General features: G+C 65.7%; 42 protein-coding genes and 3 pseudogenes (1 of these 45 only partly in view). 25 read left to right on the top strand and 20 right to left on the bottom strand.

Translation table 11 applies throughout. The annotated features are described in order from the left end of the window. Positions 1–764 precede the first annotated feature (764 nt). The 7 genes from ACGFMK_RS26165 (at position 765) to ACGFMK_RS26135 (ending at position 6420) form a co-directional block, all read left to right on the top strand. Positions 765–1946, top strand: a complete 1182-nt coding sequence (locus tag ACGFMK_RS26165) for a LeuA family protein (RefSeq protein WP_392768226.1) — start codon at positions 765–767, stop codon at positions 1944–1946. Continuing rightward, the gene (locus ACGFMK_RS26160; RefSeq protein WP_392768223.1) at positions 1943–2269 is read left to right on the top strand and encodes a Dabb family protein; all 327 of its coding nucleotides are present in this window, start codon (positions 1943–1945) and stop codon (positions 2267–2269) included. Before ACGFMK_RS26165 ends, ACGFMK_RS26160 begins: the two co-directional genes overlap by 4 nt. Positions 2270–2302: 33 nt before the next feature. Continuing rightward, positions 2303–3715 carry a phenylacetate--CoA ligase family protein gene (locus tag ACGFMK_RS26155; protein ID WP_392768220.1) on the top strand — a complete coding sequence of 471 codons (1413 nt, stop codon included), beginning with the start codon at positions 2303–2305 and terminating at the stop codon, positions 3713–3715. Then, a complete protein-coding gene (locus ACGFMK_RS26150; RefSeq protein WP_392768217.1) occupies positions 3712–4665 on the top strand; it encodes a branched-chain amino acid transaminase in 954 nt (317 codons plus the stop codon). The genes ACGFMK_RS26155 and ACGFMK_RS26150 overlap by 4 nt, the downstream gene beginning before the upstream one ends. Before the next feature lie 32 nt (positions 4666–4697). Continuing rightward, positions 4698–5312 (top strand): prephenate dehydratase domain-containing protein, encoded by a 615-nt coding sequence (locus tag ACGFMK_RS26145; protein WP_392768215.1) that lies wholly within the window; start codon positions 4698–4700, stop codon positions 5310–5312. Between the two features lie 170 nt (positions 5313–5482). Next, the gene (locus ACGFMK_RS26140) at positions 5483–5893 is read left to right on the top strand and encodes a RidA family protein (protein WP_392768212.1); all 411 of its coding nucleotides are present in this window, start codon (positions 5483–5485) and stop codon (positions 5891–5893) included. 275 nt (positions 5894–6168) lie between these two features. Continuing rightward, a complete protein-coding gene (locus ACGFMK_RS26135; protein ID WP_392768209.1) occupies positions 6169–6420 on the top strand; it encodes a hypothetical protein in 252 nt (83 codons plus the stop codon). A gap of 284 nt (positions 6421–6704) precedes the next feature. Here ACGFMK_RS26135 and ACGFMK_RS26130 read toward each other — a convergent pair whose 3' ends face one another. After that, complete coding sequence (locus ACGFMK_RS26130; RefSeq protein ID WP_392768207.1) at positions 6705–7169, bottom strand: MarR family winged helix-turn-helix transcriptional regulator; 465 nt, start codon at positions 7167–7169, stop codon at positions 6705–6707. 65 nt (positions 7170–7234) lie between these two features. Between ACGFMK_RS26130 and ACGFMK_RS26125 the strand changes: the two genes are divergently transcribed. Beyond that, positions 7235–8176 carry an NAD-dependent epimerase/dehydratase family protein gene (locus ACGFMK_RS26125; protein ID WP_392768204.1) on the top strand — a complete coding sequence of 314 codons (942 nt, stop codon included), beginning with the start codon at positions 7235–7237 and terminating at the stop codon, positions 8174–8176. Between the two features lie 57 nt (positions 8177–8233). On the opposite strand, the gene ACGFMK_RS26120 is transcribed toward ACGFMK_RS26125, so the two are convergent. Then, positions 8234–8842 carry a hypothetical protein gene (locus tag ACGFMK_RS26120; RefSeq protein ID WP_392768203.1) on the bottom strand — a complete coding sequence of 203 codons (609 nt, stop codon included), beginning with the start codon at positions 8840–8842 and terminating at the stop codon, positions 8234–8236. Between the two features lie 149 nt (positions 8843–8991). Here ACGFMK_RS26120 and ACGFMK_RS26115 point away from each other — a divergent pair, with 149 nt between their 5' ends. Then, complete coding sequence (locus tag ACGFMK_RS26115; protein ID WP_392768200.1) at positions 8992–10182, top strand: amidohydrolase family protein; 1191 nt, start codon at positions 8992–8994, stop codon at positions 10180–10182. A 21-nt stretch (positions 10183–10203) separates the two neighbouring features. Here the strand turns inward: ACGFMK_RS26115 and ACGFMK_RS26110 are convergent, their stop codons facing one another. Continuing rightward, complete coding sequence (locus tag ACGFMK_RS26110; RefSeq protein ID WP_392768197.1) at positions 10204–10641, bottom strand: MarR family winged helix-turn-helix transcriptional regulator; 438 nt, start codon at positions 10639–10641, stop codon at positions 10204–10206. A 258-nt stretch (positions 10642–10899) separates the two neighbouring features. Between ACGFMK_RS26110 and ACGFMK_RS26105 the strand changes: the two genes are divergently transcribed. Next, positions 10900–11214: a recombinase family protein gene (locus ACGFMK_RS26105; RefSeq protein ID WP_392768229.1), complete on the top strand. Its 315-nt coding sequence runs from the start codon at positions 10900–10902 to the stop codon at positions 11212–11214. Between the two features lie 2644 nt (positions 11215–13858). Here the strand turns inward: ACGFMK_RS26105 and ACGFMK_RS26100 are convergent. From ACGFMK_RS26100 to ACGFMK_RS26045, 12 genes and pseudogenes are all read right to left on the bottom strand, one after another. Then, entirely contained in the window at positions 13859–14452 is a 594-nt protein-coding gene (locus ACGFMK_RS26100) for a DUF3558 family protein (protein ID WP_392768194.1), read from the bottom strand. Next, positions 14449–15204 (bottom strand): WXG100 family type VII secretion target, encoded by a 756-nt coding sequence (locus ACGFMK_RS26095; protein ID WP_392768191.1) that lies wholly within the window; start codon positions 15202–15204, stop codon positions 14449–14451. The genes ACGFMK_RS26100 and ACGFMK_RS26095 overlap by 4 nt, the downstream gene beginning before the upstream one ends. Continuing rightward, positions 15201–15578: a hypothetical protein gene (locus ACGFMK_RS26090; protein ID WP_392768188.1), complete on the bottom strand. Its 378-nt coding sequence runs from the start codon at positions 15576–15578 to the stop codon at positions 15201–15203. The genes ACGFMK_RS26095 and ACGFMK_RS26090 overlap by 4 nt, the downstream gene beginning before the upstream one ends. Beyond that, positions 15575–15886 (bottom strand): hypothetical protein, encoded by a 312-nt coding sequence (locus ACGFMK_RS26085; RefSeq protein WP_392768185.1) that lies wholly within the window; start codon positions 15884–15886, stop codon positions 15575–15577. Before ACGFMK_RS26085 ends, ACGFMK_RS26090 begins: the two co-directional genes overlap by 4 nt. Further along, positions 15883–16374: a YbaB/EbfC family nucleoid-associated protein gene (locus ACGFMK_RS26080; protein WP_392768182.1), complete on the bottom strand. Its 492-nt coding sequence runs from the start codon at positions 16372–16374 to the stop codon at positions 15883–15885. Before ACGFMK_RS26080 ends, ACGFMK_RS26085 begins: the two co-directional genes overlap by 4 nt. Before the next feature lie 412 nt (positions 16375–16786). Beyond that, on the bottom strand, positions 16787–17305 hold the full coding sequence (locus ACGFMK_RS26075; RefSeq protein ID WP_392768179.1) for a hypothetical protein: 519 nt from the start codon (positions 17303–17305) through the stop codon (positions 16787–16789). A 182-nt stretch (positions 17306–17487) separates the two neighbouring features. Continuing rightward, a pseudogene (locus tag ACGFMK_RS26070) lies at positions 17488–17783 on the bottom strand (hypothetical protein). Between the two features lies 1 nt (position 17784). After that, positions 17785–18008 (bottom strand): annotated as a pseudogene (locus ACGFMK_RS26065) (23S rRNA (adenine(2503)-C(2))-methyltransferase RlmN); the annotation flags it as partial. A gap of 40 nt (positions 18009–18048) precedes the next feature. Beyond that, positions 18049–18857 (bottom strand): IS5 family transposase gene (locus tag ACGFMK_RS26060; protein WP_392768176.1). Its coding sequence is split into 2 segments (ribosomal slippage): positions 18049–18518 and positions 18518–18857, totalling 810 coding nucleotides; the frame shifts between segments, so codons are not numbered across the junction. 208 nt (positions 18858–19065) lie between these two features. Beyond that, the gene (locus ACGFMK_RS26055) at positions 19066–19428 is read right to left on the bottom strand and encodes a hypothetical protein (protein ID WP_392768173.1); all 363 of its coding nucleotides are present in this window, start codon (positions 19426–19428) and stop codon (positions 19066–19068) included. A gap of 5 nt (positions 19429–19433) precedes the next feature. Continuing rightward, the gene (locus tag ACGFMK_RS26050) at positions 19434–20108 is read right to left on the bottom strand and encodes a hypothetical protein (RefSeq protein WP_392768170.1); all 675 of its coding nucleotides are present in this window, start codon (positions 20106–20108) and stop codon (positions 19434–19436) included. After that, positions 20105–21622: a hypothetical protein gene (locus ACGFMK_RS26045; protein ID WP_392768167.1), complete on the bottom strand. Its 1518-nt coding sequence runs from the start codon at positions 21620–21622 to the stop codon at positions 20105–20107. The genes ACGFMK_RS26050 and ACGFMK_RS26045 overlap by 4 nt, the downstream gene beginning before the upstream one ends. 335 nt (positions 21623–21957) lie before the next feature. On the opposite strand from ACGFMK_RS26045, the gene ACGFMK_RS26040 reads away from it, so the two are divergent. Further along, a complete protein-coding gene (locus tag ACGFMK_RS26040; RefSeq protein WP_392768164.1) occupies positions 21958–23484 on the top strand; it encodes a recombinase family protein in 1527 nt (508 codons plus the stop codon). Positions 23485–23560: 76 nt separating this feature from the next. On the opposite strand, the pseudogene ACGFMK_RS26035 reads toward ACGFMK_RS26040, so the two are convergent. After that, positions 23561–23724 (bottom strand): annotated as a pseudogene (locus ACGFMK_RS26035) (transposase); the annotation flags it as partial. A gap of 195 nt (positions 23725–23919) precedes the next feature. Then, on the bottom strand, positions 23920–24663 hold the full coding sequence (locus tag ACGFMK_RS26030) for a hypothetical protein (RefSeq protein WP_392768161.1): 744 nt from the start codon (positions 24661–24663) through the stop codon (positions 23920–23922). Positions 24664–24886: 223 nt separating this feature from the next. Here ACGFMK_RS26030 and ACGFMK_RS26025 point away from each other — a divergent pair, with 223 nt between their 5' ends. Then, positions 24887–25576: a hypothetical protein gene (locus ACGFMK_RS26025; protein ID WP_392768158.1), complete on the top strand. Its 690-nt coding sequence runs from the start codon at positions 24887–24889 to the stop codon at positions 25574–25576. On the opposite strand, the gene ACGFMK_RS26020 is transcribed toward ACGFMK_RS26025, so the two are convergent. Further along, entirely contained in the window at positions 25565–26674 is a 1110-nt protein-coding gene (locus ACGFMK_RS26020; RefSeq protein WP_392768156.1) for a thiamine-monophosphate kinase, read from the bottom strand. The two genes, ACGFMK_RS26025 and ACGFMK_RS26020, sit on opposite strands and share 12 nt — an antisense overlap. A gap of 250 nt (positions 26675–26924) precedes the next feature. Here ACGFMK_RS26020 and ACGFMK_RS26015 point away from each other — a divergent pair, with 250 nt between their 5' ends. Further along, complete coding sequence (locus ACGFMK_RS26015) at positions 26925–27584, top strand: class I SAM-dependent methyltransferase (RefSeq protein WP_392768154.1); 660 nt, start codon at positions 26925–26927, stop codon at positions 27582–27584. Between the two features lie 38 nt (positions 27585–27622). Further along, the gene (locus ACGFMK_RS26010) at positions 27623–28891 is read left to right on the top strand and encodes a prenyltransferase/squalene oxidase repeat-containing protein (protein ID WP_392768152.1); all 1269 of its coding nucleotides are present in this window, start codon (positions 27623–27625) and stop codon (positions 28889–28891) included. A gap of 1738 nt (positions 28892–30629) precedes the next feature. Here ACGFMK_RS26010 and ACGFMK_RS26005 read toward each other — a convergent pair. Further along, the gene (locus tag ACGFMK_RS26005) at positions 30630–31430 is read right to left on the bottom strand and encodes a hypothetical protein (RefSeq protein ID WP_392768149.1); all 801 of its coding nucleotides are present in this window, start codon (positions 31428–31430) and stop codon (positions 30630–30632) included. Positions 31431–31558: 128 nt separating this feature from the next. Here ACGFMK_RS26005 and ACGFMK_RS26000 point away from each other — a divergent pair, with 128 nt between their 5' ends. From ACGFMK_RS26000 to ACGFMK_RS25985, 4 genes are all read left to right on the top strand, one after another. Continuing rightward, positions 31559–31726, top strand: a complete 168-nt coding sequence (locus ACGFMK_RS26000; protein ID WP_392768146.1) for a hypothetical protein — start codon at positions 31559–31561, stop codon at positions 31724–31726. Between the two features lie 304 nt (positions 31727–32030). Beyond that, positions 32031–32204 carry a hypothetical protein gene (locus ACGFMK_RS25995; protein ID WP_392768143.1) on the top strand — a complete coding sequence of 58 codons (174 nt, stop codon included), beginning with the start codon at positions 32031–32033 and terminating at the stop codon, positions 32202–32204. 331 nt (positions 32205–32535) lie between these two features. Beyond that, positions 32536–32709, top strand: a complete 174-nt coding sequence (locus ACGFMK_RS25990; RefSeq protein WP_392768140.1) for a hypothetical protein — start codon at positions 32536–32538, stop codon at positions 32707–32709. A 26-nt stretch (positions 32710–32735) separates the two neighbouring features. After that, on the top strand, positions 32736–32864 hold the full coding sequence (locus ACGFMK_RS25985; protein ID WP_392768137.1) for a hypothetical protein: 129 nt from the start codon (positions 32736–32738) through the stop codon (positions 32862–32864). A gap of 184 nt (positions 32865–33048) precedes the next feature. On the opposite strand, the gene ACGFMK_RS25980 is transcribed toward ACGFMK_RS25985, so the two are convergent. Continuing rightward, a complete protein-coding gene (locus ACGFMK_RS25980) occupies positions 33049–34497 on the bottom strand; it encodes a hypothetical protein (RefSeq protein ID WP_392768134.1) in 1449 nt (482 codons plus the stop codon). A 278-nt stretch (positions 34498–34775) separates the two neighbouring features. On the opposite strand from ACGFMK_RS25980, the gene ACGFMK_RS25975 reads away from it, so the two are divergent. The 7 genes from ACGFMK_RS25975 to ACGFMK_RS25945 all read left to right on the top strand — a co-directional run. Then, complete coding sequence (locus ACGFMK_RS25975) at positions 34776–35600, top strand: helix-turn-helix domain-containing protein (protein ID WP_392768131.1); 825 nt, start codon at positions 34776–34778, stop codon at positions 35598–35600. Then, positions 35600–37471 (top strand): hypothetical protein, encoded by a 1872-nt coding sequence (locus ACGFMK_RS25970; protein ID WP_392768130.1) that lies wholly within the window; start codon positions 35600–35602, stop codon positions 37469–37471. The genes ACGFMK_RS25975 and ACGFMK_RS25970 overlap by 1 nt, the downstream gene beginning before the upstream one ends. Next, complete coding sequence (locus ACGFMK_RS25965) at positions 37468–39090, top strand: hypothetical protein (protein WP_392768128.1); 1623 nt, start codon at positions 37468–37470, stop codon at positions 39088–39090. Before ACGFMK_RS25970 ends, ACGFMK_RS25965 begins: the two co-directional genes overlap by 4 nt. Continuing rightward, on the top strand, positions 39071–44323 hold the full coding sequence (locus ACGFMK_RS25960; RefSeq protein WP_392768125.1) for an FtsK/SpoIIIE domain-containing protein: 5253 nt from the start codon (positions 39071–39073) through the stop codon (positions 44321–44323). The genes ACGFMK_RS25965 and ACGFMK_RS25960 overlap by 20 nt, the downstream gene beginning before the upstream one ends. 65 nt (positions 44324–44388) lie before the next feature. Beyond that, a complete protein-coding gene (locus ACGFMK_RS25955) occupies positions 44389–45471 on the top strand; it encodes a restriction endonuclease (protein ID WP_392768122.1) in 1083 nt (360 codons plus the stop codon). Between the two features lie 608 nt (positions 45472–46079). Next, complete coding sequence (locus ACGFMK_RS25950; RefSeq protein WP_392768120.1) at positions 46080–47300, top strand: NaeI family type II restriction endonuclease; 1221 nt, start codon at positions 46080–46082, stop codon at positions 47298–47300. Positions 47301–48080: 780 nt separating this feature from the next. Continuing rightward, on the top strand, positions 48081–48229 hold the 5' portion of the coding sequence (locus ACGFMK_RS25945) for a nucleotidyltransferase domain-containing protein (protein ID WP_392768118.1). Its footprint extends 172 nt past the window's final position; the window shows 149 of its 321 coding nt (coding positions 1–149); it begins with the start codon at positions 48081–48083; its stop codon lies beyond the right edge, outside the window.

The raw sequence follows: 48229 nt of genomic DNA, 5'->3' as shown, positions 1-48229 counted from the left end.
GGATCGGCGTCAGGCCCGCAGCGGCCTACGCCGGCATCGCCCCGGCGACCCGCGGTTCCGGCACGGACCGGCAACCGCCGGCTCGAACGCGCGTTCTTCCTCGCCGCCCTGATCCGCCTGGCCCGCCCCCGCCGCGGCTTGACAACCAAGACGTCGTTGACCGGTCACAACGAGCGCGTTCTGCCGCCTGGACGAGATGCTGCCGTTTCCTACGACAGCTCGACCTTCAACGCCTTGGGCGACCGTTGCCGAAAAGGCAGCCCACGCTCTGTCCAGGCATGCACGGTCGCTGAAGGGGTAGAAAGGTCCACCCCGGACCGTTGCCCGGTCCGGCACTCCTCCTAGGTTGACACGCCCCTCAGCCCTTAGCCGATGCCGTCACCAGTCGTGCGCTGTTTGACTGCAGGGACATGGAAGGACGGCAACCGCATCGGCGAGACGGCACCCTCGCGGAATCGCCGGGCGGATGCGGCGCGCGTTCAGCGGGCCATTCGAGCAATTGCCGAGCCCGACACGAGGGTGGACGTACGGGCGACCAAGGCATCACCACGCTTGTCCAGCTCTACAACGGAATCCCGGCACGTTGTCCGGTCCGGTGGATGACGACTTCAGCCGCCGGTGCGTGACGACCGCGTGGTATCGAGGTCCACTCCCGCAACTCGACGAAAGGACGAGGGCCCGCGGCGGCCGTCGTCGGCTTTCGTGGTGCGGGAGCAATCAGTCCGGCCGGCCGAGTAACCGACCCGAGAGGAAGTACGAGACTCATGGCGCAGACCCCCCGACGCATCGCCATCTTCGACACGACGTTGCGCGACGGCGAGCAGGCCCCGGCGAACGCCATGTCGGCCGAGCACAAGCTCGAGCTGGCGCTGCAGCTGGAGGCACTCAACGTCGACGTCATCGAGGCCGGCTTCCCCGCGTCCTCGCAGAGCGACTTCGAGGCGACCCGAGCGGTCGCCGGCGCGCTCTCCCGGGCCCAGGTCGCGACCCTGTCGCGGGCCCGGCGCGACGACATCGAGACGGCCGTGCGGGCCGCGGGCAGCCGAAACCACGTCCTGCAGATCATGGGCACGGGCAGCGACATCCACCTCGAGCACAAGCTCGGCATCACTCGGCAGCAGGCGATCGAGGACGCCGTCGACGCGGCGAAGTTCGCGACCTCGCTCGGCGTGGAGGTCGTGTCCGTCGGCATCGAGGACGCCACCCGGGGCGTCTACGACTACCTGCAGGAGCTGACCGAGCGGGCCGTCGAGGCCGGCGCCCGGTACGTTCCCGTCGCCGACACCTCGGGATGCGCGACACCTCAGGAATTCGGCGACCTCATCGGCAAGATCCGGGAGTGGGCGCCGGCCCCGGTCCGGATCGGCGTGCACTGCCACAACGACTTCGGGCTGGCGACCGCCAACGCCATCGCCGGTCTGCAGGCCGGCGCCGACGACGTCCAGGTCACCGTCGGCGGGATCGGCGAGCGCGCCGGCAACACCGCCTTCGAGGAGATCGTCGCCCTGCTGTCCTTCAAGGGTGAGCAGCTGGGCCTGTTCGCCGAGGTCGACCTCGCGGGCATCTACCCCGTCTACAACCGCCTGCGGGAGATCATCCGGCTGGAAGAACCGCGCAACAAGGCGATCTTCGGCAAGTACGCGTTCGGCACGGCCGCGGGCATCCACCAGGCCGGCATGCTCCGCAACCCCGCGACCTACGAGTACGTCGACCCCGCGCGCTTCGGTCGTACCCGCAGCCTGCTGATCAGCCGGCACTCGGGCCGCGCGGTCCTGCGCCACGTCCTCAAGGACCTCGGGATCGACGTCACCGACGACAAGCTCAACGAGCTGTACCGGGTGCACATCTCCGAGCGCGTCGAAGGTGACTGCGACGACCTCTCCGTCATCAAGGCGCGCCTCGCCGCCGAGCTCGCGCCCGCCCTCAGTGGCAGCGCCGCCAAGTGATCAGCCACATCGTCTGCTTCCGGTTCAAGCCGGGCGTCACCTGGGACGACCCCCGTGCGGCGGAAGCGGAAAAGATCACCCGCGAGCATCCCGATCACATCACCGAGATCCGGTCGTGGTCGGTGGGCCGCAACACGACTGTACGCACCATCGCCTACGACTTCGCGCTGGTCGGCCGCTTCCACGACCGGGAGGCGCTCGAGCGGTACATGGTCCACCCCGACCACCGGCGGGGCGTCCGAGCGTGGTCCGAGCTGAGCACGTGGGTCGCGGTCGACCTCGACCACTCGCAGGACGCGCTGATCGTCGAGCCGGTCGGCTGACCACCTCCTGCCTCCCCGATCGAAAGGACACGGGTGTACACGATCTTCCGTCCGGACCTCGACGCCTTCGCCCGCGCCACGCTCGCCGAGCAGCAGCGGCTCCACTCCGGGGACTGGGAACCCGGCGAGCTGCAGGCGCTGCAGCTGCAGCGGGTGGCCGACACCATGCGCTACGTCCGGGAAAACTCCCCCTTCTACCAGAAGCTGCTCGCCGCGGCCGACGTGCCGGCGAGCGGTCCGGTCACGCCGGAGCAGCTCGCCCAGGTCCCCTTCACGACCAAGGACGACCTGCGCTCCGAGATGTTCGAGGTCGTCTCGCTGCCGATCGACAAGGCGTGGATCTTCTACGAGACGACCGGGACGACCGGCCGGGCCACGCCGTGTCCCCGCAGCGACCACGACTCGATCGCCAACAACACCGCGCTGACCCTGGCGTACCGGGAAATCTTCGCCCAGCACGGCGACCGGCACGTGGTCGCGGTGATGGGCCCCACCGAGCTGCACTCGACCGGCGACACCTTCGGTGACGTCCTGCACAACCTCGGCCACACCGTCGTGAAGATGTGGCCGCACTCGCCGCTGGTCGGCTTCCCCCGTGCCTTGGCCCTGCTGGAGAAGCTCGGCGTGACGGCCCTGATCTGCACGCCCGGCATGGCGATCTCGCTCGCGAAGGCCGCCGCGGCGGCCGGGATCGACCTCGCGTCGCGCCTGGGCGTACGGCTGATCCTTTCCGTCGGGGAGCTCACCTCACCCGCCATGCTGGAGAACCTCGGCGGACAGTGGAACGCGCGCGTCTACAACTGCATGTACGCCTCGCAGGAAGCGTCGATCATGGCCGCGTGTCATGCGGACGGCGAACTGCGGACGGTGCCCGTCAACAACTACTACGAAGTGATCGATCCGGCGACCGCGCTCCCGGTCGAGCCGGTGGACGGCGTACGCGAAGGCGAACTCGTCATCACGCACCTCTATCAGGGGGCGAAGCCGCTGGTGCGTTACCGCACCGGGGACATGGTGCGGCTGAGCACGGAGCCGGAGTCGGTCGTCGAGGTGATGCGCCCGATCGGCCGGGTGCGCGACGCGCTGCACCTGGGCGACGTCCTCGTCACGGCGTACGACCTGGAGCAGACGATCTTCACCCACCTGAGCGGGGTGCTGGACTACTACATCTCCATCGACGAGGTGGACGGCCGCGACACGGTCACGATCACCGTCGAGCCGATCGACGAGATGGCCGGCCTGCGCGTCGACCGCGAGCTGGTCGGCCGCACGGTCGGCGAAGCCTTCGGCGTCGGCTGCACGGTCGTCGTCGCCTCGGTCGGAACCATCACCAGCACCGGGGCCATGGTGAGCTGGAAAGCCGCCCGCATCCACGACCGGCGCGTCACCGACTCCGCCGAGCGGGAAGCCGCCCTGGCGATCGCCGCCGGCCGGGACTCCCGATGAGCACCGGCACGCCGGTGGCCACCCGTCTCGCCTTCTACCAGGGCCAGTTCGTCGAGAACTCGGCGGTCCGGCTGCCCCTCACCACGCAGGCGTTGCACTACGGCACCGGGGTGTTCGAGGGAATCCGGGCCTACGCGGATTCGGCGGGCGGACCGCTCGCGGTCTTCCGGCTGCGAGAGCACGTGGAGCGCCTGCTGCGCTCGGCGGGCACGCTGCGCATCGAGCTCCCGCACGACGCCGGCGAGCTGGCCGGCATCGTGCTCGAGCTGCTGGACCGCAACGGGTGCATCGGCGACACCTACATCCGGCCCGTCGCCTACAAGTACGCCCTCGCGCCCGGCACCCCGTTCGGCGTCCGGCTCAGCGGGGTGACCGCGCAGTTTTCGGTGACGACAACCGCGATGGGCTCGTACGTTCCGCAGGCGGGCCTGCACTGCAAGATCAGCTCCTACCGGCGGGTGCCGTCGGCGAGCATCCCCTCCGACGCGAAGATCACCGGCACGTACGCCAACAACGCCCTCGCGGTCGAGGAAGCGCACGCCGACGGGTGCGACGACGCGCTCATGCTCGACGGCGACGGCAACCTCACCGAGGCCAGTACCTCCAACGTCTTCGTCGTCCTCCGAGACGGCCGGGTCGCGACTCCACCGGCCACCGCCGACCTGCTGCCCGGCATCACCCGGGCGTCGGTCATCGAGCTGCTCGAGCGCGAAGCCGGCGTCGTCGTCGAGGAGCGGCCGGTCCCGGTGGCCGAACTGCTTGACGCCGCCGAGGTCTTCGTGAGCGGCACCGGCGTCGAGATCTGCCCGGTGACCGCCATCGACCATCGCGTGGTCGGCACCGGGCGGGCCGGCGATCTCACCACCGAGGTGCGGCGGATCTACACCGAGGTGGTCCGCGGCCGGAGGCCCGCCTACGCCTCCTGGCTGACGCCCGTTCGCTTCGAGTGACCGGCAGTTGTCTCGACTGACAAGGGGAAGACGTGACGCAGACCACGAGTGCTTCGTTCCTCGACATTTCGCTGCCCACGGACGACAAGACGTGGCGAGTGGCCACGCTGGGTCCCGCGGGGACGAGTAGTGAGCAGGCCGCCAAGTTCTTGAACACCCGCATCAACCCGAGCCAGGACCAACCCGATCCCCTGCTCTTGCCCAGCTACGAGGAGGCCGCGGAGGCGGTTCTGCGCGGCTTCGCCGAACTATTGCTGGTGGCGAACGCCTACCACGACATCTCGGAGTTCTACATGGACGCCCGGCTGGTGCTCGCGGGTGCCTACCATTTCGAGACGCCGCTGTACGGCATCGCCACGGTTCCCGACCGCACCCTCGACGGCCCGATCCGGATCGCGAGTCACCCGGCGCCCGTGCCGTTGATCAAACAGCTGGTACCCGACTCGCTCACCGTCGCCGAGGTCGTGCTGGCCCGCTCGACGAGCGCGGCCGCTCTCGCTGCCCAGTCCGGCGAGGTCGACGCCGCGCTCACCACCCAGCCGGCCGCGGAACAATACGGATTGTCGTTCATCTCGCCCACCCGGCCGATCAGCATGCTCTGGTCCGTTTTCCGCAACGCCGATCTCGCCATCAGCCCGGCGGTCTGAGGTGACTGTGCCCGGGCTGGTGCCGACTTCTCGCCCGGGGCGGGCTGAGAGTTCGGCACGGGCTCGTCGCGCGAGTCGGCGGTCTTGGTACCGCACACCGCCGGCCAAGCTCGGCCACGACGAGTTTGCGAAGCGGCATCGAAGAGTACGAGTCCACGAGAGGTCGCGCGGTGAACAGCTTCTTTCCTGAAGACAAGATGGTCAGTCAGACGTTTTCGCTGCCCGAAGCGCCGCCGCCGGCCGCAGCTTATTCGCCGGTCGTGCGCCGCGGACCGCTGCTCGCGGTCTCGGGCCAGGTCCCTTTCCTTCCTGGCCGCATACAAGGACCTGTACCGGGCATTCGCGAGCAGGCCAGGACGGTCTTCGCCTATCTCGTCCAGCTGTTGGAAACGGCGGGCGCCGCCGTCCACGATGTCCTCGTCGTGCGTGTCTACCTCGCCCGTGAGCAGGACTTCGCCATCATGAACGAGGCGTTCGACGAGGTATTCGGCAAGGTCCGGCCCGCCCGGACCACCGTATGGGTGGACCTGCCCGGCGGCCTGCTGATCGAAGCCGACGTACTGGCGGTGGCAGGATCGTGAACCTCGAGCCCTGGTAGCCGGAACAGAATTCACGGGATCCGGTGGACCCGGCTCGAGGTCGAGGTCGAGCGTATCGTCGCCAACCGCGCACGGCGTGGAGCTGCCCACCCCAGGCCGGCAACCAGGCGCCGGCCCGCACGACGACCGTGGAGGTGTTCGCCGACCTTGGCCAGTGCCGGGTAAGCGCCCGTGTCGAACAACGACCGCGGTCATGTACGTGCGCGTCACGTCCGCGGTATCGGCGCGTCATGAGAACACACAGCCGCGTCCTCACCGTGGACCTCCCCACCGGTGGCCAGAGCGACCAAAAGTTCCTCGACAGCTGGAAAAGGGCGACCACGCTGATCCCCACCATCCGGAGGGTGGAGCTGCCACCGGGGGTCACTCCCGCCTATCGCGGCGAACTGCGTTACACGGTGTTCGGCGACATCGGCGTGTGGGACCAGTACACCGACCGGGTCCAGGCATTTCCGGCGGTGACGAGTCGGTCATTCTCCACGCCATGCACGGAGGATCCCTCGAGGTGACCGCCGGCAACCACGGGGCCGGGCGCAGGCCGGTTCGATTCTCGTGCGAGACACCAGCAGGCCGTGGGAGTCGCGGCCGATGGCGAAGACGTAGCCGGTGTCGTGCTGCTCGAACACCTCGCGTAGTTCGCTGCTGCGCCCGTAGACCTCGTCGCCGGCGGCCCAGGCCGGGTCGAGCCCGGCGTCCAACGCTCGCCTGATCCCGGGCGATCTGGCCCTTGGTCGCGAAGGCGTACCCGCCGGGGAACCCGGCCGCACGCCTACGCTCGGGTCGATATTGACGGTCAGGTGATCCCGTCTTTCGCGTTATGGAGGACAGACCGCAGCGACCGGCGGAGCCCGGCCGCCCCGGCATCACCCAAGCTTGACGTGAACGTTTTCTCGGCTTTGGCGTAGCGGTCCTCTGCTTGCCGGAACAGGTCACGCCCGTGGCTGGTGAGCTCGACGATGTTGCGGCGCCGGTCCCGTTCGGACGGTCTGCGCGCGACGATGCCGCGGCGCTCGAGCGCGTCCAGGAGCGCGACCATCGACGTCGGGTCGATGCCGAGGACCGCTGCGGCCTCCTGCTGTGATTCCGCCTCGCCGCCGGCGATGATCCGCAGCACGCCGAGGTCGCGGACGGTCAGGTCCAGGCCGACGAGAGCGGCTTCGGTCTGCTGCTCCAGTGCACGGTGCGCGTGCTTGAGGAGGTACCCGAGCACGTCGTCGTGCGCGCGCACCTGGTCCGCGTCAGAGTTTGGCTTCGGCACGCCAGTATCGTACCGTAGGCATATCGTCGGTAGATCCGATGATTTGTCTGACGAAGGGAATCTCGATGATCCTCGTTACCGGCGGGGCTGGCTTCATCGGCTCCCACACCGTCCGCGCGCTGCACGGCCTCGGCGAGGCGAGCGTCGTGGTGCAGCGCGGCACGGGTCAGGTCCCCGCCCACCTCGCGGACCTGCCCGTGATCGCGGAGCAGGCCGACGTCGCCGACCTCGGCGCGCTGCGCGGCATCGGCGCCCGCCACCGGATCACCGGCATCGTGCACTTGGCCGGCTACCCCGCGCCACGCGGGACCGTCGGCGGCATCGGGGCCACGCAAGGCCTGCTGTACGGGCTGCTCAACGTCGCCCGAGTCGCCCAGGAATGGGGCGTGCGGCGGGTCGGCCTGGCTAGCACGCTCGGGGTCTACAGCGGCGTGGAGACAGACGCTCCGCTGACCGAGGACCTGCCGGTGCGGCTGACCGCCCCGCACCCGATTCCGCGGTCGAAGAAGATCGCCGAACTCCTCGGAGAGCAGTTCGCCGAGGCGACCGGCGTCGAATTCGTCAACTTCCGGATCTCCGGCACCTGGGGCCCCCTCGGCCACGAGGACCCGTTCTTCGCCGCACCCGCGCTTGTCCACGCAGCCGCCAGCGGGCAGCCGCTCGACCTGTCGGGCCTGCTCGCCCAACCGCGCCTCGGGGACGGGCTCGACCTGTGCTACGTCAAGGACACCGGCCGGGCCATCGCGCTGCTCCAACTCGCCGACAACCTCAGGCACCGCACCTACAACATCGCGTCAGGACAGGTGACCGAAAACGCCGACGTGATCGCAGCGATCCGCCGGACAGTGCCGGACGCCGGCCTCGAACTCCCGGCAGGCACCAGCCGACCCGGAGCCGCCCTCGACATCACCAGACTCCACCAGGACACCGGCTTCGAGCCCGAGTACGACACCACCCGCGCCGCCGCCGACTACATCGCCTGGCTCACAGCAGGCAACCCACGCTGAGGGTCATGGCCCCGTGACGCAGGAGCGGTCCCCATGCCCTCTTCGAAAGCTCGAGCTTTACGGCGCGATCCGCCGGGATGCACATGCGGACTTCGTGGGCTGACGTTCAATCCGTGCCATTGAGCTGCAAAGATTATCGGCTCGGTGCGTGGCGCGTGAGGCCGGAAAGCGTGCGGGCCGCTCCGTGATCGTCATGGTGTGACGAAATTCGATCAAAGAACGGCCTGCTCGGCCCCTATAGCGGGGACCTGCGCTCGAACGCGCAAGCGTACGTGCGTGCACTGTTGATGCCGGGTGTGTCCGCGAACTGCTGGGCACTGGCGCAGGCGGTCGGACACGACCGCCCCTGCCGGCTCCAGCTCTGCCGTCCGGGGCGACGTGGGACGAGGACGCGGTGCGGGTAACACCGGGGATGGCGGAGGTCATCGTGTCGTGGTCGAAGATCGCGACCGGCCGCCAGCCATCGGCTGCCCTTTCCACGCGGTGCAGCATCCGCAGGTGGGCGGTGAGATCGGTCTCGACGCCGCGAAAGGTGCCGCGTATCTCGATCGTCACCGGCACCTCGGCAATCGCGCGGGTGCCGTTGACGTCGATCACGGGCAGGCCGAGGCGATGGGTGGACGGGGTGTGGTCGAACACCCGCTTGGACACCTCGATGTACTCCACCGCACTGCCGTCGAACCAGCTTGTCCAGCACGCTCATCACGTCTGCTTCATTCTCCGACATGGGTAGCTGCACACCTTCCTCTGCCCGGACGACGCCGCACCACCTCATCCATGGGTTAGTATATACGTACACGTATATAGGAGGATTCATGACCCGCTATGTCATCGAAGGTGCCCAGGTGTTCGACGGCGAGCAGCCGATCGGCGTGCGAACCGTGGAAATCGAGGGAGCACGGATCGTCGCGATCGGCGCGCCAACACCCGCGACAGCCGAGCGGATCGACGGCACCGGCGCCACCCTGCTGCCCGGACTGATCGACGCCCACACCCACGCCGACGTGGAGACACTCGGCCAAGCCCTCCGATTCGGCGTGACCACCGAGTTCGACCTCTTTTCCTTCCCGCACACGATGCACCCGGTCCGTCGCGCCGCCGCCGAACGAACCGACATCGCGGACGTCCGTTCGTCCTCAGTGGGACTGACCGCACCCGGCGGGCACCCCACCCAGCTCCACAGCGGCCTGAACGATCCGGAGCTGCCGACGGTCACCCGGCCCGAAGACGCCGCGCACTTCGTCGACGAGCGGATCGCCGAAGGCGCCGACTACATCAAGGTGCTCATCGAGAGCGGCAAAACCCTCGGCAAGACCGTCCCTGTCGTCGAGGAGCGCATCGTCAAGGCGGCAGTGGCCGCCGCGCATGACCGCGACCGCATCGTGATCGCCCACGCTCTGACCCTCGATGCGACCTGGCAGGCGCTGACCGCCGGGGTCGACGGATTCGCCCACCTGTTCATCGACGGCCCGGCCACGCCCGAGCTGATCGAGGCGTTCCGCGCGGGAGGCGCGTTCCTGACCCCGACACTGAACCTGCTGGCCTCACTCACCGGCCGGCACCTCGGCGCCGACCTGGCGGGCGACAGCCGGGTCGCCGCTCGCCTGCCACAGCCCTGGATGGACAACCTCAGCCGCGAATTCACCACGCTCCCGGCCGGCAATTTCGACGACGCCCTGGCCGCGGTGAAGGCGATGCACGAGGCGGGCGTACCGATCCTGGCCGGGTCGGACGCCAACCACCACTTCGGCGCCCTGGGCATGGCACACGGGGCGAGCCTGCACGGCGAACTGCAGCTGCTCGTGCGGGCCGGCCTCACTCCGACCGAGGCGCTGCGAGCCGCTACCAGCGTGCCCGCGACCACATTCGGCCTGCACGACCGCGGCCGGATCGCCCCGGGCACGCGCGCCGATCTTCTGCTGGTCGACGGCGATCCCACCAGCAGGATCAGCGACACCTTGTCAATCAGGGACGTGTGGCGCGGTGGCATCCGGGCGGTTCAATGAGATCCCCGGTGCCTGGCCTGCTCAGGTCCGGAGTGCGGCGTCAGCGATCGACTGCAACGAGATCTGCAATGCCCGGCGGCTCCGATCGGGCAAGCCGTCGAGCAGCTGGGTCATCACCTGCTCGACGATCGTGTCGCAGCGTCGCACGAGCTCCTCGCCCTCAGCGGTGAGCCGGTGCAGGATCGCCTTGCCGACACCCGGCCGGCGTTCGAGCAGCCCGCGCTGTTCCAGACGGGCCACCACCGCACCAGCGGACTGATCGGACTGCCCGATGAACAGGGCCAGCGCGTGGGTCGAGGAATCCGGCTCGGCCGCGACGGCGTACAGCATGCCCCACTGCGGCAACGTCACCCCGACCTCGGCGAGCGCAGTTTCGCAGGCCATCTGCTTGCGCAGCTGCGCTCGCCGCAGCTGCATCGCGATATCGACACCGCTGGGCACGTCCCGATCAGCCGACATCCCGACACGATATAACAACACGTATACGCGGGCTAGGAGACGCTCACCCGATCACTCAGGCGGTGCTCGCCGGCTGCCCGCTTACCGGATCGACCGTCCCAGCCAGGAGATCACCGACCTCAACGCTCAGCCGCGCCGCGGTCCCGGCCGACCACAACCCCCCGATGCTCTACACCTACCGAGCCGGGCCGACACAGCGACAACCAAGGTGTCTTCGACGTGGGGCTTCAGTCATGCCGAGTGCAGTGACACGACTCCCTGCCGCGGAAGCCACGAGACCGCCACCGAACCTGTGGAGCCTGGACCCTGCGCACGGTCGCCGACATCCTGGCGAATCCGCGCTACACCGGACGGCAGATCCGGAATCGCCACGCCAACGGCACCGATGGCCCAGCTTCAACGCCGGCGTTGTCAGCGAAGGCCGCCCATCCAGCGCTCGTCACCGAGCACGACTTCGTCGCTGCGCAGCAGATCCGGGCGACGCGCACAGCCAGCAACGGTCAGACCCGCCGGTTCGCCCTGGCCCGCCTGATCCACTGCGGGGTCTGCAACCGACGGCCGGACTCGCACTGAAACCACGGGCGACCGACCTACCGCTGCCGCCACGGCCACACCAGCACCCAACACGCGGGCCAGCCGCGGGCGAAGACGCTCTACATCCGCGAGGACTACCTCGTCGACGAGATCAGCATCCGACTCGGAGATGAGCGTAACAACGGCCACGCCAAGCTGAAGCTTGGCCGACAGCGACACAGAGACGCGTAGCAGCGGCGCTGCGCGACTCAGGAAACATCATCGTCTACGACAGCGCCGCATGGCGACTGAAGGAAATCGATTCGAGCTAGCTACGACCGTTCCAGCTCCAAGATCGCGTTTCGCGATCCGTGGGGTAATACTGTATCCGAGGGCGACTTGCTCACTATCCACCCAGCTGCAGTTGCGTGCGTGAGCTATAGGCGCTCGCGCCGAGGGCATTCCTAGGGCACGAGACTCCGCTCAGTGCTCGGCAACCGGTACGAAAGAACGGACTGACCTCTCCAACGGTCACATCAACGAATCGATTAATGTGCTCATCAGTCCGCCAGTCCCACACTGTCCAACGCCGCGACAATGCGGCTCGTCACCGGTATGCCCCGGTCACCGGAGGCCAACACAGGCACTGCAAAATCGAACGGCGCGTCGGCACGAACTTGGCGCAGCGCCTCGACGTAATGAGCATCAGCGGAAATAAATATCTCGGCGTCCGGTAGGTAGTGCTGCGTTGCTCATTTGCCGGATTACCGGAACCAATCTTCTGAGTTGCTTGCACCAGATGCACTGCCCAACGGAGCCAGTTCCTGCGCATCCGCTTCGGTTCGACGTCGTGGGTCCAGAATCTACTAAAGTCGACCACGTCAGAGCGCGCCGCACGAAGGTCTAGGTGGGCACCCACCCAGTCGGCGTATGTGGTGTCTTCCTCAGTAACCACGGCACGACCGCCAACAGTGAACAGATTGTATCGGAATATATCCCGGCACACAATGCGCCACGCTTCCACCGGCTCACCGGACCAGCCACAGAGGTACTCCTCCGGCGTACTAGGTCCTCGCTCAGCCACTATTGCAGTGAGCGGTCGCACATGAAAGTTCGTGCGGAGCATAGCCTTTCGCTGCCGTCGCTGGTTTGACACCAAGTAGTCACTCGGTCCGTCGTGAGCGGCAACTACATAATTGTGAATCCGAGTGGAGTCTTCAGCTGCTTCTCGCCACATCTTCTTCGTCCAGAAAGTGTCTAACGTTGCAATCTTTCCCGTATCAGGCATAGGACGAAGCCACTGAGGTCGCAGACGCCGCACTTCGGATACGAATTCGTCCGCTTCTAATGCTGCCTCCGTACGCAGCCGCTCACGGCGAAGTCGTAAGCGCAGTTATGATCCGCTGGCGCACCGCAGCGACGGGAAGGCGCGCAACCTCGATCAGGATGCTCGGCGGCGTGACGACAGCAGCATTTCGAGCCGCCATTGCCCTGTTGAAGCTACCGACTCCCCCTTCATCGCCTAGGTACGACCACAGGTTAGTATCAAGCATCACGCGCGTTTGGGCAGAAGCACGCATCCGAGGTGTGACCACCCACCTAGGATAGCTAACCGAAGGTCGACAGCACTGCATTTTCGGTCCGCCGGGCTAGATAACAGCCTGCGGGTGGTATGGCACGGCGATGTGAACCCAGCGAACCTCTACCGATGGCATGAACACTCGGCCAGCCGCGCCGACGAGTACGTCACCAAGCCCACTCCCCCACCTCGGCGGTCAGAACGAGGATCACCGCGATCGAACTCGACACTGACAGCGGGTGCCACGCGGCAACCCGCCGGCACCTAACGAGCCGGAGTGTCGAATTGCCGTACGATCATCCCCACAAGCACAGCCCCTGGAGTCCGATGTCGAACCCTAAGAAGCACCACTATATACCTGCCGTATACCTGCCGTATGCCTGGCCAACTTCTCACTCGAGACCGAGAAACCAGTTCGCGAACGCTTTGTTCATGTTGCCAGACGGCACACCAAACTCACCACAAGGCAGGCCGTCAAAAACATCGGTTATATCAAGAACTTCTACGCCCTTAGGGCCCCGCTCACACCCGACGCCGACCTGTTGACGATCGAACGTAACTGGAATGGCATTGAGTCGAACTTGACGACGGCGATTAATGATCCAATCAAGAGTAGATCAACTCCGACGCCTCGCTGGTGTGCGTTGGTCCTGGGCGCGCAAGATTCGCAGGACCTCGAACGCGGCGCTTCGACGTGTGGTGTCGCGCGTGTAGATCGCAGCTACCACGGCCAGCACGATCATCGATGACCGCAGCAGGGTAACGACCAGTAAAAGCACCGCAAGGAGATCCGACATCTGGAGGCCTCCGGTTCAAGGGCATAAGCCATTGACCGGGGCTCTCTTCCGCCGACGGACGCCGACCGGCGGCCCCGGATGACCACACGAAGGTCACCGTGCTGACGAAGCCGACGCGAAGGAATACTCCACTCCGTTGTCGGAAGTATACCTGGATCAGTGTGCGGTGACTATCGCTGCTTTCCGCAACGCGTCGGATGCGCACGCTCGTCGGCATGAGCGTGCGTCAGTCGGAGGTGCGATTGCCGACCGAGTGTTCGTCAGTGCACGGCTTGCCGGAACCCGGCGTGGTCGAGTAGGGGCACCGACAAAAACACCTATAGCGCGGTTACGCAGTCAGGTTGGCGACCGTGAGGGCGGCGATCTTCTGTGCAGCGCCGCAGGGGTCGTGCTGCCACGGTCCGGCTTCGGGCTGGTCGGCGGTGGCGGCGCTGATGTAGACGAGGGTGGTGTTGTCGGCGGCGAGCGCGAGGGTGCACCCACGCGGTCCGTCGGCCTGTTTACTGGGGACGTTCTCGTCGACGGAGACGATGACCGCCGGGTAGATGGTCTCGACGAGGATTGGCTCCCAGTGGTTGCCGGTGTCGTGGCCCAGGGCGTGCTCTTGATACAAGATCTGCAGGCTGTCGCCCAGGTTCGAGGTGTTGACCTTGGCGACAGCGCCGAACGTGGTGACACACCGGTTCCCGTCGCGGCTGCGTTCACCGCCGGTGAAGCCGAGGGCGGTGAGCTGCTCGACGGTGACTGCGGCGCACGGATCGGCGCGGAACCGGCCGGCTCCGCTCATCCCGACCCCGGGGATCGGCGGTACCGACACCGACGGCTCCGCCGGAACCGGCGGCCGACCGGACGAACAGCCGGCACTCAGCCCCGACACCAGCAGAGCGACGAAGACACCGCAGAGGGTACGGCGATCGGTCATGAGTGGGTCGCTCCCGGCTTGACCTGCCAGCGGGCCGGGTCGTCGATGACGCCCCGGCTATCGCCGACGTCGGGCAACGTGGCGAAGTTGGCTTCGATCACGGTCAGCTGAAGGCGGTCGCCGATCTGCTTGCCGATGTCGGTCATCAGCCCGCCGAGCAGGGTCAGGCAGTCGGTCCAGAATGTCGCGAACGCGGAGTTGATCGCGTCGGCGATGTCCTTGAACTCGATGACGGCAGCGGGAGGTATCGCCGTCGACACCCCGATGGCGATGCCGATCTTCCCGCCGAGCTGGGCGAGGTTGATCGCGCATTTGCCGATGGCCGTGAGCAGGTTCTTGTAGGTGTCGATGATCGTCTGGGCGATGGAGGACATCGTGTTGGTCAGGCTGATCAACGAGTTCTGGTTCTGCCCCAGGACGGTCACGGCGTTGCCGGCGTAGTCGTTGAACTGGTCGGCGGCGTCGCCGTGCCAGGCTTTCGCCAGGGCCAGCTTGGCGTCGGTGAGCTGCTTGGCCGCGTCGGACAGGGACGATTCCTTGGCGAACCTGTCGGCGAGCCGCAGGACCTTGCCGATGTCGCCGGCGATGAAGACGCGGAGCTTGTCCAACAAGGTCACGATGCCGTGCGCTCCGATGAACTCGGCCCAGTAGCGGATCGTCGCGTCGGAGTCGGTGGGGTAGGGCATGCCCGCCTGCGGTGGCGTGACCGGCGCCGGCGGGTCTGTCGTCCACGGTGTGGGGATGTTGCTCACGGAAGCCCTCCTTCGAGCTTCTTGAGCCGCTCGTACTCGGCGGCGTCCTGTTGTTCGTAGTAGCAGGCGGCGGTCTGCAGAGCCTGGGCCAGTATCTGCAGCGTCTCGGCGTTCTTGGCCGACACCCCGCGGATGGTCTCTACGGCCCGGTTGTACTGCTCGGCCGTTCCCGCACCGTGGACGTTGGGCATGATCGTCGTCAACGTCCCGGGCAGGCCCAGATCGAACTCGCCGAGCAGGGTCCCGGAGAGATCCGTCTGGGCGAACGTGGTGACCAGGTCGGCGGCGCCGGCGACGTCGTCGGCGGCTTTGCGCAAGGCTTCGGGATAGACCCGGTAGCCGCGGCCGGAGATGTCGTTGGAATCGAAGCTCATGCCAGCCCCGTTTCGGTGACAGCCGCGGCGACGGTCTCGCCGCGGCGCTGATCGGCTCGCTGTTCGGCGTCCCGGATGCCCTGCAGCAGGGTGCGGGCCAGCGCGTCGGCGGAGTACTGGCGCAGCTCGGCGACCTCGAGGGTCACCGCGGTCAGTTCGCCGGCGCCGGACACGGTCACCGACCCCAGCTCACCCGGCAGCCGCCACTGCAGCGGTGCTTGTTCGGCACCGCGCGCGGTCTGCGCGACCGTGGCCACAGCGGTGTCGATTTCCTTCGCCAGGTTGTACAGCTCGTCCTGGTAGTTCACCAGCGTCCCCGTTCCTCGTCGTCGCCGTCATCGTCGACGAGGAAGTCGAGGTTCTCGAAGTTCTCCTCCTCGACCTCCACCCGCTGGGGCCGCACCGACGCCGGCGGGTTCGACTGGGCCGGGTCCGGTTGTGTGCGGTCGTCGTGGGCGGGGCCGACCCAGTGGTTGACGGCAACGCCACCTGGTGGCGGGACGGGAGCGGGCTGCCACACCTGGTCTTTGTCCAGGACCGCGCGCATCTTCGCGGTGGCCACGGTGCTGGCTTGCCGGCGTGCGGCCGCCACGGCTTCGACCACGTCGGGCCCGACGACGTGTGGGTGGGCGCCGCGCATCACGGCGGTACTGATCTTCAGGTCCATGAGCCGGCCGTGGCCGCTCACGGCCGCGGTCACCGTGCCGTCGCGGGACTGGCCGGTGAACCGGACCCGCTCGAGTTCCTCGTCCAGTTCCGCGGCCTGGCGTCGCATGACGTCCGCGTTGAACACCACGTCGGTGGCGCCTCCCCACATTCCCGACACACACTTTACGAGGTCAGGACCTGCGGCCATCACTGACGGTCGCAGGCTGGTGACCCCACGCGGGCCAGCGTAACTGATCAGGTCTCGCGCCAACGGAACCGGAAGTCCATCACTTTCGCGTAAGGCTTCTTCGGGTGCTGGCCACACGCCATACGAGGGCTTGATCAGGGCAGGACTCGCAAGGCGACCAGTCGATCGGCAGATCTCGACTGCCTAGGGGTGACTGGAGCCCGACGACCTCGCGTCTGACCGGCGCGCGGATCTGTCACCTGGTTATCCGGGGGCGTAGCGGATCGGGCCTTCGGGCATGGTCAGTTGCCGTCTTCGTCGCCGCGGTGGGAGCCCACACAGCGGGACGGGGTGTCGCGCAGGCAGACCTTGCCTATCCTTCGTGCCACCAAGGCACGTCCGACTCGCTGAATAGCATCACGAACGCGGAAATCGGAAAACGACCGTCCGGCGGGTGGAAATCCACGGCCATCTCAATCTCTTCGGCACCGAGCAAGGTCAGCCCGGCATCCCGGAGCAGCTCGATAATCCGCTTCTCTTCCGCAGGCCTGTCTTCACCGAAATCGGTGACCACGTCGTCGCGCGCCAACGGCGTATCAGGGTCCTCGCCGTACGCAAGAAACGCGTACGGCCCGACCGCCGACAACCACAGCAACCAGCCCGATCGGCTCCGCCGATGCGGCGACAAAACGTAAGAGAAACTGACGTCGTCCGTCCGATCAGTCCACTCCTCGACGTCGAGGAACTCCCCGAATCCACGCAGGAGCGACTTCCACGGGTTGTTCTCCTGAGCGTCGGCGAAGAACCCGTAGTACGGATTCCGGAGATCCCCATAGGCACGGCGGGCATCCTCAAGAAGCTCCTTCGACCGGTCTCCCCTCCCTAATGCCATGACGATCCGTGCATTCCCTTCTTGGGGTGCGTGCTGACGCGCACACTCAACTGCCGCTTACCCGACGAACTGCGGCCGACAGGATACGGCAGCCTGGCAAGCAACAGCGGGCGCCACGAACGGAGCTCTTACCGTGCTCGCCGTCCAGGGCGGACGCCTCTACCGAATCAGCTGACTTGAAGTCAGCGGTTCAACCACGGGGCCAGCAGGTTCTCCAGGTCAGCGTCCGACAGCGCCCGCGGGCCGCCGTGGAACGCGGGCCGCGTCCCGCGCCGCCGTGTACTCCACCTCGAACGCCCGCATCAACACGTACATGAACGTCACCGAACTGAACCGCTCACCCAACAGAGTCCGCGCCTCACGCGCCACCTCGGTGGCACCACGACCACGCACATCCCCGAGCCGAAGCTCGTCGGCAGCCGGATCCAACAGGCTGGGGCATACATCACGACAAACACTCCATCATCGACACGAACAACTCAGCCTTCAGCAGCCAGCTGCCCACAGGCCGCGGCGATCTCCTGGCCCCGGGTGTCCCGGACCGTGCAGGCGACGCCACCAGCGTTCACCAAGCGGACGAATTCACGCTCGACCGGCTTCGGCGACGCGTCCCGCTTACTACCCGGGGTGGGGTTCAGCGGGACGACATTGACGTGCACCAGCTGCCCCGGTGCTTGCGCAACCGCTTCGTCAGAACCGGGGCCGTCCTTCCCCAACGCGACGCTCCGTACTAAGAGGGTGTCTCATTTGGCGAGTTTCTTGTAGCAGGTGATAGCGGCGCCGAGCGTGAGGAAGGCCAGGAAGTGGCTGGGTTTGCGTTCGTAGCGAACGGTCAGGCACCGGTATCCGGTCAGCCAGGCGATCGTCCGTTCGATGACCCACCGGTGTTTGCCGAGCTTGTCGCCGGATTCGATGCCTTTGCGGGCGATGCGCGGGATGATCCCGCGCCGGCGGAGCCAGTCACGCAGCGCGGGAATGTCGTAGGCCTTGTCCGCGTGCAGCTTGACCGGTTTCCGGCGCCGGGGTCCACGTCGGGACCGGATCGCCGGCAGCGCGTTGACCAAGGGCTTGAGCGCGTGACTGTCGTGGGTGTTGGCCGAGGAGACACCGACGGTCAAGGGCAGGCCGGCCCGGTCGGACAGGGCGTGGATCTTCGAGCCGGATTTGCCGCTGTCGACCGGGCTCGGGCCGGTCAGTCCGCCCCCTTTTTTGCCCTGACGGATGCTCCGTCCATGACTGCACGCGACCAGTCGATCATGCCGCGGCTGCCCAGTTCGTCCAGCACCGCCTGGTGCAGCTGCCGCCACAGCGCGGCCTCGGTCCACTCGGTGAACCGGCGATGCGCTGTCGGTACGGTGACCCCGAAGCTGGGCGGCAGATGCCGCCAGGCACACCCGCTGGTCAGCACGAACACGATCGCGGTGAACACTGCTCGATCGTCAACTCGTGACATCCCGCCACCTTGTGGACGCGTCTTGCCCGGTGGAATGAGCGGCTCGACCAGCGCCCACAACTCGTCGGGCACCAGCCGCCGCGACAACTCGTCCATCACGAGTCATGATCTTGCCCGCACATCCGTCAACATCCAAGTGAGACACGCTCTAAGTAAGAGGTCCACCATGCGCGGCAACAGACACCGGATGCACCGGCAGCTTAGGTGTCTGATTTACCAGCCGCCTGATCGGAGACTGGCCGGGTGGGTATCCTCCGAGATTCTCTCGATCCTTATCACCTTTCGGACTCGGTCCCACCAGTACTCATCACGGCTTGAGCAGTTCCGCGATTACCGCGGCCAACTGGTATGGCATCGGCTCCGCGGGCAAGTGGAAATGGTGATAGCCGCGCGGCAGTGATGCGGGCCGGTGCCCCGGAACGTGAGTCGTCACCACCGTCATACGACTGTTGGCGACCAGCTGATGTGTCCGAGCCAGATGCTGCGTGGTCAGCACGATCACGGGCAAGCCCGTTGTGGTGGCCGTGGCCAGAGCGGGCGCCGGGTCCGGTACCGCCAGGGTTCGGCTGGTCCACAGGTCGACCAGTTGCTCGGGCGTGGTGATCTCACGTGCTTGGGCCGGATGCGTCAGTGTGATCAGCGTGGGTGCCGTGTTCCGCTGCCACAACACCAGAGTCAGCGTGTAGGCGACGGTACGCAGGACCGCCTCGATCGGTCCGAAGGTGGGCGCCGTCGTATCGAGGACGACGGCCACCGGTCTCGCCAGCGGAACGGACGGCACTGCAAGAGCGCGTGGACGTAGTAGCGGCGGTTGTCCCGGCTGCGGCCGCTGTCGTTGATCGGGACCTCGGGTAGGTCGAGCCATACCTTCGCCGCCTCACCGAGCTGGCGGCTCCGCGTCTCCTCGGCGTCGCCGGCCGCATCGGCGGCGGTTCTCGCATGGCGAGTGAGGAAGCGTTGCAGTTCAGCGGTCCGTACGCCGGGACTGCCGGAGTCGAGCAACGCTTCTCCGTTCGGATAGGCGTAGGCAGCCAGGCCAACCAGGACCAGGCCGAAGCAGTACCGGTCCTGCAGCTGCTTCGGCCCGGTCCGCCGCGGCAGGCCGCTGTTGTCCAGCGTGACCGCGAACGGACCGTCCGAAGCTCCCGTGACCAGCAAGCCCAGCTGGGTCGGCAGGTGGACGCGGATCCCGAGGCCGTCGGCGATCCGACCGACAATCTCCGCGAACTCCGTATCCGTCCGGTACCGGTCGAGCAACGCCCGGTATGGACTGTCCGGTGTCGGACGGTGTTTCGGCACGAGCGCGAATCGCACCAGGGAAGCAGCGTCACCCACGTCGGTCAGGTTCATTCCGCTCCCATCAGGTCGCCTGCGCTCACCGCGTCGATCCGGTCGAGAGCCGCGGGCGTGGCCAACAGCAGATCGGGTCCGGAGAACCGCGGATCCACGAGTGTGGTGTCGTCGTCGACCGCGGCCAGCGCCGCGACTGCGGCGGCCAGGTCCGGCCGCACTGGCAGCTCGTCGGCCGTGAGTTCCGAGGTGTTCACGAACACGTAGAATGCCGCGCCCCACAGTACGTCGAGGAGGCGGACAGGCTCTGCGACCCGATCGGCGGCTTCCCTCCCGGCGGCCAACAGATCGGACAGGCGCGCCGGCGTGTGTGCGGCCGCGGCGAGGATCTCGGTGGCACAGGCGGCGATGTCGTCCGGCACCGAATCGTGGGGTTCTTCCCCGAGCTCGCCCGGGTCGTCGACGTCGGGGGCGCGCATCTCCCGTGCGGTGGGCTCCCGGAGAAGCTGCTTGAGCAGGTCGTCGAGGCCCCATTGCGGCGTGACACGCGCCGGCGATACCCCGGCGATCAGGATTCCGGCGACCACCTCGAACTCGGGATCGTCGGCGACCAGGCTCGGCGCCAGCACCTGTTCGCCGAGGTCGATCGCGGCCGCGAGCCCCCGGGGCTGGAAGCGCTGCACCTCCTGGGCCGCCAAGAACACCGGGATGGCCTGCTGGAGGTAGAGCTCCAACCGCACCCATACGTCCTGCCCGCGGGCGACGGTCTCCTCGATCAGGCGGCAGACCTCGGCGGCTCCTGGATCCTCACCAGCTCGTCGGGCGAGATCGCGGAGCTGCCGGTCCTTGTCGAGCTGCTGCCCGATCTTTTCCAGGACGTTTTCGAGCCAGCCGGGCATCTCACCGGCCCAGTCGACGCTACGGATGTCACGGCGCGTGTCATCCAGCTTCTCCCGCAGGCTGGCCGAGAGCCCCTGGGCGGTCCGCGTCGCCTGCTTGGCGGTCGCGAGCGCCTTGTCGAACTCGCCGGAGTTCATCTGGATCTCGACCATGATCTTGAGCGCGAGCGCCTGATCGGCCAGGTTTGTGTTGAGAGCCTGCAAGAACACGAGGATCGCGGGGTCGGTCGCCTTGATCGCGATCCCCTCGACCTCCTCTGTGAGGGTCAGGAGCTGAAACCGGTACGCAACGGCCTCGCTCCACTCTTCGCCGTCGACCGCCGGTTCACGCCAGAACACCTCGTGCGGGCGCCCGTCGTTGAGCAGCGTGTTCAGGACGACTTTGGCCACCTTCGCCCACGGCCGGCTGTCGTCGTCCGGGCTCATCCGGCGCGCGGCGAGCATCAGGTGGTCGACGATCGCGGCCGGGCTGACCGACCCCTCCATGCTGGCTTGGTTCAGCACGACGAAGTCGATCAATCGCAGGGCTAGCTGGGGCAGGTCATACTGGCGGTGGTCGAACCCGGCCCGCGGAGCCGCACGGTTCACCAGTTCGAAGACCGGTTGCAGCAGCTGCAGCGCCTGCCATCGCGCGTGCAGCTCGCCACCGGCACGATCACCGGCTGCCCCTGTCATCGGCACCTCCAGGCCCTGCCCGACCTCTCGCGGTGTAGTCGGAAGGCGAAAACCACGCATTACGCTGGAACGCGATCTTCACCTGAATGCGCTAGCAGGCCCTGCTCGATGTCGACTTCGCATCATGGCCTTCGCGTCAAAGTGGCCGCTCATCGTGCAGATTTTGAGAATCGGCGACTTCTTCGCGTCCGGCCAGGTCATGGACGCTCGGCCAGCCCGGCATCGGCTCCCGCGGCGCAGTCAGCCTCCACCGCTGTCGCCGCGCCTGTCGGCGACCGTGCGTGTCATAACGCCAGCCTGTAGTTGCCGACCACTTACAGTGCAACACGAGAGATATGAGCTGCAATGCGGCCATTCGGGTGCAGATCAGCCCCGGACTCGTCATCGGTACCAGGCGGCTGCGTTCCGCCCTCGACCCGAACCCACCTCAAGCATCGAGGTGCACAATGCCCAGTCTTACCCGAGCAGCTCCTCCGACAGGCGCAATGTCTCCGCGTCGAGCTGGTGCCCGACGTCGGCAGCGAACTGCCGCGACACACGGGCTGAGGTTCGCGTTCTATGGGCGGATGTCCACGGTCGAGTTCCACGATCGGACGACGTCTTCCGGCTGGCAGCGCGAGGTCGCTGAGGAGACGATCCGAGGGCACGGCGTGATCGTGGCGGAGTACTTCGACGAAGGTTTCTCGCGTCGGCTGCCATGGTCCGAACGGCCCGCTGCGGCACAGTTGATGGCAGCTGCGGAGCACACGAACCGCCTGTTCGACGCCGTCGTGATCGGCGAGTACGAGCGAGCGTTCTACGGAGACCAGTTCAACGCCGTGGTGACCACGCTCCGGCTGCACGGCATCCAGCTGTGGCTCCCCGAAACGAATGGTCCGGTGAACCTCGAGGACCCAGTGCACCAAGCGTTGATGCTGCTGCTCGGGTCCCAGTCACGTCGCGAGGTGCTGCGAGCCCGGCACCGCGTGCTCGCGGCGATGCACCTCCAGTCCCGTGTTCAAGGCAGGTTCCTCGGCGGCCGGCCACCCTACGGATATCGCCTCGCTGACGCCGGTCCCCACCCGAACCGGGCCCATGCGAACTGGGGTCGCCGCCTGCACCGCCTGGAACCCGATCCGGCCACCGCACCGTGGGTGCGGTGGATTTTCCAGCAACGCGCTACCGGGCGCAGCGTGGCCGGTATCGCGCGGGAGCTGAACGACCGCGGCATCCCGTGCCCCTCGAGCGTTGACCGTGGCCGGAACCGGCACCGGACGAAGCACGAGTGGATCGTCCGAACGGTGGTCGGGATCCTCGAAAATCCTCGATACACCGGGCGGCAGGTGTGGAACCGACAAGGTGCCAGAACAACCGGCCCGGCCCACCACCGTGTTCCCACTCGACCACCGACGGCGCAGGGCTGGGCCGAGTCGGAGAAGGTGATACATCCGGCGCTCGTGGACGGGGCCACCTTCCTCGAGGTCCAGGGCATGCGCGCAGCCCGGCTCACCCAGGACGGCGGCACCAGGACGTACGTTCTGGCGGGAGTCGTGCAATGTCAACTGTGCGGCCGCCGATTGGACTCGCACTGGGTGAACGGCCGCCCCGGCTACCGCTGCCGCCACGGCCACACGAGCGCCCGCAACCGCCCACCAGAACTCGCCAAGAACGTCTACGTCCGTGAAGACCACTTGCTCAACGATCTCCGCGTGCGATTCGCCGAGACCGTAGGTGATGATGGGTCCGCGATCTCCGACTACCTGAGAACGAATGACCTAACGATCATGTGTGGCGGCCCGACACGCGAAGTCAGGGCGTACAGCCCACATTCCGCACTTACCACGAGAGTTGAGACCGTCGGCGACCAGCTGCTGTTACTCTGACCTGGCCGCAACGCGTGGCTCCATGGGGTAATTGTGTGTCCGACACTGTTCACCCGTCTCGACCTTAATCCCGTCACGCGCAGCCACCAGTCAGCACGTACACGATCGCCGTAAACACCGCTCGAGCCTCCACCGGAGCCCTCCCACCCCCTGCGGACGCGGCCGAAACCCTGGAATCAACGGCTCAACCAGGTCCCACAACTCGTCCGGCACCAACTGCAGCGACAACCGATCAACCACGAGCAAGACCATGGCTTAGGAAGCATCGATCGCCACGTAAGACACTCTCTCAATCATTCCACCGCTGCAGTAACGAGCAGACACCCCTGCCTGCTCGATAAATACATAACAGCACCCAGTCCGCCAACTCACACGAATATCAGTCGCTCAACCGTTCCAGATCCATCGAAACTAAATATCCGGACATGGCAGATTCTACGGCGCTCGCATACCAAGCCTATCTACTTCGGCCATAATCGCGCGAACCAGCTGATCCACCTGCCTAATCTTCTTCAAAAAAAGCGTCATTCCGGCCTCAGCTTCAGATTGCTCCAATGGATGAGCATAGTCGATTGGTAGAACTTTCCAGCGCAGCCCATCTTTGATCATTCGAAGTTTCGGACAGTGCACGCTATCCCACAAATCCCCGTGATCGCTAACATACCCAAGGTGGTACTCGACAGCTCTACGACTCATCACCATTGGCCCCCAACTGAAATCGCAATCAAACCCAGTAAGGTACTTTACCGCTAGATTAATTAATTCATAATGCATCGCCTGTTCTGGCGGATAGGTAGCCAAACTTTTGCGTCGAAACGTTACCAGATCAACCCTGTTTCCGGTTACCTCGTCGATTGCGCGCGCCAGCAGTGGAATGATTGGATACTTCTCCGGTTCAACCCAAACGACTGCATCATCCTCTGAAGCCGCATCGCGAGCTGCTCGCAGCGCCTGACGGACCGCGCTCCCGAGGCCAAGAGCGTCCTGCGCACATACCTGCGCACCCAGACTCTCCATTTTTCGGATGTAGTCAAGCGGAGCGCCATCATCCACAATCTTGATCGAGTATCCATGCTCGCGAGCACGCGCTACCGTCTTGAGAGCACAATCTGCGCGCACACGTTCCCATTCGGATTCAAAAGAAACTCGAGTCATGGTAGCTATCACCGCGTTGAACATTCATTTCACCTCAAGGAAATACTTATAGATCATCAGCTCCCCACAACACAGCATAGCAAACTTGAATATGAATTCTGTGTTAGTATGCGCCAACGATCACATGCCCTGAATCGATTTAGATACACGAACGTTAGTTGAATATACTTGACCAACCGTCTCGCGGGATGAAAAAATTGATCCGAATAGGCATATTCGTGGCAGCATACGGAATTTCCGCGAAAATATGGAGCAGCCCTTGAAAAAAATACCTCAACAATTCATCTCGACCTCCAATCATCCGGTGCAAGGTTCGCACGACGAGCCAGTTTGCGCCTTTTGCATCATACTTTCGGAGACCGCTGAAGCCAAGCCAGCCGTCTACAATACTCCAATAGCAAGATTCGACAATTTTATACTATTGCCAACACTCGGCCCACTTGCGATCGGCCACGTGCTTGCAGTAACAACCACTCACACTGAAGGCCTTCTCCAATGCAGAACTGAGATCAGAAACGAATACGACGTCATTGCGAAAACCCTTCGAGAATACTGTCGCAGCAAGGGTCACGGCCTACTAGAGCTTGAGCACGGCGGGAGGTCAAGGTCCGGAAGGTCGTCCTGCATTCTTCATACGCACGTACACCTTTTCCCGGGTCTCAATCATCTAGTCAACCTTTTCGGAAGCCGACTTCCTCCACTTGACGAGAGCCCCACGAAACTCACACCTGGTGACGTTGCATATTTGTGGTCCAGGAACGAAAGGTCAGAATACACTTGGGACGCAACGGAAGCCATCGGCCAAGAGAGTCGGCGAGCGCTTGGAGCCGCACTTGACCGAGATGATTGGGATTGGGTAGTGGCGCCTAACCCGTCGACAATTTCGTCATCCATCGAATATTGGAGATCATATTCAACTACGGGCCTACGCCAGTAAGTCGCCATGAGTTAAAAGCTTTTCATACGGGGCTAAGCCATTAGTAAAATTTGAAGTTGAACTGAACCGTAGCGAACGAAGTGAGTTCACGCGACGCAAATGACCCGAGTCCTCAATAAGGATATAGCCAGCTCCTTCAACAGCTCGCCCTATCTCCTGGAAAGACGCTCCCGTTTCGGCAACTATCGCCTGCGCGACAGCCACATCATCAGGCTCTACGGCAAACACTAACTGCCAGTCACCCCACGCAAAGTAGAGTCGGCGCTGATCTATTTCAAGTCCGCGAGCAACAGCACTTGCCGCCTGATGGATTTCCATATTGTCTGGCCGTAGAATAATATTTAGACCATTCGACAAGCCTAAATCTTCTAAAGCTCCACCAACCCCATCAGAGGCATCCATGCAAGCTTTAACGACACCACATTTACCAAGGGCCTCACCAATATGCGGATACGCTTCCGGCTTCCATAAGACCCGATCGAGCCGTTCTTCTTCCAGCACTGTTAGCCCAGAAACATCTTGACGCGCAGCGAGTACACCCGCCCAAAACAAGCCAGAGTCTCCAACGACACATATCGCATCGCCAACGGTCATTCCCGTCCGAGCTAGCACATTATTCCTTGCGACTTCCCCAAGGGCGGTTCCTGTAGCCGCAAATTCACGCCCGTCTTTCACATTCCCGCCAATAATCGGACATTTCCACCTTATCGATGCCTCCTCGACCCCCTCGAGAAATCGCTCATAATCGCGCACCATCATACTTGGCGGCATCACGGTTGAGATTAGCATACCAGTAGGCCTAGCTCCCATTGCGCCCAAGTCGCTCAAATTGATTAGCATCGTGAGCCATCCGTAGATCCAGTAATCGGTCATTCCAAGATCGAAAGCAACCGGTCTGGGGCAAGGGTCTGTTGTAGCAACGACAAATGAGTCCTTGTTCTCTACTCTCAAAATTGCTGCGTCATCACCGATCATTGGACCTAGAACACTCTGGGTTTGAAAACGAGGCGTAATGAGTTGTTGTATGATTGCCGCCTCACCCACATCAGCAAGTGTCAAGTTGTCTGCAGCTTCTGGATATTCCCGATCCCTCTGCATGTCGCACCGTACCTAATTCGGGGTCTAAGATTAAGCCTGTACCTCCCCTATCACAGGCATGGTCGGCACGCAATACAGCGACAGCACCTACCCAACTTCGTAGCCTGACTGTGAATCACGGCGCTACGGCGTTCGGGCTACTGCCTGATGCCAGTGCCGGAGTCTATCGACCAGACGCCCGAGGCCTGACCAAGTCCTCGGCTACACTTGCCCAGCGTCGCGGCCCGACCACCGACGCGGAAGGACGGCGATGAACAGCTCCGGTGACACTAATTCGACTTATTGGGAGAAATGGCACTCTAACAACAATGCTCAAGATGATGACGATGTCCACATCAACACGCTGAAGATGTTCGTCGATCGCTTACCGGGCTCGGGAAGGGTCTTAGAACTCGGCTGTGGCCAGGGCTACGACGCGGTCAAGCTAGGCCAGCTAGGATACACCGTTACTGCAACTGACCTATCACGTAGTGCAATCCTACAGGCGAATGAACTCGCCTCTGCCAAGACAGTGAAGAAGCCACCAATGTTTCAATGCATGAACACGGCGGCAACACCCTACCCTTGGCGCAACAACTCCTTCGACGGCGTTTTCGCCTACCTGTCCCTACACTATTTTGACGAAGCAACAACTCGGGCAATAATTAGCGAGATTGGTCGAGTAATTGCCCCAGAGGGCACGTTCGTATTTATGGTCCGGTCGACACAGGACACTTTGTACGGAAGCGGCGAGCCGAAAGGCGACCACATGTATGAATTACGCGGTCACCTACGTCGGTTCTTCTCTTCGTCAGAGTTATACCAGCTATTGAGCTCTTGGGACGTAGACTCCATAGAGCAAGTGACAGCGCACTACCTGAACCCCAAGCACGAAGGAACCTACCTTCGCGCGATGGCACATCGTGCTTAGCAGCCGAAGGACCGGGATAGGCTTTGAGAACTTTAGATATGACACGAGTGAACGCCGCCCAGGACAAATCACTCGACCTGCTCGTACGATCCTACAGAGCGAACGCTCACGGAGTCGGCGGCGGATGGTATAACCGCCTGGACGAGGGAACACCCGGACCCACAGCTACAGCCGTAGCTTTGACAATGTTCGAGATGGCCGGCCGGAGGCCGAAGCAATACGAAGACGCAGTTAAATTTCTGACCTCACGCCAGGTATCTGCTTCAGAACAGGTCATCGATGGCGGTTGGGCAACTAACACTAGTGTTGGTCATACGGTAACAGACGCTACCGCGTGGATACTGCGCTTTTTGGGAACCAGCGGTTCATTCTGGGACCCGGGCTTACCGAACGTCGAACGTGCATACCGATGGATTATTAAAAACGCGAATAAGGACGGCGGCTGGGGTGCAGCTCAAGGCTGCCCTTCGCGCATATGGCTGACCTGCTTGTGTTTACGCGCGGTCGCCAAATTGAACCATCATGAACCAGCTGTCGATAGCGCAGTCGATTGGCTCCTTTCTCAGCACGATAGCAAAATGGGTGGCTGGGGCGAAGCCGCGAAGGCGCCAATGTCTTTAGTCCATTCAGCTGCGGCCCTAACTGCCATCCGGGACTGTCGGCCAGATTGCCACGACAGGGCCGTCGAATTAGGCTATCAGTACCTCGAAGAGGCACTTAATTCGCAACTGACCACCGATCGCTATGTCGAGTCATACGAAGTCTCCGTCACAATTGGCTCGCGACGCTCAACTTGGCAAAATGGCATGCTTCATTATGTTGCTCCAGTCGCAGCATGCGCTCTCATCCGCCACCCAGAGAAGGCGAATCTGGATCTTCTAGGGAAGCTATACGAGTCAATACTGGACAAGCAGCTCGAAGCGGGGCATTGGCCAAGCATACACGGCGGACCAAACATATCAATCTGGTCGGTCTGGCCATTCTACGAATCTTTGTGCGACCTTCGCCGTATACCCCTGCAGCGATACGATGATTCACTCACCCTCCTTCCCGGTACCGTAATAATTAGAGATTCTCTCAGGAAGAAAACCTCGATACGCAAGATATGGAGACAAGATCGCGTTCATCGAGGTCGACAGATAGCGTTACGATACGGCGCAACGGCCCTACTTGGCGCCTCGTTAATAATCGGCCTGGCGACATTCTTCTTACATTGGATTGGATTGAACGAGTTGCTCATCGGCCTCGGCTTCCCTGTGCTACTTTTTATCTTGCAGGAAATCAGTGCACGACGACGCAAAAGTTAGTTCGATAGCTAGCAGACCTTAATGCAATGGAGTTCTCATGCAGGAACTAGACAATATTGCACTTACAGGTTTTACACACGTGACGGAACCGGCCATACCTTCCGGCGATACCGTTGAAAGATTCTTCTCCTGCTCGATCCAGGTCCTACTCCTCGCAATGTCCGACAGTACGGTTAGAGAACTACTGCATGTTCCCGAATTTAGCACCTTCGGCGTACGATCAGCCTTTCATGGACTTGGCCGGAGTCGCCATGACGATTCATCGATATGGCTGCACCTAGGGTCAAGATCGCGAGAATATGCAAACACGCAAGTCGCCGAGCGTAATCAACCGCATGAGCTTCGACAATTATGGGCGCCGCTATCGGAAGTAATTCCAATTGCTGAATGCGTTGCGTCACACTTACTCGAAGCATTCGACCCGTGGACGTCAGAAACGTTTGGATGGGATACAAAAAGTTCAGTCACGGTCCTGCGAACTGTACTCTATCCAAACGCTCTTCAATCTGATGGAGGCGAGGAAATATTTAGTGGTCACGCTGACCGAAGTCCGCTTTCACTTCATTTATTCCAGACCCATGATGGCTGGCTAGAGGGGGCCCCTTACCCTCGAGCCGTAATGCTCATGCCAGATAGCAATAAACGTCGGCAAGCAGTTCAGCTGATGAAGCAAAGTCTCACGCCCATCCCTTGCGGTTCCAGAGAGGCAATCTTTTCGATTGGCGCAGGCTTCGCGTTTGTACCTAAGCCTCCCCGCGCTACGCTAAATTGGCCGGCCTTCTATCATCGAGGCAGGCGACTGTCGGCACAGCATGAAGATAAACCCAAGCCTCAGTTCGAGAGGTTGAGCGCCTCGGATCGCGCCGCAGTTATTGCGTTCTTATATCCTACCGAATCTCACTTCAAATCCCGATCGATCTTGGAACCGACTGTTTCTCATTGCAGACCATAACTGCTGCTTGATTCCGCTGTCGAGTCCGAGCTGGTCAGGGATCTATTGGAGGCGCGGACGACTTCCAGCAGCGTCCGATCGCGGCGGCCGGTCAGTCTCGGCGTGATGAGGTCGAGTACTTCGCCCCACTTGGTGCACGGCAGGTCGTGCTTGAGCCGGCTGACGATCTCGCTCTCAGTGAAGACACGGAGCGAGCCCGGCCTGTTGGTGTTGAACTTGCCGATCAGTCCGAGGACTGAGTTGCATACACTACTCACCCGCCTTGACCTGACTCGCTGACGTGTGGTCCTGCCGCCTAAGCACGCTTCACCGTCGGACGGAGGCTACTCTCGCACGGTTCCCCGACCTACTCGACTAGCTCGACGGGCGGATTTCCACGGTCGAGTTCCAGGACGGGGAGACATCGTCAGGATGGCAGCGAGAGGTGGCCGAGGAGACGATCCGAGGGTGCGGCGTGATCCTGGGGAGTACTTCGACGAAGGATGCTCACGTCGGCTGCCTGGCGTCAACGACCGGCAGCGGCCTAGCTGGTGGCAGCAGCGGAGCACCCAAACCGTCCGTTCGGCGCGGTCGTCATCGGAGAGTACAAGCGAGCGTTCTACGGAGACCAGTTCAACGCCCTGCTGACCACGCTCCGGCCGCAAGGCATCCAACTGTGGCTCCCGAGGCGGCTGGTCCGGTGAACCTCGATGACCCGGTGCACTAGGCGCTGATGCTCCTGCTCGGGTCCTATTCACGCCGCGAGGTGCTGCGAGCTCGGCACCGCGTGCTGGCTGCGATGCACGTCTACTCAGAGGGCGGAGAGGTCGTGGAGAAGAGGCTGGCTCCCTCTCGCAGTCCCCGGATGAAGCCGGCGACCGCCGCTCGTTCGCGGGCGGGCATCGCCTCGACCGACGAGAGGATCCATGCGACGTCGGGAGACATGGCCCCAGCGTCGGGCCTCTCCGCCGACTCGGCCGGAACAGGTCGAGCCACGGGTTCCGGGCATGCGAACGTGGCCATCAGCTCGTGGGACGCGTTCGGGCCGTCGCTCTCCGGAACTTCTGCCCGCAGTTCGATGATGACCGCTGCCAGGCGCGGGTCAACAGGGTCGTAGAGGCCAAGTTCGCGCCTGTAGTCAACCTGCCAGGAGTCGCCCAGCAGGCGCTTCAGGATCTCGCAGATCGCCTCGGCCAGCGTGAACAACGCCAGGGAGGGCTCGTACCAGTCCTCGCCCGGATTCCGCTTCTTCTTTGCGGCGACCTGGGCCTGGATGTGGTGGATCTCGGCCTCGCGGCTTGTCTTCAGTTCACCCCACCATCGCGCGACCGTGCGCTCTTCGGCGCGACTCTCGACCGCGACCATCCCCTGCATCGCCCACCAGAGCTCGAGCAGCGTGTCCTCGTCGAGTTCCAGGGCGGCGGCATAGCCCCGAACCATCGCCTCGGTCTTGGGTGGACGGTTTCCGCTCTCGGCCATCGACACGGCCGCCACCGAGAGCTTTGGGTCGAAGGAGCCGGCGACATCGGCCTGGTTCTGCGACGAGCGCTTGCGCACTGCCTGCAGCACGCGCCCGAAGGCCACCGCCAGGCTGGATCCGGACTTCACTTCACAGGCTCCTCGTGATCCGTGTAGGGTGCCGTTTCACCGCACAGGAATTCTGTGAAAACCTATCATGACGCGTCTCCTCGACCACGAGTCCGACGCGTCACACCCGAGGGAGAAGGAAGCTGCACATGAACCGCCAGTTCATCATCGACCGCCTCAAGGACCTCCGAGTCATCGCCGACGCTGCCGAGCAGATGGCCCCAGACGTCCGTCGGCTGGCGGCAGCGATCAGTGAGATGGTCCATCACCTCAAGGGCGTCTACGCGTGCCTTAAACCGCCGAGCGGCTCAAGGTGACGCTGGCCGGCCCCGCCGAGGTCGTCGCCGGTCTCACGGGGCAAGAGCTCTCGCACTGGTGAGCGCCAGGAGCTCGTCCGAGTGACCGAGCTGGCCCCATGCTGGACGCTCGGCTCAGCGGCGAGATCGGCCAGACGATCATGTCCGGTGTTGGGCATGTCGCGGTGCGGCCCGAAGTACCCCACGTGGACCTTCCCCGTCTTCCGGGGCGGGTAGAAGTAGATGCGCGGGGCGAGATCTCCCCCGCCCTCGGCGACCTTGACGTGGGCGGGCATGTAGATCCGCCCGCTTGGGGTCCACGTCCATGCTGACCGGTAGCGCTCGCCGGCGCCGGAACTTCTCGTTGTTCTCCACGCTCTCGCTCTCCGTCATGGACAGCTTCTTCGGCGTCGCACACCACGCGAGCGGGTGGCCGGAGTTCTCGCACCACGTCCAGAACGCGCCGGGATCGTTGTCGGCCGCGAGCTCGGCACCGTAGGCGTGCAGCGCGCGAAGCGCCTCCCAGGATTTGGCCCCACGGACCCCGACTCGAGCGCCGCGTCGAGTGCCTTGAGATCCACGAGAGCCTCGTCCGGGAGCACCAAGTGGTCCGCGAGGAGATCCTGAGCGAGCAGCGCGGCCAGCGTCGGCGTCGCAGCGGTGGCCGGCGCGACCTGGCGCTCGACTCCGCCTTCCGGTAGCTCCCGTGGGCCTCCTTTGGGACCAGGGACTCGACGTACCGCAGCCGGCTCAGGGTCGACTCGAAGTCGGAGGCGAGGCAGGCCCGGTCCTCCTGCGCGGTCTGGTAGTCGGCCAGCAGGTCGGCGTAGGTGTTCTCCTGCTCGGCGATCGCCGTCCGCTGCCGGGCCGTCTCCTCGTCCGCGAACTTCAGCAGCTCCTGCAGCTCGGCAGCGTCCCTCTGCCGCAACATCGAGCTGGTGCACGGCGTCCAGCAGGCGCCGCAGGGCGAAGTCACCTCGTCGGTCACCTCGTCCCACATGTAGGGCTTGCCGAGGACGAGCGGCAGTCCGTGCCAGTGCAGGACGGCGGCCAGGAGCTGGAGCGCCTGCTCGCCGGGGAAGGGGATGAACAGGGCCGCCCCGGTGCGGAGGCAGTCGCCGACGGCGGCGACGAGCCCGGGCCGTCCGCGAGCTGGTAAGGCCCGGCTCCGTCGGGGTCGCTGCGCCACGCCGTGATGTTCAGGCCGGCCCCCGCAGGCCAGGCCTCTCCCTGCATCGGCGTGCGACTCCACGGTCTCGCGGTCGCCGAGCAGACGGTCTGGGTCACGGTGGCCTTCTAGCGCTGGCGGGGCCGTCCCACGGACGGCCCCGCCAGCGGATGAGTCAGGCGGCGGCGCCGCGCTGGGCGGCCGGGTCGCACGCGCCGCGGAGCGCCACCCGGGCGCGGGCGAGGGCCCGAGCCAGGGCTTCGTGCGCCCCCTCGATCCCGGTGACGACCTTCGCCGCGCCGGCCTTGACGCCCATCGCTGCCTTCAGGACCTCGCTCAGGGTGCCGAGCAGCTGTTCCGCCTCGGCGATCCGGGCGTCGGCCGCGGCGAGATCGACGCCGTCGCGATCACGCACGGCGTCGCGCTGCACGCGCAGCGAGAGCAGCACGGCGGCAGCGCGCAGCAGCGCGTGACTGCCGTCGGGGTCGTGGGCCACGACGACGCGGTTGGGGGCCAGCGCGGCGATCGCCGCGCGCCCCGGGACGAGGTCGGTCGACGGGACCACGCCGATGGACGCGTCCGCCTCGCGGTTTCTCTCTGCCTCGGTCAGGTACGGGTTCCACTTCCGCGGAGCGCCCGTCGTGGTCATCTCGATCACGACCCGGACCCCGCCGCCCCCGTCGAGGGAGGGAAGCTCCAGGATCCCGTCGCCCTTGCGACATGCGCGTAGCGCGCCGACCGTGTCCCCGGTCGCCTCGTAGCTGCCCCCGAGGCCGGCCGCGATCTCCTCCATCGCCGACCCCACGGCGTCCTCGAACGTCCTGCCTTTCCCCGGTGACATGGCCTGCACCGCGGCCACTGCGACAGCCGTCTGCGCGGCAGCCGTGGCCGCGCCCACCGTCTCCCGGACCTGGTCGATCCGGGCGGTGACCTCGGCGTGCTGCCGGTCCTGCCGCTCGGCGAGCCGGTGCTCCAGCCGGGCCAGCGGACTGGTCGGGTTACCGACGTCAAGGGTGCTGCTGACCGCGCCGAGCGTCTCGGTGAAGGTCCGTTGCAGCCGGGCCGAGCTCTCGGCCATCTGGTCCGCCACCAGGTCACGGACGGCTCGCGCGACGGGGGTGTCGTCGCCACCGAGCAGCCGCGACAGCTCCGCGCGCAGCTGCGCGGTCGCAGCGTCGACCGTGCCGGACATGTCCTCGTTGACCTGCTTGCGCGCTGCCGCGAGCGTCTCCGCAGTGGCCTTCGCGACCTCCCTGGCGGCCCTCGCGGTGGCCTCGCTCGCCTCCGCGGACGCCCGCGTGACGTCGGCGGTGAGGGCCTCGCTCGCCTTCTGCGCCCGGTCGGTCATCCGGATGACGGTGCCCGCGAGGGACGAGACGCCGGAGGCCTCCGGCCCAAGGGCCATCACCTGAGCGGCGAGGCCGAGCGCCACGCTGGCGAAGGAGGAAAGGTCCTCTCCCTCCGTCATGCTTTCCGGCGAGGCGGACCCGCGCTTCCCGCCGACCCAGCGGCTGGCCTCGGCCACTACCTGCGGGTCCGTCTCGACGAAGTGCTCGAAGACGAGCGCGCCGCCGCGGATGGACACGGGCGGCGCGCTCGCGCCGCCCTGCTGTTGGAGCCCCATATTGGGCTCCCTTCCCGGGCTCATGCCCGATAGAGGGCCAGCCCCGCGGGTACGCTCGGTGCGCCACGCGCCGCCCGCACCCGCGGGTCCTGGCAAGGGGGCCGCCGCTGCAACGGCGGCCCCCACGTTTCTCGCCAGCTAGGCGAGGCCAGCGATTGACTGGCCCGATGAGCGTTCCTCGCCGGGGTCTCGCGCACAACCGCGGCCGTGTTGCCGTTGCGCAACAAGCAACAAGTTGCCCTTGACGTGGGCAGTGCCGGGCGAGCAGGCTGTGCACCATGCCGACACGGAATGCTGCGCACACAGCGCCCTCATTGGGGGCACTGCTGCGCCAGGCGCGTGTCGCCCGAGGCATGTCTCTTAGGGCAGCGGCCGAGGGCACCGGCATCAGCTACAGCTCGCTGGCTCGTATCGAGAGCGGCGAGCGGAGCGCCCCACTCGAGGGCCTGCTCGAGCTGGGTCGCCGGCTCGGCCTGCCGCAAGCCACCGTCATGCAGGTCGCGGGCGTCTTGTCACAGGACGGCATGCGGGACCTGATCGGCAGTCACCTGCGCGGGGTCATCCGGGGCGGGCGGATCAGCCCGGAGGCGACCGCCGCACTGCGGCGGGTTCATCTCGCCCGTCTGCTGGAGCCGCTCGGCTCCGAGCTCGTCGGCAGGCCGGTCGACGTCTGGCGCCTGGCGGCGACCGTGGAGCTCCGGGCCGTCGAGGGACCTGGCCTGCCCGGCTTCGACGCGAGCGGGAACTACCGCGTCCCGCCACAGGCCAACCCCAATGAGCGAGTCACCCAGCGGGCGTGGCTCGCGCACGGGATCGGACACGCCATGCTCGGCCGGGAGGACGACGTGCCGCCTGCCTGCGACCCCCTCTCCACGGCCCGCGAGGTGGAGCGGGAGGCCACGCGGCTCGCCATGCTCATCCTGCTCCCCCCCGCACCGCTCAGGGCCAGGCTGCGCGAGAGCCCGCTCGGCCCGCTGACCGAAGGTGAGGACATCGCGGCCGTGATCGAGGAGATCGCATCCGACTTCGACGCGCCCGCGACCTTCGCGGCGACCCGCCTGGCGGACGAGGGCGCTCTTGCGGTACTGCCGGTGATGGTGTGATGACCAGCAGCAGCAAACCGGACTTCAAGCCGGAACTCCCCAGCCCGTTGCAGGCTCTCCGCAGCCTTCGTGCTGACGCTCGAGACGCGGTCGTCGCGGTTGGCGCGCAGACAGACGCCCAGGCCGTGGCCTACGTCCGTAGCCCGCTCGACGAGGCGATCACGTCGCTGGCTACGGCTGATTGGCTGCCCCATGCCATCTTCGTCACGGGCTCCGCCGGCGGTGGCAAGAGCGGCGCCGCCGAGTACCAGCGGCGCGCGAACCCGGGCCTCTTCCTCGACATCGTCGAGGACGCGACGCACTCCGACGGGCCGAGCCGTGACCAGGCCGCCACGCTCGCCGAACGGCTGGCGCCTCTGGCGGACAAGAACGATCTACGCCCGGACCGGCCCATCCTGGTGGCGGCGAACATCGGCATGATCGTGCAGCTAGCAGCGCTCTGGAGGGAGCGCAGATATGGCTTCGATGCGTTGATCAGCCAGCTCTTCTCGAGCCTTGGCCTCCCGGGAGCGCGTAGCGTTCCGGACGGCACCGTCCCCCTCGACATTCGTGTGCTGAACCTCGACGACCGCCCGACCTCAGGTCCGGGCGGGCTCCTTCCGAGCATGCTGCCCCTCCTGCGGCCGGCCACTTCCGGCACTGTCTTCAACGACACGCGCTGCGACACGTGTTTGGCGATCGAGTACTGCCCGGCGCGCGCGAACGCGACCCTCCTCGCCGGGCTGGCCGCGGACCTGGTCGACGACCTCGCAGCGCGTGCCGCCATCGAGCGGGGGCGCCAGGACACCCCCCGCGCCCTCTGGGACTTCCTGTCTCGCGTCGCGCTGCCCGAAAGCCACTACGGCACCGAGGACGATCCCTGTCTGGCGAGCCAGCGAGCTCACCGTGAGGACGACAAGCACTGGGTCGCGACCGGCCTCCTCCCGGTGACCCTCTTCGCCGCGCGCGCTGACCGCGGGTCTGCGCAGGAAGACCTCAGTGCCCGGGTCGGCCGACTGGATCCTGCCCGCGCGCCGACCGCGGATGCGTACGAGGCGTTCGCCGGCGCCGGCCTGCTGCCCGCCGACGATGCCGCGCCTCTGCGAGAGCTGATCGAGGCCGCGCGCGAGCACGGGTCCGAGGAGCCAGCCCTCGCCACCGCCGAGGCTGCCCTCGCGGAAGGAGCACGGGATGAAGCGGATGATCTGAGATGGAGGGCCACGGCAGCCAGGCTCAGGCTCGGCGTCTCGGCGCTGCTCGGGCGGCTGACCCGCCAGGAAGCCGCCGGGGAGGACGCCTTCCTGGCCGCCCTCGATGTCTACAAGCGCTGGCAACACCTGGAGACTACCGGCGAGGACACCACCCTGCTGGTGGACGAGATGGAGGAGCACCTCGGCAGCCTCGTCGACGAGCTGGGCAAGGGCCTGGCGAGGCTGTTCGGCGAGACTCTCGACGGCAGGACGTTCCTGCCGGTGCAGAACTACGACCCGCGAGAGCCGAGCCGGGCCTTCGTGCAATTCGACCTCGCCATCGCCACCGCCCCACCAGCGCTCGACCGGCCAACGGCAGCCAACCCCGAGGGCACCGCGCTCATCGGCTACCGCCCGCTAGCCGTCTCCCTCGACCTGGACGCCGGGATCCGCGTCAGTATCGACCTGCCGACATTCCGGCTGCTCGCGGATGCGCGCCGTGGGCTTGCTGGCGGCAGCGGTGATCCGGAGCGGACCTTCGCGCTGCGCCGGGCGGCGGAGGCGATCGCGCGCGCCGCCGCCGAGACCGAGGACGTGACCATGCTCGTGACCGATCCCGCCAGCGGCCGCCGCTACCAGGTGACGCCCCAGAAGGGCCTTGCCGGCCGCGTCAACCTCAAAGCCAGGGCGGTGAACGAGTGACCGGAGATCTCCAGGCCGTCATCCGGGAGATGGCTAAGGCCCGCGGCGCGATCGTGGAGGTGACCGGCGACCGCGTCACCGCCACGGTGCGGGGCCGGACGGCGACCCTGGATCTGCCCGCCGACGCCGCGGCCGTGGACGTCCTGGCCGACCTGCCTAGCGCCTTTCCCTCGCGCGCAGCGCGCGGTGACATCCGGGAGAAGACGCTTTACAACATCGTCCAAGACATGGTGGAGGTCGAGAGCGGGTCCCGCCTGCCCGACGCCGAGTTCCGCTCGGCATTACCGGATCAGCTGCACGCGGACGCATCCTCCCGGCGAGTACTCGCTTCGGTGATCCAGCGGCAGTACTGGTTCCACCCCCGCGCGACCCGCAGGTCGGCACCGGCCACGTTCCTCACCCCGTTCCACGCTGACCTGCCCGGGGCGTACGACTACCCCGGCCGCTACAAGTCGTTTCGCGGCAGCCTCCTGCTGTTCCTGTGCTTCGACGGCGGTGACTTCGACCTCTCACTCGCCGCCGACGTGCTGGACTTCATGAGGAGCGATGACGGGCTCAACCCGCTCGACCGCGAGGTGCTGCGGGCCGCGCGGGCGGTAGCGGCGCGGGACCGCCGGAAGCTGGTCCACGATCCAGAACGCCTGCTCGAGCTAGATGCCAGCCTGCGTCCCGACTCGCAGATCCGGGCGCGTCTCAGCCGGGGGGCATTCGACCAGAGCGCGCTCGACCTGATCCGCCGGGACCTCGGGACCGTGATGACCCTCCGGCTGCCCAGGCACGACAAGGTGGCCGCTCTAGTGCTGGCTCTCAGCCTGCACGTCGCCCTGTACTACTACCGGATCGCGTTCGCGCTGGGCGAGGGCCTCGAGGGAGCCGCGGTCGCGCTGGACGGTGGTGATCTTGGCCCGCGGCCAGCGTTCGGTCAGGCTGTGCGGTTCCGCGTCGGGAGCGGCGGGGACCGGCCCGTGAGCGGCAACGATCCATGCGCGCGAGCCTGGTGGCACTTGGATGAGCAGCACCTCCTCGCGCTGCCGGCGAGCATGGTGAGCGCCAACGTGCTGCATGCCGTGACGAGAGCCGTCCTCGGGCCCGCAGTCCCGCAGCTGCCTGACCCGTACGACTGCGCCGCCGCCCTGCGGGCCGATCCGGCGGCCGTGCAGCTGGCCGAGTTGCTGTGCGCGTGCGCGGCCGCCGGCCTTACCCACGTCACCGGCGGCCCGCTCGAGGCTCACGACCCGGGCGCCGGCGGCTACGCCCTGCGCGCCGCTGCACTGGGGACGTTCCGCGGGCGCGGGAGTGCCCTCAAGCAACGCGGTCGGGACGTGGTCAACACGATGGTCGGCGGCTTCGGCGGCAACCTGAGGCGGAACCGTGGCCGGGTCCGGTTCTTCGAGCTGGACGAGCAGGTCCTCTTCCTCTTGGTGAAGCTGGTCCTCGACGGAGCAGGGGTGGAGCAGATGGCGTTGCAGACTGCCTTCCTGCCCGCCCTCCAGGCCTACGGGCTCGCCCCGCAGGATGCGGCGGAGGAGGAGCTCCTCGCGGACGCTCTCCAGCGGCTGGGGCTACTCGACCGGTACAGCGATGCTGGGGAGGCGACCTATGTCCGCCATGTCTCCTGACGGGACGGGCTCGGCCTTCGCTGCGACCGCCGCCGGCGCGCTCCTCACCGAGCTGACCGAGCCGAGGTGGGCCGGCCGCAGGCTCCTGCTACGCGGGCTCCACGGGCTCACCCCGGCCGCCCTCTTCGAGGCCCTGCTCGCCGGAGCCCGGACCCGCCAGGTGGAGGTGTACCCGGAGGGCAAGTCGCGCCCCTCGACCACCCTGACCGCGATCTTGCCCGGGGACGTTGAGGGCAACGAGGTGATCCCGTTCCTCGTGGAGGAGCGCGGAGCGACGCCCAACAGCGGCACAGGGGGCTTCGCTGCGAGCCTCCGGACACACTTCCTCGAGGAGACCAGCTGCCCCCGGATCCTCCTCATCCTGGCGGCGAAGCCACAGGAGACGATCGCGTCGACCACAGAGGATGCGGCCGCACTGCCCGCGCTGGCCTTCGACAGGCTGTGCAAGGAGTCCGTCTTGCCGCCTGCGGGCGGCCCCCAGCCCTCCCTGGTAATTCGCAGCGTGGTCGACCACCACGTCACGCTGCTCCAAGCCTCTACGTCGACGTCCTGGCGGGAGGCCGAGCGCCTGCGTGACTGGGTCGGCGCTCACGGGAACGACCCCGACACCGCGCTTGGCGCGGCACTGCATGAGCTACGCACCTACATCTCGGACCCGGACCTACGGGCCGCCTCCGCAGCCCGCCGTCTCGCGAAGGCGGCATCCTGGAGGGCAGACCTCGAGCAGTGGATCAGCTCTCCCGGCGTGGACTTGGCGCGCAGGCTCGCCGCCAAACGGGTGTCGCAGTCCGGGGTCGACTCTGTGCTCGCCGCGCGCACCGTGCGTGGCCTGGACTGGGCTCGCTTTTCGCTTAAGGACCTGCAGTCTCGGGATGCCCGGACCGAGCTGAACCTCGATCCCATGAACCCCGTCTCCGGCGCGACCATCGCCCGCATCAACGGCGACTCGGTCGCCCTGTGGCTCCCTGCGCGTGGGGGCACCATCCAGTTCAAGCTGACCCGGGCCCTCAAGCCCGGGGAGGAGGCACGTCTCCGGTGGCACTCGGAGCCCGCGGCGGACCTTCCCGGGCGAGGGATGACAGTCACCGCCAGCGTCGCCTCGCCGTCCCCCGGGGAGTGGCGGTTCGGCTGGCTCGAACTGCTCGAGGAAGGAGCCACGACGGCGCGGTACGCGATCGCAGCCGCTTTCCGGGACGGCGACGTGGTCGCCTTTGAGGACTCCATCGAGGTCGATGCGGACCTAAGGGGTTTCACGTGCGCCGAGACTCCCCGCCTCGCGGTGTGGAGCGCCGACGGGCGAAAACTCGGCAACGCGGTGCTCGACGCGGAGCCCGAGGTGACTGGGGACGCTGCCCGGGTCCACCAGGTGACCGGGACGATCGACGGTGTCCAGGTCGGCCCTGTCCCCGTCGTTCCTTCCCGCTCCGGCGGCGACGAGGACGGCGAGCAAAGCGCGCCGCCAGACTTCGGAAGCGGCTCCGACGGCTCCGACGAGGACCCGGAGGCGACCGGAACCGACGAGGACGAGGGACCTGACCAATCAGGTGAGGGCGGTGAGCAGCAGGACGACGATCTGCTGGGCGGAGCGGCGTCCGGTCGCGGGGAGCTGCCCGCGCGGGATCCGAAGCAGCCCACCCTTGCGCATGCGATGCTCGCTTTCGGGCAGCCGCGGTGGCCCGACTCGCCCTCAGCGCCGTCCGGGGAGGAGGTTGTCTCCGCGCGTTTCGGGGCGGTGGAGCTCGAGGTCCGGCCACGAGTCGATGGAGCTGCCCTCCTCCCAGCGGAGAGGGCCATCCTCGAGCATCCCGAGTGGTGCATGTTCACGGTGGAGGGCGACAGCTGCTCCCTGCTGCGCGAGTTTCCCCGCCCGGAACCGGGCTGGTCCCGCGAGCTGGAGGCCTTCCTCGATGCGCGTGCCCGGTTCTTCGCGGAGGCTCTGAAAACCGGCAGCACGTATGCGCTCGATCCCCGCTCCGACGTCGCCACCGACTACACGGCTTCGTACCGGGCGCTCCTACAGGCCCTGCCGCGGGAAGCCACGTCACGAACGGAGTACGACGACCTGCTTCTGGTCGACCGGGTCGAGGTCCGAGGCAATCCTGACCTGCTGATCGCGCCGACGTCCCCGCTGACCGTGGCCTGGCATGCGGGACTTGCCCGGAGGTTCCAGGCGCTCGCCGAGGCGGGCGCGGGAGCCGATCGGGCGGACGTGACCGCGTTCACTCCGCAGTTTCTCCTCCCGCTCCTGCTGAGCGAGGGGGACTGGTACGAGGCGCAACCGGCGGGCACCGCTCTTCTCTGGCGGCGATACGCGCCGCTTGCCACCGCCAGCCCCGGGGCCCTGGAGCGCAACGCAGCGTTCATCGCGAGCCGAATCGCCTTCTTCCTCAGCGTCCATCCCGCACTCGACACGCCAGAGACCACCCTCGCCGTCACCTTCGCGGAGCCGGGGGACGGCGAGTCGGCTATCGGCGCGCTGCGGCACTTCTACCGTCCTGACCGGTCACGGTCGGAGTACCGGAGGCCCCGGATCCGCGCGGCCATCACCGGCGCCGGCAGCCCCGCCCGCCAGACCATCAACGAGCTGCTGTCGAGCGCCGCCGATAACGACCTTGACCGGATCGTGCGGACCCGATCCGACCTCAGCATCACCGACGACCTGGCGCCCCCCGCCTTCAGCAGCATCGCCTTTCTCTTCCGGAGCCCGGGCAATCGCGGCATCCGACCGGTGCGACTGGACCAGCGAGCCTCAACTAGCTATGCGCACGGCCTAGCGGCGGCGCCCGGCAGGGTCCTGGTTCCCGATGCGGACTACGTCTTCGCGACGGGAACCTTCTGTGATGCCCCAGGCCACGACGCCACCGACCTAGAGGCGATCCAGTACCACAGCCTCGAGCTCGTCGGGGGGCAGGGAGGGGAGCGCCTGGAGCCCGGCTGGACCCGGATGGTCACGGCTACAGCTGCCGAGTCGGACCTGGCCAGCTGGTACGACCGCTCCGGCTGGGTGGTGCACCTGGACCGGCTCGTGGGGCTCGAGGCCCTGGCGAACGGCCAGTCGCACCGCACGGTGCTCGAGTACGAGGAGGGTGCCGACCCGGCGACCTTCGGCTACGACGGGATCACCGGAACGCGGCACGTCGACCCGTACCTGGCAGTCCTCCGCCGCGCACTGGGGAGCGTCGCCTCGCCCAGCAGGGAGCAGGCACGCGAACTCATGCGGGTGCTCGAGTCCGTTTCCGGACGCTGGGCGCTGCAAATCGTCCAGCGCCCCCTCGCGAAGGTCCTCGAGCGCGCTGGCACTGCTTGCTCGGTCCGGTACCTCCAGGAAGTCGAGCAGTCCCTCGTCTCCCCCGGCGGCGGATTCTCCGCCCTGGTCGCGCTGGAAGAGATCGTCCCGGGCTTCCCCGAGTCCGGGATCCCGCGGCGCCTGCTGGCCTCGCGGAAGGGCCGCGGAGCCATGTGCGACGACCTGCTTCTCCTGACAGTCACCCCCCGGGGCGGGGAGCCGCCCCTGATCCAGGCGACGGTCATCGAGGTCAAGTTCTGGGCAGCAGCGGGCGCCGACTACTCCGATGCCGCGGACCAGGTCGAGGAAACGATCGACTGGCTCCGCTCGCGGTTCGGCTCTCCCGGTGCCCTCGCCGATCTCCGGGGCCGTGACCTGGCGGAGCTCATCCGGTCCGCGCGAGCGCGGAACAGCACGTTCGGGGCCGCCCCAGCTCTGCCTGCCGACGCCGAGCAGCGGCTCCAGAGGATCTCCTCCGGCAGGTACGAGCTCCAGTTCGGTCACTGGCGCCGGGATGCCTACCGCCGGGGGCTCATCGTCGCCGTGGAGAACGGCCAGGCAGGTGCGATGGAACTCTCCCAGCTCAACGGGATGGAGGGACCGATCGACCTGGTCACGCTACGGAGTAGCTTTGCCGTACCGGCGCTGGAGATGCAGCCGCTTGGCGCGCCCCCAGGGTGGGCGCAGCTGTCGATGCGGCCGCCAGCGGCAGAACCGGGAAGCGGCGGTAGCGCGCCAGGCCCGGCCGAGGGATCGCCGGAACCCGGCCAGGGCGGTACGACGTCCCCTGACCGGGACAGCTCCCGCGGGACCAGCGCGGCCGGACATGGGGCCGCCGCGTCGGAGGCCTTCGCCACCGAAGGTGAAGGCGTCACCGACGAGCTGCTCCGGGACGCCCGCCGACTCGGCGACGCGTTCGCGAAGTACGGGCTCACAGTGGAGCCCTTCGAACCCTCACTGGCGCAGGTCGGCCCGAGCGTCATCAGGTTCCGCACGCGGGCCGTCGGCAGGCTCTCGATCACCGACGTTGAGCGACGCGGCCGGGACATCAGCCGCGAGGTCGGCGCCTCCGGAGAGGTAGGCATCGGGGACGAACCCGGGTTCATCACCGTGGACGTGCCGCGCGCCGAGCGGCAGCCGGTCCCCCTGTCCTTGGCGCTGCGGGCCCTGGACACGCACCAGGGCAAGCCCGGTGCGCTCTCGTTCGTGGCGGGCCTCGCGCCGAGCGGCGACGTGCGGATCGCGGACCTGTCACGGCTGCCGCACCTGCTCGTGGCCGGCGCGACCGGCTCGGGCAAGAGCGTCTACCTCCGGGGCCTCCTGGTGGAACTCCTGCGTGCCCGCACTCCCGAGCAGCTGGAACTGATGATCATCGACCCGAAGCGCCTGGACTTCTCGGCTTTCACACGCGCCCCGCATCTCCGCGGGGGCACGATCATCAGCGACCCCCAGGAGGCTCTGCAGAGCCTCGACACCACGCTCGCCGCCGAGCTCGAGCGGCGCCAGCCCATCCTGGAGGAGGCCGGGGTCAGCTCAGCGACCGAGTTCTACGAAGTCGGGGGCGCCCTCGAGGACCTGCCGCAGCTGGTCATCCTCGTCGACGAGTTCGCTGACCTCGTCCTGGCCGGTCCCAATCGCAGGGCGTTCAGCGAGATGGTGCAGCGCTACGCCCAGCTCACGCGGGCGTACGGCATCTTCCTCGTGCTCGCCACGCAGCGACCCAGCGTCGACGTAGTCACGGGCAGCATCAAGGCCAACCTCACCGCCCGGGTGGCCTTCTCGCTGCCTAGCTCACGTGACTCCATGACCATCCTCGACCGCGGCGGCGCGGAGGATCTCCTCAGTGACGGCGACCTCCTCTTCTACCGCAACGGGAAGATCGAGCGCCTTCAAGCGCCCCTCACGACGATCGCTGACGTGCGGGCCACCCTGGGGCTGAGCAGGTGAATGCCGGCTAGGCATGCCGGATCAGGTCGTGTGTTGGTATCGATTTCTGGAGGCTGGGTCAAGTCATGGCGCGTTCCCTGGCTGTTGCGTTCTCTGCGCTCGACGATTCCAGCCTTGTCGTCGACCGGGTCTACGAAGGCGGCACATCGGGCACTTTCGCGGATGACCCGCTTGCCCTTCTGCTTCCCGTTGGCAACCAGGGCGGGTTCCGCTACAAAGGATCTCCGAAACAACGCGCGGTCAGGCTGGTCGCGCTGTACACAACATCAACCGAACCCGACTGGCCAGATTCACTTGACCCGCAGACAGGTATCTTTACCTACTACGGCGACAACCGCAGCCCCGGACGCGACCTGCATGACACGCAGAGGGACGGGAACCTGCTCCTGCGGGATGTCTTCAGCCAGACACACGGCAGCGAGCAGGACCGTGCGGCAGTGCCGCCGTTCCTCCTGTTCGAGAAATCTGCTCCCGGCCGCAGAATCGTGTTCCGCGGTCTGCTTGCCCCGGGCGCCGCCACGCTAACCCCGGACGACGAACTGGCAGCAGTCTGGCGCAGCAGCAACGGCAGCCGGTTCCAGAACTACCGGGCACGGTTCACCGTGCTCGACGTTGCGGAGGTAACACGGGAATGGCTGGATGACATTCTGGCAGGCAAGGCCAACGACAGTCGTCACCGCCCGAGTGCGTGGGCGTCCTGGGTGCACGGACGCACCTACCAGCCGCTGCTGGCGCCATCGACGACCGTTGTACGCAAGAAGGCCGAACAGCTGCCCCAGGACACTGGCGGGCACTCAATCTTGCGCGAGATCCGCAAGTTCTACCGCGGCAACGAACACGGATTTGAAGCCTGCGCCGTGCAGCTCTGGCGGCTGCTCGCGCCGCGGACAACCCGCTGTGACGTGACTCAGCCCAGCCGCGACGGCGGCCGGGACGCAATCGGCGAGTACACCCTTGGCCCGCCCTCGGACCCGATCACGATCGACTTCGCCCTCGAAGCAAAATGCTACAGCGACACCACCTCCGTCGGCGTCCGCGACGTCTCACGCCTCATTGCACGTTTGCGGCACCGGCAGTTCGGGGTCTTCGTCACTTTGACCGGCAGGCATACACAGAAGTCCGCGAGGACGCCCATCCGATTGTGCTGATCAGCGGGCGCGACATCGTCGACGCCCTGAGAAGCAGCGGGTATAGCAACCTGCAGGAAGTACGGAGCTGGCTCACCGCGGTTGACGTGTAGCAGCCAGCCCCACCCGGGCGGCCGAAGACGTCGCCCGACCGGTCACTGTCACCCTGAGTCAGGTTATATGAACAGAGCACTACCACTGCATGCGGCGAGGCCGGCAGCAAGTTACCCAGAAAATCTTTCTCGTTAGCAACAGCCTTAGCCTCAAAGAGGCTGAGTGGCTAAGCAAGCAGAGATCCGGGCAACAGCTGCCGTACAATCCGGAATAAAACCTTGTTGAGCGAGCTGCCATTATCCACACGCCTTTAGCCGAATTCCACGCAGGCTGTGGACATCGGCATGTACCCTGCCGCCGTGCCGCAAAATTGCGTTTGTGCCCGCGCGCTTCGCCCACTTCGACATGTCCCATGCCGTCGCTGCCCTGTGGTCATTGCCGATCGCTGAGCACCTACCCCAACGCAGCTACTGCTGCCGCAAGACGCGCAGCCAGGACCAGTACCCCGCGAAGCCCGACGAATAGATGTTGCCAATCTGCTAGCCGAGCTCCGAGCTATCTGGGATAGTGGCCAAGTGACTGATAGCAATCAGGGAACCCTGCCGTTGCAGCTAAACGTCAGGCGAGCCGCGGCCGTTGACTCGCGAGTACGCGCCATAAGCTGGAAGCGCAACAAGTTCATGGTACACCCGGTTCCAGAGAAGGGTATGTCCAGACCCGTCGGCAACTTCCCTATCCCGCAGGAGAGCACGGCGACTCCGCCTGCAGACCTGCAGAAATGCGTTGACTGGTTCTACGGTCAGCGTGAAGCACGTGAGCGGTTCCGGTGGGCTTTACGTGACTCGCTCGACGAACTCATGGATGGGCAGCGTACCGGCAGATGGTGCTACCAGCACCTCTCTAAAACCGAGAAGACCTACCTCGGCACCGCAGTCGAGGTTAACCTGACAAAAGAGTTCGACATCGAGGCCGGCGAGGATCTCGATTGGACTATCTCTGGGGCTGAACTTGATTGTAAATTCTCCCGTGATCTCGGCGGCTGGGAGATCCCCATGGAGATGTACCAGTGCGACGACCATGGGGAGCAATCCGGCCGAGCTGACCATGTCGCCCTGCTGACATGGTTCAGTGATGACCACAGCGAGTGGGCTGCGGGACTGATCCGGGTCACCGATCAGCGGCTGCGCTGGAAAAAACCGGGTGCTTCAGGCAACCCGACGCGCGCATACAACCGCGATAACAAACGTAAAATCTCAGATAGCGGCATACGTGACATTTTCTGGCTCTGGGGAGGAATTCAGGACGATCTGCCTACCAACCACCTATTTCATCTCGAGCAGGAGCAGCGCGGCAGAATTCTGCATGATGTCTCCGGGCAGGAGCGTGTCAATCAGCTCTTTCGAGAGCTTACGGGCTGCGTCGTGAGTCGGCATACCGTCCTCACGGTGGCACAACAGGACGATTCTCCTAAACGTGTCCGCGACGCAAGAAGCGCATTGCAGCCTGAAGGATTTATTATTCTGGGAGCTCAAGAAGCTCATCCCGACGTAGCACGACACCTTGAGCTGCCTGTTCCCGCCAAGGGTGAGTGGGTGTCCGTCCGACTCACCGAGGTTGGCCACGAGGCTAATCGGCCGAAGGTCTGGCTAGAAAGCAAGTGGTGGGCCGTTGCACGTTCCGATGAACCTCGAGCCGCTGCGCCGTCGATTCCGCGCCATAAGCTGCCCGACCAGCCGACCCAAGGCCTCATTGAGGCCGACTCCACCGAAATTCAGCTGAAGCGCAATCTTACTTAGTCCGACTGACGAGTTCGTATTCATCGAACGCACAGAGATCGGACATCCGTCAACAGCATCGGAAGCCGCCCCACAACATCGAGGCTTCTCAATAAGACTGAATAGGGTGCGCGTTGTCCTGAGATCGGGCGTGGGGCCCCTGGTTTGGACCGGATCTGCGAAAATCCGATCCCAGAACTCCAGAGGCCTCACGTGATCATCTATCATGCCACGCTCGAAGTAGCCAACGAACTGGCCGTGTCCGTCGCCAATGTCCTACGATTTGGGCGACGTTAGCGACGCCCCGCCGCGAAGTTCGGGCGCGGACCCGTACCGGCACTCGGTGCTGGGCCTGCGCTGGTTCCGTGACGAAACCCCCGGTCCGACGGCTGGCCACCGACCACAGTCAGCATCACCACCGTCTACCGCTACCTGGACGGAGCCATAACTGCCTTCCTCACCCCAACCTACAACCTGCACCAGGTAATACAGCAGCGGCAGGCCACGGCCGACACCCTCGCGGTTCTCGGCGGCACCCTGATCCCGCCACTCGCCGCGCCGCGACCTCGAACCATCACCCGCCACTTCCGCAGAGATCCGGTGAGCAGCTCAGTCCACAACTGCGTAGCGACGCCGATACGCTTCGAACTGGTGTCTGACTTCGGCCCCGTCTGCCGCTGTTTTGTCGGTGGGCGCGCTTATCGTGGTTTCAGCGGTGCGGCATGAACCACTCATCCTCGGACTGGAGTCCTAGGTCGTGTCCTACGGCACCGAAGATGTTGATCAGATACGAGGTGCAGCATGGACTTGAACGCAGCATTCAACGATTACCAGAAGGCCGTGGATGCCGACCCTGAGCAGGTCGCCCTTGCCCGGGAGCGGCGGGACGTATTCAGCGATGCGCTCCGCGCGGAAGGCGACGTCGTAGAGGTCTTCGGATCGGGGTCGCT

The sequence above is a fragment of the Amycolatopsis sp. NPDC049252 genome (assembly GCF_043197175.1).
Lineage (GTDB): Bacteria > Actinomycetota > Actinomycetes > Mycobacteriales > Pseudonocardiaceae > Amycolatopsis.
This window is presented reverse-complemented; position numbering and strand designations above follow the sequence as displayed.

Coding starts and splice junctions, on each gene's coding strand:
- ACGFMK_RS26165 (WP_392768226.1), top strand. CDS start 765: ATGGCGCAGACCCCCCGACGCATCGCCATCTTCGACACGACGTTGCGC.
- ACGFMK_RS26150 (WP_392768217.1), top strand. CDS start 3,712: ATGAGCACCGGCACGCCGGTGGCCACCCGTCTCGCCTTCTACCAGGGC.
- ACGFMK_RS26125 (WP_392768204.1), top strand. CDS start 7,235: ATGATCCTCGTTACCGGCGGGGCTGGCTTCATCGGCTCCCACACCGTC.
- ACGFMK_RS26115 (WP_392768200.1), top strand. CDS start 8,992: ATGACCCGCTATGTCATCGAAGGTGCCCAGGTGTTCGACGGCGAGCAG.
- ACGFMK_RS26110 (WP_392768197.1), bottom strand. CDS start 10,641: ATGTCGGCTGATCGGGACGTGCCCAGCGGTGTCGATATCGCGATGCAG.
- ACGFMK_RS26100 (WP_392768194.1), bottom strand. CDS start 14,452: ATGACCGATCGCCGTACCCTCTGCGGTGTCTTCGTCGCTCTGCTGGTG.
- ACGFMK_RS26090 (WP_392768188.1), bottom strand. CDS start 15,578: ATGAGCTTCGATTCCAACGACATCTCCGGCCGCGGCTACCGGGTCTAT.
- ACGFMK_RS26075 (WP_392768179.1), bottom strand. CDS start 17,305: ATGGCATTAGGGAGGGGAGACCGGTCGAAGGAGCTTCTTGAGGATGCC.
- ACGFMK_RS26050 (WP_392768170.1), bottom strand. CDS start 20,108: ATGAACCTGACCGACGTGGGTGACGCTGCTTCCCTGGTGCGATTCGCG.
- ACGFMK_RS26045 (WP_392768167.1), bottom strand. CDS start 21,622: ATGACAGGGGCAGCCGGTGATCGTGCCGGTGGCGAGCTGCACGCGCGA.
- ACGFMK_RS26040 (WP_392768164.1), top strand. CDS start 21,958: ATGAGCTGCAATGCGGCCATTCGGGTGCAGATCAGCCCCGGACTCGTC.
- ACGFMK_RS26030 (WP_392768161.1), bottom strand. CDS start 24,663: ATGTTCAACGCGGTGATAGCTACCATGACTCGAGTTTCTTTTGAATCC.
- ACGFMK_RS26025 (WP_392768158.1), top strand. CDS start 24,887: ATGGAGCAGCCCTTGAAAAAAATACCTCAACAATTCATCTCGACCTCC.
- ACGFMK_RS26020 (WP_392768156.1), bottom strand. CDS start 26,674: ATGCAGAGGGATCGGGAATATCCAGAAGCTGCAGACAACTTGACACTT.
- ACGFMK_RS26015 (WP_392768154.1), top strand. CDS start 26,925: ATGAACAGCTCCGGTGACACTAATTCGACTTATTGGGAGAAATGGCAC.
- ACGFMK_RS26010 (WP_392768152.1), top strand. CDS start 27,623: ATGACACGAGTGAACGCCGCCCAGGACAAATCACTCGACCTGCTCGTA.
- ACGFMK_RS26000 (WP_392768146.1), top strand. CDS start 31,559: ATGAACCGCCAGTTCATCATCGACCGCCTCAAGGACCTCCGAGTCATC.
- ACGFMK_RS25995 (WP_392768143.1), top strand. CDS start 32,031: ATGCTGACCGGTAGCGCTCGCCGGCGCCGGAACTTCTCGTTGTTCTCC.
- ACGFMK_RS25980 (WP_392768134.1), bottom strand. CDS start 34,497: ATGGGGCTCCAACAGCAGGGCGGCGCGAGCGCGCCGCCCGTGTCCATC.
- ACGFMK_RS25975 (WP_392768131.1), top strand. CDS start 34,776: ATGCCGACACGGAATGCTGCGCACACAGCGCCCTCATTGGGGGCACTG.
- ACGFMK_RS25970 (WP_392768130.1), top strand. CDS start 35,600: ATGACCAGCAGCAGCAAACCGGACTTCAAGCCGGAACTCCCCAGCCCG.
- ACGFMK_RS25960 (WP_392768125.1), top strand. CDS start 39,071: ATGTCCGCCATGTCTCCTGACGGGACGGGCTCGGCCTTCGCTGCGACC.
- ACGFMK_RS25955 (WP_392768122.1), top strand. CDS start 44,389: ATGGCGCGTTCCCTGGCTGTTGCGTTCTCTGCGCTCGACGATTCCAGC.